At 45.8% G+C, this 49164-nt stretch carries 34 protein-coding genes and 1 pseudogene; 12 read left to right on the forward strand and 23 right to left on the reverse strand.

Features of this window, described 5'->3' with window-relative positions; genetic code table 11:
• Positions 1–500: 500 nt before the first annotated feature.
• Positions 501–899, reverse strand: coding sequence for a hypothetical protein (locus QUA03_RS16220; RefSeq protein ID WP_333213295.1), 399 nt, complete (start codon positions 897–899; stop codon positions 501–503).
• A gap of 782 nt (positions 900–1681) precedes the next feature.
• On the opposite strand from QUA03_RS16220, the gene QUA03_RS16225 reads away from it, so the two are divergent.
• Entirely contained in the window at positions 1682–2791 is a 1110-nt protein-coding gene (locus QUA03_RS16225) for an extracellular solute-binding protein (protein WP_333213296.1), read from the forward strand.
• 38 nt (positions 2792–2829) lie between these two features.
• Here QUA03_RS16225 and QUA03_RS16230 read toward each other — a convergent pair whose 3' ends face one another.
• The 4 genes from QUA03_RS16230 to QUA03_RS16245 form a co-directional block, all read right to left on the reverse strand.
• Positions 2830–3357 carry a hypothetical protein gene (locus QUA03_RS16230; RefSeq protein WP_333213297.1) on the reverse strand — a complete coding sequence of 176 codons (528 nt, stop codon included), beginning with the start codon at positions 3355–3357 and terminating at the stop codon, positions 2830–2832.
• Positions 3358–3499: 142 nt separating this feature from the next.
• Positions 3500–6724, reverse strand: coding sequence for a PAS domain-containing protein (locus QUA03_RS16235; RefSeq protein WP_333213298.1), 3225 nt, complete (start codon positions 6722–6724; stop codon positions 3500–3502).
• Positions 6725–7392: 668 nt separating this feature from the next.
• The gene (locus QUA03_RS16240) at positions 7393–8523 is read right to left on the reverse strand and encodes an aldo/keto reductase (RefSeq protein ID WP_333213299.1); all 1131 of its coding nucleotides are present in this window, start codon (positions 8521–8523) and stop codon (positions 7393–7395) included.
• Between the two features lie 5 nt (positions 8524–8528).
• Positions 8529–9035 carry a bifunctional nuclease family protein gene (locus QUA03_RS16245; protein ID WP_006635481.1) on the reverse strand — a complete coding sequence of 169 codons (507 nt, stop codon included), beginning with the start codon at positions 9033–9035 and terminating at the stop codon, positions 8529–8531.
• A gap of 368 nt (positions 9036–9403) precedes the next feature.
• On the opposite strand from QUA03_RS16245, the gene ribE reads away from it, so the two are divergent.
• On the forward strand, positions 9404–10117 hold the full coding sequence (gene ribE / locus QUA03_RS16250; protein ID WP_333150934.1) for a riboflavin synthase: 714 nt from the start codon (positions 9404–9406) through the stop codon (positions 10115–10117).
• Between the two features lie 512 nt (positions 10118–10629).
• On the opposite strand, the gene QUA03_RS16255 is transcribed toward ribE, so the two are convergent.
• On the reverse strand, positions 10630–10803 hold the full coding sequence (locus QUA03_RS16255) for a hypothetical protein (protein WP_333213300.1): 174 nt from the start codon (positions 10801–10803) through the stop codon (positions 10630–10632).
• A gap of 682 nt (positions 10804–11485) precedes the next feature.
• Between QUA03_RS16255 and QUA03_RS16260 the strand changes: the two genes are divergently transcribed.
• Both QUA03_RS16260 and QUA03_RS16265 read left to right on the forward strand, forming a co-directional pair.
• Positions 11486–20599: a PAS domain S-box protein gene (locus tag QUA03_RS16260; RefSeq protein ID WP_333213301.1), complete on the forward strand. Its 9114-nt coding sequence runs from the start codon at positions 11486–11488 to the stop codon at positions 20597–20599.
• Positions 20592–21623 (forward strand): PleD family two-component system response regulator, encoded by a 1032-nt coding sequence (locus tag QUA03_RS16265; RefSeq protein ID WP_333213302.1) that lies wholly within the window; start codon positions 20592–20594, stop codon positions 21621–21623. The genes QUA03_RS16260 and QUA03_RS16265 overlap by 8 nt, the downstream gene beginning before the upstream one ends.
• Positions 21624–21928: 305 nt before the next feature.
• Here QUA03_RS16265 and QUA03_RS16270 read toward each other — a convergent pair whose 3' ends face one another.
• The 3 genes from QUA03_RS16270 to QUA03_RS16280 form a co-directional block, all read right to left on the reverse strand.
• The gene (locus tag QUA03_RS16270; protein WP_333213303.1) at positions 21929–22819 is read right to left on the reverse strand and encodes a glycosyltransferase; all 891 of its coding nucleotides are present in this window, start codon (positions 22817–22819) and stop codon (positions 21929–21931) included.
• A gap of 164 nt (positions 22820–22983) precedes the next feature.
• A complete protein-coding gene (locus tag QUA03_RS16275) occupies positions 22984–25356 on the reverse strand; it encodes a hypothetical protein (RefSeq protein ID WP_333213304.1) in 2373 nt (790 codons plus the stop codon).
• A 74-nt stretch (positions 25357–25430) separates the two neighbouring features.
• Positions 25431–27191 (reverse strand): peptidoglycan DD-metalloendopeptidase family protein, encoded by a 1761-nt coding sequence (locus QUA03_RS16280; protein WP_333213305.1) that lies wholly within the window; start codon positions 27189–27191, stop codon positions 25431–25433.
• Positions 27192–27761: 570 nt separating this feature from the next.
• Between QUA03_RS16280 and pgeF the strand changes: the two genes are divergently transcribed.
• Together pgeF and QUA03_RS16290 are read left to right on the forward strand one after the other, a co-directional pair.
• Positions 27762–28640 carry a peptidoglycan editing factor PgeF gene (gene pgeF / locus QUA03_RS16285; protein ID WP_333213306.1) on the forward strand — a complete coding sequence of 293 codons (879 nt, stop codon included), beginning with the start codon at positions 27762–27764 and terminating at the stop codon, positions 28638–28640.
• Between the two features lie 243 nt (positions 28641–28883).
• On the forward strand, positions 28884–29495 hold the full coding sequence (locus QUA03_RS16290) for a CPP1-like family protein (protein ID WP_333085136.1): 612 nt from the start codon (positions 28884–28886) through the stop codon (positions 29493–29495).
• A 220-nt stretch (positions 29496–29715) separates the two neighbouring features.
• Here QUA03_RS16290 and QUA03_RS16295 read toward each other — a convergent pair whose 3' ends face one another.
• On the reverse strand, positions 29716–30399 hold the full coding sequence (locus tag QUA03_RS16295) for an HAD family hydrolase (RefSeq protein ID WP_333213307.1): 684 nt from the start codon (positions 30397–30399) through the stop codon (positions 29716–29718).
• Between the two features lie 478 nt (positions 30400–30877).
• Between QUA03_RS16295 and QUA03_RS16300 the strand changes: the two genes are divergently transcribed.
• Together QUA03_RS16300 and QUA03_RS16305 are read left to right on the forward strand one after the other, a co-directional pair.
• Positions 30878–33025 carry a diguanylate cyclase domain-containing protein gene (locus tag QUA03_RS16300; protein WP_333213308.1) on the forward strand — a complete coding sequence of 716 codons (2148 nt, stop codon included), beginning with the start codon at positions 30878–30880 and terminating at the stop codon, positions 33023–33025.
• Complete coding sequence (locus QUA03_RS16305; RefSeq protein ID WP_333213309.1) at positions 33006–33539, forward strand: GNAT family N-acetyltransferase; 534 nt, start codon at positions 33006–33008, stop codon at positions 33537–33539. The genes QUA03_RS16300 and QUA03_RS16305 overlap by 20 nt, the downstream gene beginning before the upstream one ends.
• Before the next feature lie 21 nt (positions 33540–33560).
• Here the strand turns inward: QUA03_RS16305 and hppD are convergent, their stop codons facing one another.
• The 8 genes from hppD to pstS form a co-directional block, all read right to left on the reverse strand.
• A complete protein-coding gene (gene hppD, locus QUA03_RS16310) occupies positions 33561–34622 on the reverse strand; it encodes a 4-hydroxyphenylpyruvate dioxygenase (protein WP_333213310.1) in 1062 nt (353 codons plus the stop codon).
• A gap of 407 nt (positions 34623–35029) precedes the next feature.
• Positions 35030–35737, reverse strand: a complete 708-nt coding sequence (locus QUA03_RS16315; protein ID WP_333213311.1) for an SDR family oxidoreductase — start codon at positions 35735–35737, stop codon at positions 35030–35032.
• Positions 35738–35921: 184 nt separating this feature from the next.
• Positions 35922–37331: an NYN domain-containing protein gene (locus QUA03_RS16320; protein WP_333213312.1), complete on the reverse strand. Its 1410-nt coding sequence runs from the start codon at positions 37329–37331 to the stop codon at positions 35922–35924.
• A gap of 42 nt (positions 37332–37373) precedes the next feature.
• Positions 37374–38645, reverse strand: coding sequence for an APC family permease (locus tag QUA03_RS16325; protein WP_333213313.1), 1272 nt, complete (start codon positions 38643–38645; stop codon positions 37374–37376).
• A gap of 170 nt (positions 38646–38815) precedes the next feature.
• On the reverse strand, positions 38816–39667 hold the full coding sequence (pstB, locus tag QUA03_RS16330; protein WP_333213314.1) for a phosphate ABC transporter ATP-binding protein PstB: 852 nt from the start codon (positions 39665–39667) through the stop codon (positions 38816–38818).
• A 56-nt stretch (positions 39668–39723) separates the two neighbouring features.
• The gene (pstA, locus tag QUA03_RS16335) at positions 39724–40704 is read right to left on the reverse strand and encodes a phosphate ABC transporter permease PstA (RefSeq protein WP_333213315.1); all 981 of its coding nucleotides are present in this window, start codon (positions 40702–40704) and stop codon (positions 39724–39726) included.
• 82 nt (positions 40705–40786) lie between these two features.
• The gene (gene pstC / locus QUA03_RS16340) at positions 40787–41788 is read right to left on the reverse strand and encodes a phosphate ABC transporter permease subunit PstC (RefSeq protein WP_333213316.1); all 1002 of its coding nucleotides are present in this window, start codon (positions 41786–41788) and stop codon (positions 40787–40789) included.
• Positions 41789–41990: 202 nt separating this feature from the next.
• Complete coding sequence (gene pstS / locus QUA03_RS16345; RefSeq protein ID WP_333213317.1) at positions 41991–43019, reverse strand: phosphate ABC transporter substrate-binding protein PstS; 1029 nt, start codon at positions 43017–43019, stop codon at positions 41991–41993.
• A 334-nt stretch (positions 43020–43353) separates the two neighbouring features.
• On the opposite strand from pstS, the gene QUA03_RS16350 reads away from it, so the two are divergent.
• Complete coding sequence (locus tag QUA03_RS16350) at positions 43354–44862, forward strand: UbiD family decarboxylase (RefSeq protein WP_333213318.1); 1509 nt, start codon at positions 43354–43356, stop codon at positions 44860–44862.
• A 184-nt stretch (positions 44863–45046) separates the two neighbouring features.
• On the opposite strand, the gene QUA03_RS16355 is transcribed toward QUA03_RS16350, so the two are convergent.
• From QUA03_RS16355 to QUA03_RS16365, 3 genes are read right to left on the reverse strand one after another with little or no spacing between them, the layout of a single operon-like run.
• On the reverse strand, positions 45047–45259 hold the full coding sequence (locus QUA03_RS16355; RefSeq protein WP_333213319.1) for a helix-turn-helix transcriptional regulator: 213 nt from the start codon (positions 45257–45259) through the stop codon (positions 45047–45049).
• Between the two features lie 20 nt (positions 45260–45279).
• On the reverse strand, positions 45280–45492 hold the full coding sequence (locus QUA03_RS16360) for a helix-turn-helix transcriptional regulator (protein ID WP_333213320.1): 213 nt from the start codon (positions 45490–45492) through the stop codon (positions 45280–45282).
• A gap of 20 nt (positions 45493–45512) precedes the next feature.
• Entirely contained in the window at positions 45513–45725 is a 213-nt protein-coding gene (locus QUA03_RS16365) for a helix-turn-helix transcriptional regulator (RefSeq protein WP_333174585.1), read from the reverse strand.
• A gap of 129 nt (positions 45726–45854) precedes the next feature.
• Between QUA03_RS16365 and QUA03_RS16370 the strand changes: the two genes are divergently transcribed.
• Positions 45855–46097, forward strand: coding sequence for a hypothetical protein (locus QUA03_RS16370; protein ID WP_333213321.1), 243 nt, complete (start codon positions 45855–45857; stop codon positions 46095–46097).
• A 157-nt stretch (positions 46098–46254) separates the two neighbouring features.
• Positions 46255–47043, forward strand: coding sequence for a DUF4058 family protein (locus QUA03_RS16375; RefSeq protein WP_333213322.1), 789 nt, complete (start codon positions 46255–46257; stop codon positions 47041–47043).
• Between the two features lie 124 nt (positions 47044–47167).
• On the opposite strand, the gene QUA03_RS16380 is transcribed toward QUA03_RS16375, so the two are convergent.
• A complete protein-coding gene (locus tag QUA03_RS16380) occupies positions 47168–47839 on the reverse strand; it encodes an ABC transporter ATP-binding protein (protein ID WP_333171476.1) in 672 nt (223 codons plus the stop codon).
• A gap of 23 nt (positions 47840–47862) precedes the next feature.
• Positions 47863–48132: a hypothetical protein gene (locus tag QUA03_RS16385; RefSeq protein WP_190663726.1), complete on the reverse strand. Its 270-nt coding sequence runs from the start codon at positions 48130–48132 to the stop codon at positions 47863–47865.
• Between the two features lie 408 nt (positions 48133–48540).
• On the opposite strand from QUA03_RS16385, the pseudogene QUA03_RS16390 reads away from it, so the two are divergent.
• Positions 48541–49164, forward strand: a pseudogene (locus tag QUA03_RS16390) (photosystem II D2 protein (photosystem q(a) protein)); the annotation flags it as partial.

Consider the following 49164-nt stretch of genomic DNA (forward strand, 5'->3'; position numbering starts at 1 on the left):
TCGCTAATTTAGGATGATTGCATTTACGTCATACAGCCTAGTTACACAAAGGCTTTAATTGTTTTTGGAGATGTCTATTAAGTAGATAGTTATAAGACAATACGCTTGGGTTAAGGAAAATTGTAGCGAAAATGTTGGGCGGAGTGAAACGGAGGGTTCGTTCCACGGGCCCAACCTACGCAGGATCTGTTTTTAGCACTAACCCAAGCGTATTGAGTTATAAGAATCGATGCCGGATTTGTGAACTTCTCTCTTTCTGCTCTTTCTGCTCTTTCTTCTATCTCTCTGCGTCCTCTGCGCCCTCTGCGGTTTGTCAAAAAAATCTTGTTCACCAAAGAAATAGCCTTCCTATTTCTACACAATATCTCGCTTTCATGCAGTATTCTTCCTGTTAATTCCCGACGGGAAAAACTCTCTGTAATAACTCTATAAGTAGACGAGCATAAATCAACGCAACTTGTATTTTTTTTTGATTAGTACCCAATCCCGGCTAGCAATATTTAATTAGGCCCGCCTAGATGTTGCGAGTGCATTCTTTTGGAGAGCAACTGTTCTTCCAAGGCGGCTATTCGATTGTAAGCTGCTGTTAGCTGAGCTGTTAAACGCTGGATTTGAATCTCTGCGCTCAGCTCTTTTTCCAAGCTTTGAGAATTCTTGTCGAAGTAGCTGTCATCTAACAGTATGTCCTTGTGTTCGAGGAGGCCGTCGAGACTGCTGTAGCTTTGATAGGGCGAGGTTTGGTTATTTCCTACCGTTCCAGAGCGATCGTTTCTCTGTTGCTGGGTCAGCTTCGTCTCCTTGGCAGACTCCAAGAGCTTTTCATTGAGGTTTTCTATGAGTTTGTAGAGGGCCTCGACTTGTTGGCTCAATACTGTAACTTGCTGGCGGAGCGCTTCCATACAATCATCCTTTGGCTCGTAACTTAATATCTTTACATTTTATGTAAATCTTTACATAACTTGGATTTATCACTAAATTATTTAATTTTTGACGTAATTGTTGTGTTCCCAATCCTGACGGTAGATTTAGGGAGGCAGCTTGAAGATAATCGCTCGCCATTCGTGAGTCGATTGTAGATTGTAGATTTTAGATTTTAGATAGTCTTGGACACAGGAACCGGGTGGGTTAACCCCCATACTTCGTTCAAACCTTCAATCAGAGCTAAAACGTCGGGTTTCTGAGAGTCGGATCGCAGAGCGTCCTATTAGATTGACTGCGCTCTCGCCAGTGCTTTCAGGATTCAGATGAATGAATTTTTAGTTTTTTTAGTTATTAAGCTGTCGCCGATTTAAAAATATTTTTTTACTTCGGTTGTGTGAAAAGCCTCATCCAACTGCAGATGGCAGCGCTCTTGTTGTTTCGTTATATTAAAAAATGTAACACAGATGCGGTCGATCGACCCGGCTGGCGAGCACAACAGGCTCAAAGGAACTTGCAGCAGAGAAATTAGGCGTTAAGTTGAGGAGTTTTTGGCATCGGAAAGCTCGATCGACAAGTTAGAAGGTAAAATCAGGGCAAGAGCCAAACAGACTCTCTTAGCAGCAGAATCGAGTACAATGGCTCTGTGTTTGAGGAAGAAATAAGACAAAATCGGCGCCAACTACCGGACTCGAAAAACAATTATTTCCCGGGCTGTAGAACACAAAACGATGGGTCAATATTTAGAAAAGCGGATTCACAGGTGAAACGAAGGTCTTTGCTATTGGGGGCCGCCACCCTAACTTTAAGTCAATTGGCGGCAGGGTGCGACTCGAAGCCCATTCTCAAAATTCGATCGCTCAAAAACGGTATTCCGGCCCAACTGGTAAGCAAATTTAGCCGGGATGTACAACCGTCTCCGCTTTTGCAGGTAACGCAAGAAGCACAATTAAAAGAATTATTCGCCCTGTTGCAGGAGTGGAAACGGGTTCCCGAATCAAAAAATCAAGCTAACTTGGTGATGTTGGGAGATTACTGGCTGACTTTAGCAATTAGGCAAAAATTGATTAAGCCGATCGATCCTGCTAAATTTGCTAATTGGCCACAATTGCCCGAAAGATGGCAAAAACTCGTCAGGCGCAACGATGAGGGTAAATTAGATCCTCAAGGTAAAGTGTGGGCTGCACCTTACCGCTGGGGAAGTACGGTAATTGCCTATCGAACCGACAAATTTAAGGCTTTGGGGTGGACTCCGACAGATTGGAAAGACTTGTGGCGAGTCGAATTGCGCGATCGAATTTCTCTGCCGGACAGTCCCAGAGAAGTTATCGGTTTAACATTAAAAAAACTCGGCAAATCTTACAATACCCAGCAATTAGATCAAGTCCCAAATCTTAAAAAAGAACTAGCAAATCTGCACCAACAAGTTAAATTTTATAGTTCTGACGCTTACCTGCAACCATTAATTTTAGGCGATACTTGGTTAGCTGTAGGTTCATCTGGGGACTTGCTGCCGCTGCTGCAAACTCAAAAGGATATTGCTTTAGTAGTTCCGGTTTCGGGAACTGCACTTTGGACGGATTTGTGGGTACAACCAGCATCAGGGAATCCAGTTTCTTTAGTGGAAAAATGGATTGATTTTTGCTTGCAGCCTCGGGTTGCTCCTCAATTATCTTTGCTGGCTAAGGCTAGTTCGCCGATAATTGTCGGCATGAAACCCGAAGATTTGCCGGAAGCTGTTCGCACTAATTCTGTGTTGTTGCCGGATGCTAAGATTCTTGCTGCTAGCGACTTTCTGCTGCCTTTTGGGGATGCGGGGATCTCGCTGTATCGATCGCTCTGGCAAGAAACTAGGCAAGTAGTGAGAAGTTAAATTACAGTGAGGTACATAGCTCTTATAAGGACACTAATCTAAAAGCCTTTCACCCTTCCTCGAAGACCTGGATTTGAGAGAGATTCTAAATCAATCCGACAGTTAAGCCGATCGCCCTTGCACGAATAAACTGCCAAAGCAGTGCCTTGACGGTTGCAAACTCGCACATTGTAACCATAATCGTTGGCGACAGTGCCAAAGCGGTTAACAAACTGATAGCGTTCCATATAATCGAGCAAACTCCAAAGTTGGCGGTTGACTATGATAATTACCCAAGCATTACCGGGATCGACAAACCAGCGATCGAGCAATTTGCCGCCAAAGAGTTTTTGAGCTAACCACAGACTCGGCACGCTTTTTTCGGTTTGCGAAAGCGGGGGCGACGGGAAATTAGCAGCGCTGCCAGTAGGGCAGACAGGCTCCTGGGAAAAAGCCGCAGATTGCTCACCCAGCAAGGTTCCGAGGCACGCAGAACCCGTTATCAGGAACAAAAATAAACTTTTTGTCAAAATGCCGTGCCTGCGGCGGAAAACTTGATTATTGTGGCGAAAGTTTTGGTAATTCATAAATTTGTAAGTGCCGATTTTTCACAAAAGTTATCTGTTAATATCGATCCCGGTAAAATAGGTTTGTAGTGAGTAATTTAGTATTCACAAAATAAATTTTGATTGCTGAAGTTCTTACTGTGAACTGGGACAATAATTGTTGTTAAAATTCCGATCGCTTAAACAATGAAGCAGGCAGACAAGCAGTAAAAGTAGAACCGCAATCTAACTCGCTAGAAACTTCAATATCGCCGCCCATCATCTGACAAAAACGCTGACTGATAGTCAGTCCCAAACCCGTACCGCCGTACTTGCGAGTAGTTGAATTGTCCGCTTGAGTGAAAGGTTGGAACAGTCGCTCTTGCTGCTCTGGTGTCATGCCGATACCCGTATCCGTCACGCGGAAAATTAAAAAATCTGCATCCAAAATTAACATTTGAGCAACTCTCGGTTGATATTTATTTTTTAATTCTTCACTGCTAATTCTTTCGACAGTAAGTACGATCGCCCCATTAGCAGAAAATTTAGCAGCATTGCTGAGCAAATTCAGCATTACCTGCCGCACTTTCATCAAATCGCCGTGCATCGCGCCGACATTGGCAGAACTCAATACTTCCAAAGTATTGCCGTTTTTATCCATGAGTGGTTTGATAGTTGTTATCACCTCCTCGATTAAGCCTCCAACATCGAAGCTTTCGAGGTAAATCTCCATCTTGTCAGCTTCAATTTTGGAAATGTCGAGAATGTCGTCAATTAGCCGCAGCAAGTGTTTGCCAGCAGTGCGAATTTTGTCTAAATCCGAGACAACCTGTAAGTTGCCTAACTCTTCGGCATCTTCCGCTAGCATATCGCTGTAGCCGATAATCGCGTTGAGGGGAGTGCGTAACTCGTGGCTCATGTTTGCCAGAAAAGCACTCTTGGCGCGGTTGGCGAGTTCTGCGGCTTCTTTGGCCAACTGCCACGCTTCCTCAGCGTCTTTGCGTTCGGTGATATCTCGCAGCGTCGCCACCACCGCTTCGACGCTGCCGTCTGTCGCACAAACCGGGCTGAGAATGTACTCGTAGTCCCGGGTTCCCCAGCTTGCCGTGGGGACAATTACTTCGCCTTTCTTGGGTTCGGCTGTGGCAAATATGCCCTGGCATTCTTGGTGAACCCGCTGCATAATTGTTGGCGACCAGCCTAATTCCTGCCAGGTTTTGCCAATCATTTCTCTGGGGTTCATGCCGGCAGCTTGAGCGGCGGTGCGACTGACATAGGTGTATTTTCCCGATCGATCTACTAGAAAAATTAGGTCAAGAGAAGCGCCGAGAATCCCGTCAACTGTTCGGGCGTGTCGGGCTACCTGAGCCGTCATTTGTCTAACGGTGATGGCGCCGCGGACTCTGGCGGCGAGTTCAAACCGCAAGAGTTCGTTGGCTTGTTTGAGGAATAGGGTGCGCTGTTCGACTTCTATTTCTAGTTCTGCTTTGGCTTTTTCTAGGGTGAGTTCGGCAAGTTTGCGATCGCTCACATCTGTAGAAATTGTACCAACTGCATAAACTTTACCTTCGGAGTTGCAGAGGGGAAATTTCAGAGAAATATAAGTGTGCGGGCCGTCGTCTTGAGGGATGAGTTCTTCGATGGTTAGGGGCGAGCAGGATTCGAGAACTTTCAGGTCGTTTTCTCGCAAGGCTGCTGCTTTGTCTTGGGGAAAAATATCGCCATCGGTTTTCCCTGTTATTTGCTCTTTTGCGATGTCGAACAAATTGTCAAAATGGCGGTTGGTGAGCAGGTATTTTCCGTCAACATCTTTGATGTAAATTACTGCTGTTGAGTTGTCTAAAATCGCTTGCAGCAGTGCTTCGCTCTTTCGCAGGGCTTTTTGAGTATTTTGGCGATCGAGTATTTCTGGCTGCAATTCCCTGTTGAGGCGATTTAAGTCTTGCCAAGCTTCCTGGACTAGATTTAAGGCGATCGCGCTTTTTTCTAATTCTGTATTTTCTGTATTTACCTGTCGCGACTGGTTTGAGACGGAGTTTTCGGGCAATTCTAGGGGTTGGAAAGCGAGCGGGATGTGGGGATTTGCGATCGGGAGAGCGCCCTGATTTTTTTTATATCGAAAATCGACCGCTAATTTACCGTTTAAACTCGATTTTTTAGGGAATAAATCGGGGAATTCGCCGAAATTTAAATTGTCATAAATTATATCAAATGTCCGCGATCGCTGCGGCGGTTCGGCGCTGGAGTTAAATGCCCAATTCCCGTCTGCTGTTGATAAATCTGAGTTAGCGGGTTTAGCAATCCGGCGAGTGACGGCAACTCCCAAGGCGAAGGGGACAACGGCAGCCGCAGACATTGCCAGCAACCAGTTGTTGCCCCACCAAGTTGCGATCGAGGTTTTCGGGATGCCCCGAACTAAAATTGCTGCGGGTTTTCCCGCTAAATTGCCAAGGGATTTGGCAGCTACTGTATAAGTTTGAGTGCCTATTTGTACGTTTCCGGCGACTGGTTTGCCGGCGGCGAGTGCAGATTTCAGCAGCGATTTTTCTGCCAGCAAGTCTGGTAACTGTTGTTTTTTTGTAACTGCTTGCGAACTTGCCAAGACAAATTTGCCGTCAGCCAGCGGTGCGTAGATAGCCTGATATCCGCCACCCTGTAAGTTGAGCATTTCGCTGCTAGCAACTGCCGACGTTTGGCTGATAATTTTTCCTAACACTAAGGCAGCAATCACTGTCTGAGTTTTTGGATCTTTTACGGGAATTGCTGCGTAGTGGACGAGAACAGGGCGATATCCCTTTCCGGGTGGCAAAGATCCGAATTGTTCTTGAACTTCCGATTTTGCAATGATTTCCGTAGCTGTAATTGGGTTTTTTGCACCAAATGCTCGATCGACTATTTTTTGCAGGTTAAAACTTTTTCCCTTCTGGTTGGAGTTGACGCTAACCACTATCTGCCTGTTTTTTCCCACTAATGCCGCGCTGTCTATTTCCCCTGTTTTGACTTGATTTTCTAGAATTTGCTTGACAGATTTTTGCAAATCTGATACTTTTTTGCCACTGTTGTAAGCTAAGGCTGTTTGGGCGATCGTTTTGCGGTCAGAGGAGTTTTGCAAACGGTCGGTGGCGCGATCGAGTTGGAGATTGTAGTTAATTTCACTAAGGCTCAGTTCTGACTTTGCTTGATTTTGCAGTTGATTGTTTGCAACGGCCGATGTTAGCAAAAGTGCTGCTCCCGTTAGCCCAACTGGCAAAATTGTTTGTAAAGCCACCAGTCCAATTAGCTGTTTTCTGGTGACGGACAAGTTGTAAGTGGACGGATTGAAAGCTGCTTTCAATCTTCTTTCGGAAGTCGCAACTTTAGTTTGCTGCAGACAATGTTGCTGGCTGTCGTTTAACTGAGTATGAGCCATAGTAGTAGATGCGAGATCGGTTGTAGATGACAGGCCATCAATTAATCGGACAGGGAATTAATTTTAGATTTTAGATTTTAGACTTCGGCGTGAGCGAGCCGTTGAACGATTTTATATTTTATATCGAGTTCGGTTAATCACTTATCATAAAATTGTTCGCTCTCGCCACCGCCAACTAAGCAAACAATAAAATGACTGGTATTCTCAAAGAAATCAGTTTCTATGTGTTAATCAGATTGTGTTATTTAGTTGCTTTTACATATAGTATCGGCTCCTATTTAAAGTGTGTTCGGAACATCCAAATGAGTGCTTTCACAGGAGTGTTCGCGGTTAGAGGTAAGCTTTGCTGTGCAAGATACTCGCACTCCTCAAAAACGCTTTTTGCAAAATCGGGATGCTCTCGCATACAGTCGTAAAACGAAGTAGTTTCTCGATCGACTGTATCGTAAATTCAGTTAAACTGAGATGTTGCACCATTCTCAATAAGGTTTTTATGGGCTGGCTCTCCTGCCCAACCCCTACTCCCTACAAGAAATTAATTCTTTGTGGAACAGGCCGGAAAGCCTGTTCTTGAGAATAGTGCAAGATGTAAGGTTAAACCCAAGTTTAGCGTAATTATTGCAAAACTTAGATACGCTCGATCGCCTTTTCCCTGCTTCACATTTTTTTCAATCCCACAACCGCCTGCCTGCTTTGCCACCGAGTCGCTGGTGAGTATCTTTGACCAACGTTGGGATGTCTAACTCTTCGGGACACCGGGGCAAACATTCGCCGCAATCGGTGCAGCGGTTGCCTTTGCTGCCGGGAAACCAGTGTCCAGCATTTTCAAACATGGCGTAGCGGTATTTGCCAAAGTCAGTCATGTCGAACCCGACAGCGAGATTGCGGAGTCGCAATACTTCGGGAATGTTGATGTTTTCCGGGCAAGGCAAACAGGCATAGCACTGGCTGCATTTGTCGGTTTTCAAAGTGTCTGCAATAGCCGATTCTAGCCGATCGAACGCAGCGATTTCGGCGTTGGTGAGGGGAAAGTCGCGATCGCAATATTTCAGAGGTTGCTCTAATTCTGTCGCATTTGCAGCCCCCACACTCAAAGTCCCAATCCTAGTATCGCTAAGTAAAAACCGATAGTTTAACTCTAAGGGCGAGAAAGGCGAGCACAATTGTGCGAGTGTTTCCGGGGGCGTGTAGAGTTGCCCTCCTTTATCGGCTGGGGAAATGATGAAAACGCCCATATCTTTGTCTTTGGCGAGTTCAATTGCCGGGGCGTTGCGCTGAAAAAAATAGTAATAATGCAGGTTGACAAATTCAAACAAATCTGTATTTATTGCAGCCAAAATCAGATCCAGAGGCCCGTGAGTCGAAAAGCCGACGTGCCGAATGCGACCATCAGCCAGGGCTTTCCGTACAGATTCCATGCAGCCTGTGGGCGATCGCACAATCGCCAAATGTTCCCAAGTATTCAAACCGTGAATTGCCAGACAATCGATATAGTCTAAATTCAGACGTTTGAGGGATGCGTCGATACAGCGTTCCATTGCTGCTGCATCCTCGGTTGGGGAAATTTTTGTAGTGACGTGGAGGCGCGATCGATCGACAGACAAACCAGCCGAAAGGGCCGCGCCAAGATATTCCTCGCTGAAACCGTAACCTGCCGCCGTTTCCAGGTGATTGATTCCCTGAGACACCGCCTGTTGTACAGTCTGACAGGCAGTTTCCTCAGAAGCCAAATAGCGCATGGTTCCCAAGGAAAATACAGACAGGTGCAACTCCGTTTTGCCAAACCGTCGATAGCGCATAAAGTTTAGGAAGTTTCGCCTGGGCTGAAGCCGCTTCTCTTAATCAAATCCTCTGGACGGAGGTTTGAGATAAATTCCCGGAAGGCCCGGCGTTCGGCCTCATCAGCATCTCGATCAACCGGTATCGACGCATCAGCGACGACTTCTTCCATCACCCAGATGGGGCAGTTCGTACGCAGGGCCAGGGCGATCGCGTCGCTAGGTCGGGCATCGATCTCTTTTTTAACTTCTCCCTGACGGACGATCAGGACGGCATAGAACGTGTTATCTTGCAGCGAGTGAATAACTATGCGCTCCAAGGTAAGACTCCATGCCTCTAAAAAATTGACCATCAGATCGTGAGTTAAGGGCCGAGGAGGCTTGTGGCCTTCGATCGCGCTAATAATAGCCTTTGCTTGCTCCTGACCGATATAAATAGGCAAAGCCCGTCGCTCCGTAGCGTCTCTCAATAGGACAATAGGACTGCGCGTGGCTGCATCTAAGGCAATTCCAGCGACTTTCATTTCAATCATTCGATCGGCCTCATAGAATTAAGAAACTGTAAGGCAGTAGAGAACTTGGACATAAAGATCACCTAAATCCAGTATGACTTGATCTTCGCCGGAATCTGCAACAGATCTGGGACTATCGATTTTAGATTTTAGATTTTCGATTTTCGATTGACTCGGGGGGAGAGGGGACGGCAAAAGCTGCTGTGTCTGGTTTATGGCTGTGGTTTCATGTAAATAAGCGATCAACTACGGATCGGGGACTGTCGATTTCCAATTTTAGATTTTAGATTTTAGATTGACTCGGGGGGAGAGGGGACGGCAAAACCTCCTGTCTATGGTTTGTCTCTATGGTTTCATGTAAATAAGCGATCGACTACGGAAAAATACTTATGTTTACAGGACTAATTCAATCTCTCGGAAAGCTGAAGTCGCTAGGCAACGATTATTTCCAAATTTCCTGCACATCAAACAACTCCTACCAGATTTTACAAGATTTAGCCATTGGGGACAGCGTAGCCGTGGATGGAGTTTGTTTGACGGTAGTGGAAGTTCTGCCGCAAGGTTTTGTCGCCGTCGCTTCGCCAGAAACTCTCCGGCGCACAACTCTGGGATCATTCCCCGATGCTTTGGTGAACCTAGAAACCTCCCTGCGCGCCGGTAGCAAATTGGGGGGACATTTCGTGACGGGGCACGTAGATGCGATCGGCACTTTAGCAACATCAACCCAAACCGCGAACGCTTGGGAGATGCGGTTTACTGCCCCACCAACAGCAAATTCGGGATGGCAACGTCAAATCGCACCTTACATCGTTTCCAAGGGCAGTATCGCCGTCAACGGCATCAGCTTAACCGTGGCCGATTGCGATGCTGACGGCAATTGGTTTGAAGTTGCTGTCATTCCCCACAGTTTTGGTGAGACAAACCTCAGCTATTTGCAACCAGGAAGTTTAGTAAACTTAGAAGCAGATATTCTAGGCAAATATGTCGCCAAATTTCTCCGCAGCGGCTCAAAATCTCATCCCGAACCGTGGGAAGAAACCCCCACAATCAACAGTTTGGGAACAATTACACCAGAATTCTTAGCAGAACACGGATTTATCTAATCTGTGGGTACGCATCGCGCACCTTGCTAATATCTGAGATATTACACCATCCTCAATAAGCCTTTTACGGGCGGGTTATCCTGCCAACCCCACAAAAAAACTCACTGTTTGTGGAACAGGCAGGTGAACCTGTTTTTGAGTTGTAGAAGGTATCAGGAGCGAATTATTATATTAATAATTTACTGGTCAAAGCAGACCCACCCTACTAAATCTTACAGCACATTGAGCGATAAACACCTCAAATGCTTGGCTATCAATCGAGTTGTCTATGGTCATGATTAATGCCACTACTCGCTGGAAACTAATTGCACCAATTACTGTGACTTTCTTGCCACGATAAAAAGGTTTGACCGCATAGGCTGTCGTTCCTCTTTGGGAACGTCCATGAGTTCTGGTTAAACAAGCGTAATACTCCAGTCTAATCTAAAAATACTAGATTTTTTTGGTCCATATGCTTGACTTTTTCCCAATACTATAACTTTAATTCCATGACTGTTTCAGTGCCGAATTGGCTACTTCTCACTGTTTTTTTTACGATTTAATCCCAACTTTTGTAAGGCGTTACACATGGCTGTTTTACCCACCCAATTTCCCGTTTTCTGGGCAAATAACTCACACAATTCTAGTAAGGTTGCATCGGGATGTGCTGCCACTATTTCTCTCAAAGAAGCTGTGGAATTATTCAAATGACTGTATCTCGGTTTACCACTCTCGTTTGGGCTGTAAATTCCCCTCAATTTTTTGTTGCTTGACCAGTTTCTGAAAAGAGCTTTTACTGACGGAAAATATCGCTGCTGTTTTTCTCATGGACAGCTTCTGATCTTGATGTGCTGCTACTATTTTTGGAAAGCAAATCTACTGAATATGCTTTCAGTGGTGTGTTTTTCTAATCTATTCTTATTGTACCTCATAACACCCGGAAGTGCTGTAATTTCAGGTTTTAGATTCAGATCTTAGATTCTTGACAGTGCAGTTGCCGTGCAAATCGCGCAAAAACGGGAATCAACGTGTGTCAAGTTTTAATTCCTGATAACAGGAGTTTAGCAATACTCCGGACAGTTTTTAAGCAGCCAGAGTACCATAAGACAAGACTGAAGGAAGATTAGGATGATTTAAAACTATCCGGAGTATTGCTATCATTATTATTTAATTATATTCTTCTTACACAAAGGGGTATTGACAAAATCTACTCGCTTCTAACTTGTTACCAATGGGGTAACATTATTTTTGCGTTAAGCTAGCTTGTAACAATTCGGCTGCCTATCTTTTTGTAGCATAAGTGGGCAAAATCTTTACTCCATAAAGATTTCAGGCGGGTTGTCACCCTCCCAGGGCGATCGCAAAAGTTGTTATGGCAGTTAGAAAAAAATGCTGGAACTTTGGAAAAACCTTTTTGCTATAGCACCGTTTATCCCTCACGGGCATTGCTATCTCTGGAAGCCAGGATTGGTGAGTCTTCATATCGCTTCCGACTCGCTGATTGCCCTGGCTTATTATTCAATTCCCATTACGCTGCTCTATTTTGTTCGTAAGCGACAAGATTTGCCCTACCCTTGGATATTTCTGCTATTTAGCACCTTTATCATCGCTTGTGGCACCACTCACCTGATGGAGATTTGGACGCTTTGGCATCCTACCTATTGGCTGAGTGGCTGCCTCAAAGCCATCACCGCATTGGTTTCAGTGGTGACAGCTATAGTGCTGGTGCCGTTAATCCCAAAAGTATTAGCGCTTCCCAGTCCCGCACAGTTAGAGGCAGCTAATCGAGAACTAGAGCAGGAAATTAGAGAGCGGATCAAGGTAGAAGCAACCCTTCAAGAGCGGGAGCAGTTCTTAAGCAACATTTATAACTCCGTGACAGACACCATTTGGGTGGTGGAACAGCTTGAGGATGGCGAGTTTCAAGTTGTCAGCATGAATCGAGCCATTGAAACCTCAAGTGGAACTTTGGCTGAGCATTGGATTGGTAAACGGCTGGACGAACTGTGGGACATCGATACAGGTACTACGATTCGAGCGCACTACCATGACTGTTTGCAGCAAGGCAAAACAATCTCTTACGAGGAGAATCTGCCTTTTGGAGAACAGAGTTGTTGCTTTCTCACCACTTTAACGCCTTTAGTAGATCCCGATTCGCGCACTCGCTTACTTGGCGTCAGCATGGATATCACGGAGCGCAAGCAGGCTGAAAATGCTTTGAAAGAAAGTGAAGAACGCTGGCAGTTAGCATTGCGGGGTAACAAAGATGGAATTTGGGATTGGAATGTCAGAACGAATGAAGTCTTTTTCTCAGCGCGATGGAAGAAAATACTGGGTTATGAAGACTGCGAAATTTCCCACTATCTAGATGAATGGGCTAAACGAGTCCATCCAGACGATTTTACCTGGGTAATGGAAACAATCGAAAATCACTTTACTAAAAAAACCCCTTTTTACCAAACCGAACACCGCATTTTATGTAAAGACGGGACTTATAAATGGATTCTCGATCGCGGTCAGGCATTGTGGGATGACGATGGCAATGCGATTAGAATGGTCGGTTCTTCTACCGATATTACAGAAAGCAAAAAGGCTGAAGCAGAGCTGCGCTGGAAAGAAACTTTGCTGCGTTCGATGACTCACGCTTCGCCACTCGCTTTTTTTGTTGTAGATAACCGTAGCGATGCCATTCTCTACTTCAATCACCGCTTCTGCAAAATCTGGGGTATCGAACACTTAGAAGAACAGATGCAGCGGGGTCAACTAAAAAACAACGATATCGTTCCTCACTGCCTGCCCGTACTTGCAGATGTTCCGGCTTTTGCCGAATCCTGTAAACCGTTGCAAAGTGAAGAGAATCGAGCCGTTGTTGAAGATGAAATTCCTTTTAGCGATGGGCGCACGATTCGTCGTTTTTCGACACAAATTCGCGACGATAGCGATCGCTATTTCGGACGGCTTTATCTCTTTGAAGATATTACCGAACGCAAGCAAATAGAAGAACAACTGCAACTGGCTGATTTTTCGCTCGAACACTCCTCTCTCGGCCTTGCCTGGGTCGATCGCGATGCCAGAATTTTGCGGGTGAACCAAACAGCCTGCGAGCAAAGAGGATATTCTCGCGAAGAGTTGCTGTCGATGCGTGTCTGGGATGCCGATCCCAATTTTCCCATTGAGGTATGGCCGCACCATTGGCAAGAACTAAAAGAGCAGAAAACACTTTCATTTACTTCTCAACATTTCAGAAAAGATGGCAGTGTTATTCCCGTTGAAATAACGCTGAATTACCTGGAATTTAACGGGAAAGAATACAATTTTGCCTGCGCTCGCGATATCAGCGATCGCTATCGCGCAGAGGAAGCACTGCGAGCCTCTCAAGCACGCCTCTCTGGGGTTCTAGACATTGCCGACGAAGCCATTATCTCAGTAGACTCCAGCCAACAAATTACCTTATACAACCAGGGCGCGGAACGGATTTTTGGTTATACTTCCGAGGAAATGCTCGGTCAGACACTCGATCGACTTTTGCCAGAACGCTTTGCGGCAAACCATCAGCAGCAGGTAAGGCAATTTGCCCAATCTACCCAAACAGCAAGAAAGATGGGCAAGCGCGGCGAGATTATTGGTCGTCGTAAAGATGGTACGGAATTTCCGGCTGAAGCCTCAATTTCTCAATTGGAATTGTCAGAGGAAAAAGTTTTTACCGTTTTTCTGCGCGACATTAGCGAACGCAAACAGGCAGAAGCAGCCTTAAAAGAAAGTGAAGCCCGCTTCCAAGCATTTATGAATGCCAGCCCCGCTGCTGCTTGGATTACAGATAGAGATGGGCTACTTCTCTACTTCAACCAAACCTATTCCCGTATATTCAACTTGCCCAAAGATTTAGTTAGCAAAATAGCTCTTGACTCTATATATCCACTAGAGTTTACTCAAGAATATTTAAAAAATATTTGCAAAGTTGTAGAAACCAATCAAACGCTCGAAGCGATTGAGCTTGCTCCCCTTGAAGACGGTAGTATCGGCGAATTTTTGGTTTACAAGTTTCCACTGCCCAGTTCATCGGGGGAAGTTTTGGTGGGTGGGGTAGCAATCGATATTACTGCTCGCAAAAGAGCAGAGGCAGCTCTACAACAGCGAGAACAAGAGTTCCGCGCTTTAGTAGAAAATGCGCCTGACATTATCATGCGATTGGATCGGGAATGTCGCTATCTCTATATCAATCCCATAGTTGAACGACTATCCGGGATTCCTCCTGCCGCGTTTCTCGGTAAAACTATTAACGAGTTGGGTACGCCCAACTCGTTAGTTAATCTTTGGCGAACAGCCATTGAGCAAGTATTTGAAACAGGTTGCGAGCAAAACATTGAATACGAAATTCCATCTGTTGCAGGGCTAACTTATTATGCTTCTCGTGTGGTGCCTGAGTTTGGCAGTGATGGCTCGGTGCAATCGGTTTTAGCGATCGCTCGCGATATCAGCGACCGCAAAGTTGCAGAAGCAGCTCTAGAAAAGGCTCGCGACGAGTTAGAAGTCAGAGTCAAACAACGTAGTGCCCTACTCGCAACAGCAAATAAGGAATTGCGGCAGGGAATTGCCGAAAGGCAAGCCGCGCTGCGCGAACTCAAACAAGCACAAGTTGCCCTGAAAGCATCGGAAACCAGACTCAAAGAAGTGCTTGACAATACAGCCGCTTTTATTTCCTCTGCCCGCATCCATCCCGATAAAGTCTGGGAATATGACTACTATTCTCCCAATGGAGAGGAGATTCTTGGGTACAAAGGAGGAGAATTTGCTGCCGATCCGAATTTGTGGCTTTCTAGAGTTCCTGCCGAAGATATTGAGGCAATCGTTCTGCCAGCAATGCAAGATTTGTATGCCGGACGGCAAATAACTATAGAGTATCGATTCTGCCATAAAAATGGCAATTTGCTTTGGTTATCTAACACTTTGCTCGCTAAAAAGCATAAGTCTGAGGATTACTGGTTTGCCACTGGAATTGTTACCAACATTACAGAACGCAAACAAGCAGAAAAAGCATTGCAGGAAAGCGAACAACGCTTTGCTACTTTAGCGAAAACTGCCCCTGTCGGCATATTCCGTAACGATACTCAAGGCTATTGCGTGTACGGCAACGAACGCTGTTTAGAGATGGTTGGACTTTCTTTAGGAGAATTAATCGGTGAGGGTTGGGCAACAAGGCTATATCCAGACGATCGCGATCGCGTTACTATTGCTTGGTATAGCTTCGTACAACAAGGCATTCCCTATTACTGCGAACTCCGCTTACAGCGACGTGATGGCACCATTATCTGGGTATTGGCACAAGCGATCGCGGAAAAAGATGTTGATGATAACATCATCGGTTACATCGGCACTCTTACTGACATTACCGAGCGCAAACAATCAGAACAACTTTTAAAAGATTACAATCAACTTCTAGAAACTCAGGTACAAGAACGCACGGCTGCACTGACTCAAACAAATGCTCAATTAGAGCAGGAAATTGAGGAACGCAAGCAAATAGAAGACCAATTACGGCGCAGCGAAGCTAAACTATCAGTCGTCCTAGATAATGCAGGTGCTTGTATTTATATCAAAGATTTGAATGGCACCTACGTCTATGTCAATCGCTTAACTGAGGAATTTTTTGGGTATAGCGCATCTGAAATTATCGGAGCGAACGATTGCAAATTTTTTGCTGAAGAATTTGTTCTAGCTTACAAAGAAACTTGCGATCGCGTGACAAACAGCGGTGTCGTCCATCGCTTTGAGGAAATTGGAATCGATAGTAATGGAGAGTTGCATCACGTTTTATCGACCAAAGTTCCTCTAAAAAATTCTGACGGCGATGTTTATGGCTTGTGCGGTATTTCTACAGATATTACCGAACTCAAGAGGACGGAAGCCGCACTGCGGCAAAGCGAAGAACGAATGCAGGCGCTTTTGAGTGCGATACCCGATTTGATGGTGCGGCATCGGGTAGATGGCACGTATTTAGATGTGGCGGGAAATGAGAGTGCCTTACTGATGCCGCGCGAAGCGCTAATTGGCAAAAAGTTACAGGACACCCCCATTCCCGAACAAATTAAAACCGACTTGCTCGAACGTTTCCAGGCAGCAGCGGCAACCGGAACGCTACAAATTTACGAACACGACCTGCAAAAACCGGATGGCATCTACAGCTACGAAACGCGCATTGTAAACAGCGGTGCCGATGAGGTCGTGTGTCTTGTGCGCGACATCACCGAACGCAAGCGAACGCAAGCCACACTTCAAGAAAGTAAAGAACGGTATCGTACTGTCATCGCAGCGATGGCAGAGGGTATTGTCCTGCAAGATGCTGACGGTGCAATTCGTACTTGTAATAGCAGTGCCAAAAGCATTTTGGGCTTGTCTCGCAAGCAAATGATGGGACGCACTTCTCTCGATCCCGCTTGGCGAGCGGTGCGCGAAGACGGTTCCTCCTTCCCAGGAGAAGAACATCCGGCAATGGTGACGCTGCGAACGGGCAAAGCTTGCTCTAACGTGGTGATGGGAGTCCACAAACCAGATGGTAGTTTTACCTGGATTTCCATTAATACCCAGCCTATATTTCGATCTGATAAATCTCTTCTTAAGGGAGTTGTTTGCTCGTTTGCTGATATAACTGCTCGCAAACAGGCAGAAGAGGCACTGCGACAAAGCGAAGCGCGTTATCGTGCCATTCTTGAAGATCAGACAGAACTCATTGCTCGGTTATTACCTAGTGGCACTTTTACTTATGTCAACGAGGCTTACTGTCAATTTTTTGGCATAAGGCGGGAAGAACTTGTGGGATATAACTACGAACCCGTTGTGCTTGAGGAAGACCGGGAATACATAGCTCAACGCCTCAATCAGATTAGTTGGCAAAATCCCGTTGTTACAATTGAAAACCGCGTCATTGCAGGCGGACAAATACGTTGGACGCAGTGGGTCAACCGAGGCATATTTGATGACAACGCTCAGCTCGTAGAATTGCAAGCCGTAGGAAGAGATATCAGCGCTCGCAAACTTGCTGAAAAAAACCTGCGACGATACGAAAAGATTGTTGCAACTACTACTGATGCAATTTGTTTAGTCGATCGCAACTACACCTATCAAGTTGTTAACCAAGCCTACCTGACTTGGCATCAGCGCCGTCAGGAAGAGATGGTCGGACATACTGTTAGTGAAGTTTTGGGTACAGACCTGTTTGAAACTCAACTCAAACCAAAACTAGACCAATGTTTAACTGGGGAGACTGTCCAATACGAAATATGGGTTAAATATCCCAACGGCGAAGAGAAATTTCTCAGCGCTACCTACGCTCCTTATTTAGAGGCAGATGGCACTGTTTCAAGTGTGGTGGTGAGTCTGCGTAACCTCACCGAACTGAAACAAATGGAAGCAGCGTTGCGGCAGAGCGAATCCACCCTGCGAGCTTTCTTCAACAGCAGCGTCATGATGATGGGCATTGTAGAGCTGTATGAAGATGACTTTTTGCATCTATCTGCGAACCCAGCAACCGCGCAATTTTTTGGCACCACTACAGAGGCGATGCAGAATCACTTCGTTGGCAAATCGGGAATGCCGCGATCGCTCCTGCAACTTTGGCTCAGCCACTACTGGGAAGCTGTAAAAACTCAAGCTCCAGTACGATTTGAATACGCTCACGAAACTCCTACAGAGCAAAAGTGGCTATCTGCCAGTGTTTGCCCGATTACCATTAGCTCTGAGGGCTGTCCAAGATTGTCGTACATTGTCGAAGATGTGAGCGATCGCAAACGCGCAGAAGAAGCACTGCGCCTCAGCGAAGGTCGGCTCAAACACCTGACAGCTAGCATTCCGGGAACCCTTTACTCCTATGGATACTATCCCGATGGTTCGGCCAAGTTTGAATATATCAGTTTCGGTTGCCGAGATATGTTTGAAATTGAGCCGGAGCAGGCGCTAGAAGAGCAAAGTACCCTTTTGAAGCAATTTTCTTCTGAAGACGAACCTAAGCATAAAGAGGCAGTTGCTCGCGCCGTTCAAAACGTGCAACCTCTCACTTCTGAATGGCGCAATATAACTCCTTCTGGAAAACAAAGATGGCTGCGCGCTCAAGCTCAACCCGAATGCCGCGAAGATGGTTCTAAAGTTTGGCATGGGGTGATATTAGATATTACCGATCGCAAACTTGCAGAAGAAAAGCTCAAACAGGCAGAGTATAAATATCGCACCTTAATCGAACAAATTCCCGGAGTCGTTTATATCTCTCCGCTTGAGGCAACAACCGAGGAAGCTTACATCAGCCCGCAACTGCAACAATTGCTGGAAGTTCCTCCAGAAGAGTGGTCTGCTGGCTTTTTTAATAGTTGGGCGAACTACGTCCATCCAGACGATCGCAATCGCGTTTGGCAAGCTGTCAGCACCACGATTTCTACGGGAGAACCATTGAGCGTCGAGTATCGCATGATAACTTGCAATGGCAAAACGCTCTGGCTCAGAGATCGAGCCAATCTCGTTTTTTGCGCTGACGGAAAGACTCAAGTGCTTCAAGGTTTAGCTTTCGATATTAGCGATCGCAAGCAAATGGAGCAAGCGCTGCAACAAAGCAACGAGCGTTTTCAACTAGCAGCATCGGCAGTAAAAGGATTTATTTACGACTGGGATCTCAAGCAGAATATCATTTTACGAACGCGGGGATTGTTTGAACTCGTTGGATACCTTCCTGAAGAAGCTGAAGCTAAGTTCGAGTGGTGGAACGAACACGTTCACCCAGAAGATTTCCCCAAAATTTCTCAGCAACTATCTGAAGCCTTTGCGAACGAAACTCAAAGTTATTACGTGTTGGAATACCGACTTCGCCATCGAGATGGTCACTACGTTTACCTGTCCGATTATGGTACGATCGCGCGAGATGCCAACGGACAAGCAATTCGTGCCGTAGGTCATGCCATAGATGTCAGCGAACAGCAAGCTGCGCTTCGCGAACGCACAAAGGCAGAAGCAGCCTTGCAAAAAGCGCTCCAAGCCGCCCAAGCTGCATCCATCGCTAAAAGCCGCTTCCTATCCAACATGAGCCACGAACTGCGTACTCCTCTCAACGCCATTCTCGGTTTTAGCCAGGTGATGGTTCGCAGTAGTTCCGTTGCCTCTGAGCAAAAAGAACAGCTAAGAATCATCAATCGTAGTGGCGAACATTTGCTCAATTTAATCAACGATATTTTGTCAATGGCTAAAATTGAAGCAGGTCAAACTACGCTCAATGAAAATCGCTTTGACCTGTATCAGCTACTGAACGATTTAGAACAGATGCTCAAACTCAAAGCGATTTCCAAAGGCTTGCAGCTAACTTTTGAACTACCAGCATCAAATAGTCCCCAATACGTGCAAGCTGACGAAAATAAATTGCGTCAAGTTTTAATTAATCTTTTGGGAAATGCCATAAAATTTACTGCTTCCGGTCACATTGCATTGCGAGTGAAAAAGGGTCGGATATCCGAAAAATCTGACCTCCACAACTTCAGATCCAAAACCTATTTGTTGTTTGAAATTGAAGACACTGGCCCCGGCATTGCCCCCGATGAACTGGATAATTTATTTGACCCTTTTGTCCAAACAGAAGCAGGTCGCAAATCGATGCAAGGAACGGGGTTAGGCTTACCCATCAGCCAACAATTTATAGAGATGATGGGAGGAGAAATTGCTGTCAGCAGTCAACTCGGTCAGGGAACAATTTTCACATTTGATATCCTCGCTAGCGAGGTTGCTGAACCTGATGAGAAGAGTTTATCGATTACCCAGCAGGTTATTGGATTAGAGCCAAATCAACCTGTGTACCGCATTCTAGTTGTTGAGGATGTCGAAGAGAACCGTCAGTTGCTCTTAAAAATACTTAAACCGTTAGGATTTGAACTGCGAGAAGCGGTTAACGGTCAAGAAGCGATCGCTTTGTGGTCAACTTGGAAACCGGACCTAATCTGGATGGATATGCGAATGCCCGTCATGGACGGCTACGAAGCAACTAGAGAAATAAAAGCTTTGGAACAGCAAAGTGGAGTAGCTGGAGAGAATCACAACTTACCTGCCAACTTATCACCTACCAACGCAACAAAAATTATTGCTTTAACTGCTAGTGCTTTTGACGAAGATCGAGCCAAGATTATGACAGCAGGCTGCGATGACTTTATACATAAGCCTTTCCGAGAGTCGATACTATTTGACAAGATGGCTCAACACTTAGGAGTCCGTTATCTTTATCAAGAGGATTTGTCGCATAGCTCACCTCAGCCAGCAACACCGAGAAACTTAACACCAGAGGATCTAAATATCATGTCTTCTGAGTGGATAGCACAGTTCCGACAAGAGGTGCTTTGTGGTAACGACCTGTTAATATTGCAGTTAATTGACCAAATTCCCGAAAGCGAGGCAAGTTTAGCACACACCCTCACAGATTTGGTTAATAACTTTCGCTTAGATATACTTTTTGATCTAATCCGAGCATCTATTAATGAATAGTCATCAAGTACCCGCTTCCTTTGGGGATATCCTCATCGTTGACGATCATCCAGACAACCTCCGAGTTTTGTCCGCTATCCTTACCGAGTCTGGATATCAAGTCCGGAAGGCAATTAACGGTCAGCTAGCTGTAAAAGTTGCCCAAAATTCTCCCCCCGCTCTGATTTTACTTGACATCTTGATGCCAGAAATGGATGGCTATGAGGTTTCCTCGTTGCTCAAAAATCATCCACAAACAGCGGAGATTCCAGTAATTTTTATCAGCGCTCTCGATGATGTATTTGATAAAGTAAAAGCCTTTGATGCTGGAGGGGTAGATTACATTAGCAAACCTTTTCAGTCAGCCGAAGTTTTAGCTCGCATTAAAAACCAACTAATTATCCGCAATCTGTATCTCCAACTTCAGAAGCAAGCACAGAAAATCGCCGAGCAAAATACATTGCTACAACAGGAAATTAAAGATCGTAAACAAGCTGAATCTGCTTTGGTCGAAGCTAATATCAAGCTACAGCGTCTCGCCTCTTTAGATAGCTTAACAGGAGTCGCTAATCGTCGTCAGTTCAATGAATCTTTCAATAAAGAGTGGCAACGGATGGCACGAGATCAATTACCCTTATCTTTGATTTTAGGTGACATTGATTATTTCAAAAAATACAATGATACTTATGGTCATTTAGCCGGGGATTTCTGTCTACAGCAAGTGGCTCAAGCGATTAGCCGTGCTATTAAGCGTCCGGCAGATATATTGGCTCGTTACGGAGGTGAAGAATTCGCTGTAATTCTACCTAATACAAAAGCTGAAGGAGCGCTAAAAGTTGCTGAGGCGATGCGGAATGAAGTTCTAAATCTTAAAATTGCCCATGCTCAATCTGCTGTTAATAAATACGTCACCTTGAGTATAGGCGTTTCCAGTGTAGTTCCCCAGGACACCTCGGACCCCTCAATCTTGATTGCTGCGGCTGATAAAGTATTATATGAAGCTAAAGAGCAGGGGAGAAACCGCTCAATTGTGAAAAGTTTTTAATCATTAGACTTTGAGTTCAACTCAACTTGCTTCCCAGATAAATTAATTTAGGTGTTTATACCCATACTCCCCAGATTTTTACCCCATTGAACTGTGGTGGTCACAACTCAAATATTTTTTACATAGGTTCGCTCTAACTACCACCTTTATGATTGATACAATAATTGCAAGTACCCTCAACTTAAAAATTCTCAACATTTCCAAACTTGGCTGGCTCATTGTTGTTATTGTACCTCATAACAGCGGGAACCGTTGTAATTCTCTCTCTGCGTTCTCTGCGTTCTCTGCGGTTCAATAATCAAACTCTATTCCTCAACAAATTTGTTTTTCTCCCAAAACAATCCCGCAGCAATTCCCGCCTGAGAAACTAAAAACAATGCAGCAATTAATAGCTTTTGAAAGCCCGGTGCGTGGAAAAATGGATAAGTTAGCAAATTCAGATAAAATGACGGATGTTGTAGTTTCCCATTAGTCCCGCGTTTCGAGATCATTTGCTGAAACAAAAAAGCACCTCTACCGTAATTGAATTGCTGTTTCCAAAATTTGCGAAGAGTTAATGCGTGTGAGTGATAGACTATAACTTCGGGAGCGTAAATTGCGGCATTGCCTGAATGCAACCACCGATCGCAAAATTCCCGGTCTTCTCCAGCCGCGAGAGAAAAAGTCGTGTCAAAGCCTCCGATTTTTTGGAAAGCCTCAGCCGGAAGGGCAAAATTGTTAGAAGTGAAAAATTGGGCGCGATCGCCAATAGCATTATAGTAACTGTAAAGGTAATCGATAAGTTGCTGGCTGGCAGTAGAATAAATGTTATCCGGCAGCGCGTTTACAGTTCGACCTCCGATTAAGCAATCTGGTGTTTCCACAAATCGCTTTTCCAGATTTTGCAGCCAATCTACCCCCACAGTACAGTCATCGTCTGTAAACACTAAAAATTTGCCTTCTGCGGCAAAAGATCCAGTATTTCGCGCCGTTGCCGGGCCGGAGTTGGGTTGTGTCAGAAGAGTGATATTTAGCTGATTTTGAAAAGGCGAAATTGTATTTTCGACAGAGATTTCGGTGCTATCGTTGACGACAATAACTTGAAATTTCTCGCGCGGATATTCAATCTCAACAAAAGACTGAAGACACGCCGCTAATTTATCGGGGCGATTGTAGGTCGGAACAATAATCGAAAATAGAGTTTTAGCTTGGTTCATGTTCAGTTGACAGTTGACAGTTGACAGTTGACAGTTGACAGTTGACCGCTTTATAGCGACTTCTACGTGGAAGTCCAAGGATTGGAGTAATGAATAGCCTTCTTTTAATTTCCCCCGCTTATGCTTGGGGCTTTAAACCAATTCTTTTTGGTAACTAATAACTTTTAATTTTTCAAGCGATATAGCACCGACTCAGTATTAAAATCTTTACCGAAAACGGGTTGCAGCGGGCCTTGGGCACTTGTCAGCCAAGATAAAGCTTTTCTGGTAGCTGCGTTTGTCTCAGTCAGGGGCCCGAATCCCACAGTCCTAATTTTATTTTGCCGCAGGTTGTCAATCCATGCCGAAAGTCGATCGGCTCTAAATGGTACATATAAAACTTGTCTGTCCAAATTTCTCCCGTAAAACAGGTAGCTGCGCGAACTTAAAAAGAAGCCTATTCTTTCATCGGGTACTGTATTTTTATCAATATATTCGTAAATACCACGATACAGTTCGGTACGTGCAATATCTCGCTTTTCCCTCCAATGACCAATTACTATCAATCCTATACAGACACCAATTATTACTAGGTAAATCGATTTTTTGCGGGTAGGAAATAGATGATTTAGCCATCCTAATGCCGGATTGATTTTTAACCATATCGCAGCCAGAGTCAGTGACAAAATATAAAATATTGGATATGGTAATATATATTGCCAACTGGGGCGTAATATTTTTCCGATATTATTAATAGCTTCTATGGGGTTAGACTTAAAATTGTCAATCAACAAACTCCCCCAAACAATACTATCTCCGGTGAAAGAAGCATTTTTAATATAATCAAAAATTGTGTTGCTAATAATTCCGAACAAACCACTAAAGAAAACCACTACCAGAACAACTAGATTTGGAGTTTTCAAGAAAGTTGCTGTAGCTGCTGCGGCGATGGCGAGTACGCTTAAAAAGGGAAATCCGTATCTGAGGTTAAAACCGAGTATAGGGCTGAGTTGACCGATCGACTCTCCGGCAGTACCGGAGGTGTAAGGTGTAATTATATACAGAATTCCTGTGCTGGCGAGAAGTATAATTAAAATAATATTATTTTGATTAATTATTCTGGTTTTACCCTGGATAAAAGCCAGAGGCGCTGCCAATATCTGAAGCGCGATCGCCAGAAAGGGCAGTTGCAATCTAATGATAATTTGTAAGCCGACAGTTTGCCAGTGGGAAATATTGCTGGGATTAAATTGAGCTGCTAAAGTGCTTTGCCAAATCTTTAGAAGTGGCGAAGCGGGTGGCTGCTGTACCGGAGGTGTTGGTGCAGGTAAGGGAGACGGTAAGGGAACAGGCTCTAAGGGAACTTTAATATCGCCGACTTCGCTGACAGGATAATTGATTTGCAGCAAGTTTCTCGCATACCAAAAACCTCCTAAAAGTAAGCAACAAGCTACGCCCCACAGCAAGACTGGTTTGAGAAAGTGGCTAATTTTAAATTTAGCTGATGTAGATTTTTTATTAACCGCGAATCTTTTAATTTCTAATATTGCTAATCCTCCTAAAAGTGAGGCTGCATAGACTATGCCAGTGATTTTTATTCCGGCTAGCATTCCTACGGCTGCCAAAAATAGGGATAGTTCAGATTGCGCTCTGCTGCTATGATAGGATAAACCAAAATATAAACCCACTGTAAATATTGCAGCTAGCGGTAAGTCTGGCTGAAGGGTGTTAACTTGGTTGAGCATCATCGGTACTGTCAATACTAAAGATGCTGCTGCCATACCGTGAAGTCGGGTTGCTCCAAATTTTACGCTTAATAGATAGACGGCAATTCCCTCAAGTAGCCACGCAATTAGCATAGGAAAAGCTGCTAGAAAATCTTCTCCGAAGGGAAGCACACACAAAGCAGATAAAACGTGCCAATTGTAGGGATATACTCTAGCTTGTTCTTGCTCAAAAATCCAATTTCCAGCAGCATCTAATAATGTCAATGAATTGGTTTGATACCATCGGGCGATCGCAGGTAGGTGAAACCACAATGAGTCATAATTGGTTGTGGGTTTGCTTGCTAGAGTTTCCAACAGCACAACTCCTACAACAGCGGTGGCAACAATAATTAGGGATTCTGAGTAGCCCAAAGGTTGCTTGAGTTGGGGAATCTGCCACTGCGAGAAGGTAAAAGTTTTGTGGTTTTTGGCATAAATCAGAATTAAGCCGATCGCACAAATCAGAATTTCTGCTATAATCACCGCAGTAATATTTAGTCGATCGGCACTTCCTAAAATCAAGCCGATACAAACTTGTGCAATGCTCCATCCCGTCACGAGTACGAGGAGAAAATGGGGAAATGAATAGTTATTGTTTTCTTTCTGATTCTCGAAGACAAGAGACAAGCTTAAGGGAATCGGGCAGACTAGAATAATCAGAAATAAAATTAATTCCCACAAATGCTGCGCTATTAGCATAAGCTGCAAGTTACCATTTTTTATCAGTTTTTCCTCGTTACCCGAAAGAGCCTGGTAACGAGGAAAAGTAACGAACACGCGAGCTCGTTGCACAAAACATAAATTTTCTTGTGGGGTGGGCTTTTCGACCGTTCCACAAGAAAATTAATCTAGGCAATCCCCAATTTTTACCTGTTAGCTTGCTTCTGAGGTTTGGGTTTGACTGCTTCAGTATCTTTGGGCTTAGAAGTGTCAGCTTTTAACAGTTCCGGGAATGGCGGCTGGAGGTTGTGAACTTCGATGTCCATGCCCAGCGGCAGAGGTGGAAGCTGGGGCAGATCGTTTTCCAAATCCTTGAGTCCGCTGGCGGTTTGTATTTCCACCATTTTCGGCATTTGCGGTACTTTGGCGGTTTCCAAACTACCGATCATTTTTGCCAGAGCGAATTCTAGCTGAGAACCCGGATCGATCGCCACCCAACCCTGGTCAGTCATTTGCCGCACCTCGAAGTGGAGGTGAGGCCCTGTAGACATTCCCGTACTCCCGACGCGGCCGATCGTCTCTCCCTGTTTCACGAACTCTCCCGGTTTCACAAACAGTTCCGAAAGGTGGGCGTAGAGAGTTTCCTGAGAGTTTTTGTTGTGGTTGAGAACTACCGTCAAACCGTAGCCGCCCAACCAATCGGCGATCGCCACTTGACCGGCATAGGCTGCCAGTACAGGCGTTCCCATTGGGGCTCCCAAGTCAGTTCCGGTGTGAAACCTGCCGTAGCCCATAACCGGATGAGTCCGCCACCCAAAGGGCGAAGTAATGGCCGAAGCAATAGATAGCGGAAACAGCAAGCTGGTGTTGCCATTTCCGGGCAAGCCTGCGGGACGTGGCGTGAGATTGTAGTAAGCAAAACCGGTATTGCTGCCGCTGCTGACACTAACGGCACCGACTTGAACCGGCCCGAGTCCCATGCTGGGCGCTGGAGGGCCGCCGCCGTAAGATGCAGATCCGGCATAATACGCAGCGTCTGCTGAGTACCCAGTGTCTGCGGAGTAGCCTATGTTAGCCGAGTAGCCGGTGTCTGCGGAGTATACAGCGTTAGCCGAGTAGCGCGGGGGTGCGTAAGCTGATTCCGGCGGGTTTGAACCCCCCCAAACCTGGCTGCCTATTTGTTGAACGGCTTGACCGAGTTTACTCACAGGATTTCCGCTACTATTTCCGGCAACAGTTCCCCGAACCTCGCCCGGAAGGCTTTCTGGCAGATTTCGAGGAGGAGGGGCTGCAATATAGCCGTCGTCTGCGATCGGAGGTTCCTGTCTGTAGTTGGGTTCTCCTGCATCTGCCGTCACCGGCTCGGAAACAGGAGGAGGCGCGCACAAACCGCCTTCTCCTTCGCACCCAGTCGATCGTTCTGCAAACTCTATTCTGGTTGGAGCTTCGTACTCGCTGGTAGCGCCAACGCTGTAGTCTGTTTGATCGATTTCAGCGTGGGCTGGGTTAACTGGCGCTTCAAAAGGCGGCTCCTGGGCCGTCGCTTCTGGCAGGGGAATCAGCGCGGGCTCCGGCAGATAATATTGGGTGGGAGGTGGTTCGCTGGCGTACTCCGGCTCCCAGGCCGGTGCGGCATCGAAAGGCTCCGACGGTGGAACTTCTGCCTGCGGTTCAGGGTAGGGTTCTGGCGACCCTTGGCTGTATTCGGGTTCCGGGGGCGGGAGAGGAGCTTCAAATAATGGCTGGAGTTCTGCTGCGCCGGGGACGGCTTGTTCTGCTGGCGGAGTTTCGGCTTGGGCCCAAACTAAACCTTTGCTGAGCAGTCCCAGACTGGCAAGGCAACCCAGTCCCACCAGCAGTGAGCGATCGGACAAAAGGCGCGATCGAGTCCGGGCGCCTGTAGGGTTCTTTTTTTGCTGTTTGGTGTTCAAAGGGGCTGTTATTTGCTTGTCTGGAACTGGTTTCACGATTTTTTTTCCCAACTCAACAGGGGGCACAAGGATCTCGAAGTCAGGATCGAATGTATGGCAATCCTTGTCTTTATATACAGGCCTAACTGATTTTACCGGGCTTGAGGCAATTTTTTTTGCACATAGAACAAGCTCAAATGCCTTACGCATTCACTTGCGATCGATATCCGGTTTTTTTGATCCTGATGGCACTTGCGTAAAAGTGTCTTAGGGCCACACTGATGATAGCGCTTTGGCGTTCGTCTATGTTAATTAGTTGCCTATATTTGTCAGATTCTGCAAAATTTCTGCGCTGTCGGTCGTCCTGAAATATTGCACCATTCTCAATAATCTTTTCAGGGCGGACTCTCCTGCCCAACCCCCTACTCCCCACAGGAAAATCTACTCTTTGTGGAACAAGCCGGAAAGCCTGGTAAGCGAGAAGGCTGCAAAATGTGAGTTGTTCTAAAACCGCTTACTCATTGCGATTTTTTCCTGAAAGCTGGCCCTGCTTTTAAAATTCGCGGACAAAATTTTTGATTGTTTAGAATACAAGCTAAATGATTCGCTTGGGTAAGGATAGGTTTCATGACTGTAGCTGGCGATCGCTTGACAAATGTTCTAAACTCTGAGTGCTTCGGACAGCCTGACGGTATCAGTTGGGACTGGCAGAGTTCTGAAGGCTTGCCCTATCTGACTTGTAGCTTGCTTTCTCGCTGGTCTCACGGCTTTTTTACTCGCGATTTCTCGCCCCAGGGGCCGATCGAGCTGACGGAAGTTCTCGAACCTGGAGCTAAGGTTTACCGACTTCAACAGGTACACGGCAATGCGGTACTCAAAACCACTGAGTTGTCACCGGTTGTGGCTCAGAAACCGGAAACCGCTGCCCCAAGCTATGCTGAGGCTGATGGCTTGGTTGCCCATCGAGAATTGGAGGCGCTGTGGGTTTGCTCGGCTGACTGTGTGCCGGTGCTGATTGCTGACGATCGCACGGGACTGGTTGCGGCAGTTCACGCGGGTTGGCGCGGGACTGCTGCTAAGATATTACCAGAGGCGATCGCTCAACTTGTGGCACAAGGCAGTCAACTAGAAAATCTGAAGATTGCTATGGGGCCGGCGATCGCTGGAGAGGTTTACCAGGTATCTGTGGAAGTAGCAGCGGAACTGGGAGCCACCATTGCTCCTAAGAGTGCCGTTAGTGCGACAGCAGACGGCATCTGCGAGTTTTTGCATCAACTGCCGGAAACGCCTGTCTTAGCCGATCCAGAACCGGGAAAAGTACGCTTGGATGTTCGCCTCTGCAATGCTCTGCAATTGCAGCAGTTGGGAATCGATCTTTCTCAAGTGGCGATCGCTCCTTTCTGTACTTATTCTGACTCGGCTCGCTTTTTTTCCTACCGCCGCGATCGACTTAAAAAAGTCCAGTGGTCGGGAATTGTGAGTTCCAGCAGGACAAGTCCCTTCTGAGGGCATTTGGCAGAAGGTAAAATTTTAGACGGCCAAGATAAAAATAACAATCTTTGGATTCATTATTTTTTATTTACGAATGCCAAATGCCTTCTAGTTTCTATTTTCGTAAGGTTTGCTGGTTCCTGTTTTAAAGCACCAAAAACTAGCAGCAAAACTTTTGGGAAAGCGGCAGAGCTCCCGCCCCGCTTTCCTCTCTTGTTAAGATTGGTCTATAACGAGAGTCTTCAGCGGGTTATTACCATGAGTGAGCCAACTCCCTATCAACTTCTTGAAGTCGATGAAGATGCTTCCTTTGATGAAGTGCAAGAGGCCCGCACGCGCCTAGCTGAGCAGTACAGCGGTGACAAGAAACGTTTGGAATTGCTCGAAGCAGCTTACGACGCGATCCTCATGGATCGCCTGCGGCAGCGACAGGAAGGGAAAATTAAAGTACCTGAACGCATCCGCTTTCCCGAACGGCTGACTCCCCCACCCCCAAGCTTTACTCCCTCTCCTCCTAGTGGCAGCCCAGCTTGGTTGCAGCGGCTAATCGATACTCCTAGTCGATCGGATATTTTGTGGCCGGCTGGGGTGTATGTGGGGTTAGGCGGACTGAGTATTTATCCTGCGGCTAATGATGGTTTACTACAGTTGACTCTGGCTCTTGGGGTCGGCTCTTGTCTTTATTTTATTAATCGCAAGGAACAAAAATTTGGTCGCGCCGTGCTGCTGACTGTGGCTGGCTTGGTTATAGGCTTGTTGCTGGGAGGATTTTTGGGTTCTTTGGTCAGTCCGGCATTTATAACAACAGAGAAATTTATCGCTTTGTTTACGTTTTTAATTCTGTGGCTGGTCAGCAGTTTTCTGCGATAGTCAGTTGTCAGTTGACAGTTGGCAGTAGTTAATTACTGTTATTAGTTAATTGTTATTGGTTGGTTCGTAGTTTTTAGGTGTTAGTAGTTAGTTGATTGTTACCAATTACTAATTACCAATTAACAATTACCAATAACTAATGACTGTTGACTAATGATTGATGACTGTTGACTACTGACTACTGACTACTGACTACTGACTACTGACTACTGACTACTGACTACTGACTATCTAAAATAATCTCAACTGCTTCGCTCAAATTGTTAGCAATTAAATCCGGTTGGTGCATTTCTAGTTGGGTGCGATCGCGAATTCCGCACAAAACACCAATTACCTTGACACCGTGCGTCTTGGCTGCTATAATATCTGCCTCCGTATCCCCAACCATCCAAGTGTCAGAAGCCGGAGGCAGTTCGGCAAGAGCTTTTGCCATCAGCAGGGGCTTATCTTTGACATCCCCGGTTTTAACGTAATCGTTGGGGAGGCAATAGCGGCGGTTTTCTGGGAAAAAATGCCCTAAATTGCAGCGGTTGAAGGCTTCATCTAGTTCCCTAACGCGGCGCATGGTCATCACCGCTAAGTCTACTCCAGCGCCCTGCACCTTTTCGAGAGTTTCCAGAGCGGTGGGAACTGGTTGATCATAAATCATGTAGGGTAGGGTGTGGACTGTTTGACGGCGTTTCTGGGCAAAATCGCGGGATTGGGCTGCGTCTAATCCTGAGAGGAGGGCGATTTCGGTTTCGGGAACCCGCGCGCGCTTCATGTCCCAAAACTCTGCCTTGGGGAGTTCCCGCACTGGTTGCCCCTCACGTTGAGTCTCGGCGAGACAATACTGGTAAACTCGGTAGTAGCGATCGGACACGTCCATGATCGGGCCGTCAAAGTCGGTAATAAGTCTCAGCATTTAGCAGAGTATTTTTAAGCTTTTATACAAATCCTTCGATACTATATCATTTAAAGGTAACACTTTCTTTACAAAAATTGACACAAATACCCAGGGGAGGTAAGGTCTATAGGAATGGTGCTAATTAAAGCAAACATTTGAATTAAACTGTGCTGTTCCTCAACTTGAGCGGTTGTCAGCCATATCGGGGAATTTAAAATTAAAATGTGCCGCACAAATAGTGTAAACCGCTACATATTGTTCATAAATCTCAACCTCAATCGAGGCTGATTTTGACTTCGTTTTCTCAAAAAAAATTGGTTCAATTAATATTTGGCCCCATTTTTAAAATAAGCAAAAAACTGCTTGGAGAATCCAAAGTGTACTGTTTGCATAAATTAGCCAGCGGTAACAGGTGATGACATTTGCCAGGATAAAAATTCCCATGAGAAATCGCAGCCAAACAACAACTAACTTTACCGGCTAACCTTTGAGAGACATGCTCTACAATAACGAGATGCTTCCCACATTAACTGTAGAGAGCAGCCCCAGAAGTATTAATATTCTTCTTTATAAGCTGTTATCCTTACGCAGGATTGAGTACCTCACAGTCGATCGGGAACTTAAGATTAAAGAAATATCTTTGAAAGTGCAAGATTTTGCCTACATTCATGAGGAAGTAGGCGAAGGAAAAGACGTGCGCGATAGTTTTCCTGAACTAATCGGCATTGAAGGAATCCTTGAAGATATTATTGAAGAACGACAGCAAGATTGTCAGTTAAAATCAATTAGCCGAGTTCTCAAAGACGGATCTTATTTGTATCTAGATTTGTACATTTTTGGTTATAAGGGACAAGCCAATGCTGACAGATTGATTATTTTATGTGAAGATGTGACAGATAGCCTTGGAGGTCAGCCAACTATCTTTCAGGCTGCCAATAAAACAAGTATTAAAGGCGATAAGTTAGCTGCGGCTGGCGATTATATTGACAAAATTATTAATTCCCTAGGGGATGTTTTGTTCGTAACAGGAACATCGGGCCAAATCAAAAAAGTGAATCAAGCTGCACAGCAATTATTTGGGTATACCGAATCGGAATTAATCGGCCAATCCATATCCCTGATTACAGCAGAGGAGGAATTGTTACGCAAAGTCAGCCAGCTACCTCCTGCACTTAAAAGCCAATATTGGCCTCAAGTAAAAGTAGCTTGCCAAACGAAAATAGGTTTAAAGCTGATTGTTGCGTTTTCATGCTCTAATTTTGAGACAAGCACAGGAAGCAAGGATGGAGATAGCGAGGTTATACAAGATTTTGTTTATATCGGCAAAGACATTACCAAACAACAACGCATAAAAAAGTGTCAAGAAGCACAGTATGCTGTTACTCATATCCTGTCAGAATCAACTTCTCTAGATAGCGCAACTCCGAAAATTTTGCAAGCTATTTGCCAAAGTTTTGGGTGGGATTTTGGCGAACTTTGGATGCCGGCAGAGGCGGAGAAAGAAACTAGATTGGGTGAGGAAATAAAATCTGAAACAGATCCGCTTTGGTGCCTGCCACTTTGTTGTCCGATCGAGGAAACTCCTTGTTGGCAGCGGGTGGCAGTTTGGCAGGCTGCGGAGGAAGTTAGGGAGTTTGCCGAAAATGATCAGCAGATTACTTTGGCTGCGGGTGAGGGTTTGCCGGGAGCGGTTTCCAGAAGCGGTTCTACGCAGTGGATTACTGATCTTGTGGGCGATCCCAGTTTCGTGCGATCGCGCTTGGCAGAGGAAGCGGGACTGCGATCGGGATTCGGTTTCCCCATTCACGCTAGGAGCCAAGTTGTAGGAGTAATGACTTTTTTTTGCCGGGAAGAACTGCCACCGGATCAAGATTTACTTCAGATCATAGCTGTGGTAAGTTCTCAATTAGGAGAATTTGTCAAGCGCAAATATGCAGAGCAAGAATTGCAAGAAGCTGAAGCTTCAATCCGATTTTTGTACGAACAAGAAAAACGCCAAAGTGAAGAATTAGCTCGACAAAATTTAGCTTTAGAACAAGCCAAATTAGAATTACAAGCAGCTAACATGGAATTGCAGCGCCTCGCTGCGGTGGATGGATTGACTCAAATTCCCAACCGCCGCTGTTTTGACAAAAAATTGGAGTTAGAATGGCAGTTGATGGAGCGAGAAAAAGAGTCGCTGTCTTTAATTTTGTGCGATATCGATTTTTTCAAACTTTACAACGATCGTTACGGGCATCAAGGAGGCGACGAATGTTTAAAACAAGTAGCCGAGATTTTAGCTAGCAACGCTCAGCGGGCAGGAGATTTAGCCGCCCGCTACGGCGGCGAAGAATTTGCGGTAATTTTGTCGCGAACTGATGTGCAAGAAGCAAAGCGGGTAGCTGAAGCAATTCGCAGCGATTTGAAAGCAGCGGAAATTTTTCATGCTGCTTCCAAGATAAGTAAGTTTATAACTCTCAGTATGGGGATCGCTACTACTGTACCTGCTGCTGGTCTATCGGTGGAGGAGTTAATTGGACAGGCCGATCGAGCGCTGTATCGAGCTAAACTAGAAGGACGCGATCGTATAGTTGCCCTAGACTTGAAAATAGAATTTCAGGGCCAGAAAGGAGTATGTTCTGATGATTGTAAGAAAAGCTAAAATCGCTGACGCACCTGCAATCGCACGGGTGAATCTAGATACTTGGCGAACAGCTTACCGAAAAATTGTACCAGCAGATTACCTCGCGCAACTGTCCTATGAAAAAGCAGAAAGCCGTTGGCAAGAAACCCTGACAAACGTCAAAAATACTGGGGTTTTTGTCTGCGTTGCTGAGAATGAATCAGGAGAAATTGTGGGTTTTGCTGCGGGTGGTTGCGAGCGCACCGGCAAATATGTATATAAAGGAGAATTATTTGCCATCTATATTTTGGAGGAATATCAGCGTCAAGGAATTGGACGGCAACTCGTGAGAACAGTTGCCACAAAATTGGCAGAATTAAGTTTGAACTCCATGCTAGTTTGGGTACTAGGAGACAATTCAGCCTATAGGTTTTATGAATTATTAGGAGGTGAAAAAGTAGACGAACAGGAAACAACTAGAGCAGGAGTTGCACTCAAAGAAATTGCCTATGGTTGGAAAGATATCGCAGTGCTGATTAACACGCCTTTATGACCTAAAAAGTGGAAGCTTTTGTCAATCATCTATTAAACTTCCCCTATTCATTTGTTCGCGTTCAATTGCCTCAAATAAAGCTCTAAAATTCCCCGCACCAAAACCTCCAGCTTGCACCTGTTTGCCGTTAACTAAACTAACTCGGCGCTCAATAATCTCGAAAAAGAAAGTCGGCTCTGCAAAAATTGGCTGGGTAAATATTTGCAGCAGCATTGCTGCTGGAGTATCATCTTGCCAATCTGCCAAAACTTGACAAGCTGCAATTGCTTGCCAATCTGCGGGCAAATAGTCTTGCCGCTGCTGTAATTCGGAGTAGTATGTTGGAGGAACTGGCAGAAAAGGCAAACCACACGATCGCAAATCGGCAACAACACTCACAATATTATTAGTTTGCAAAGCCATGTGCTGAATTCCCGGCCCTCGATTTGCGCTCAAAAACTCTTGAATTTGAGAATTAGCTGATGCCGGTTCATTAATCGGGAATTGCACCCCACCTTCAGCGTGCACCATAACTTGGCTCCGCAAAGCCGATTTCTCAGTCTGAATATCAAAATTTTGCTGCGGTTGAAAACCTAATATTTTTTGATACCAACTAACAGCACTTGACAAATCGCCAGATTCAACATTTAACACTACGTGGTCAATCCGGGTAAACAACGGCAGCTTATCCGCAGCCGATAGCAGTGAATGGCTGCCAATTCGCTCCACGAGCGTATGACTTAAATCGCCCCAGCCTGCGATTTTTGCCCGCTTAAAATAGCCTCCTGCGTTTAGGTCTTCTTGAATCGGTTCCAGGATTTTAGCGCCTTCAGCAGCCGCTCTAGCTACCGCTAATTCAATATTTTTTACCCGAAAACCTACATCGGCAATCCCTGGAGGATGAAACTTCAACCAACTAGCAGCGGGACTAGCGGGTGTCAGAGGCGAAGATAAAACAAAACATACATTGTCACTGCTGACAGCTTCAGTGTGAGTGTGGCTGTTGGCATAACTTGCTATTGATTGAAAGCCTAACTTGCCGACAAACCAGTCGCGGGATACTTTAGCGTTTTCAACGTAAAATTGAATGCGATCGAACTCCATAATCAATAATTGAAAATGGAAACTGAAAAATGGAAAATCTGCTGATTTTCAAGGCAAAATTGCAAGGTAGAGACTGAGTAATGGATATTTTTCATACTTTTTATTGAGCGCCCACTTAATAATAACCTAAAGAGTGAATATCTTAGCTCCCTCTGAAGGCAGAAATAAGTCAGCACTTAAAAGAAAAGACACCCGGTGTCTGGGATAACTTGGGTTTGCCACGACGCCTTCGCCAAAAGGACTTACGCAAAAAACAAATAGTTTGACGCGCGAATTATAGGGGTAAGGTGCGCCAGCCCGTGCACCTACATAATTAAGTGCTGTACAAGTTCTCAAACCTAAAAATATCATAATTTTTCTTGCCTTCAGCTTCCGCTGCGTTCTGCCTTCAAATCATTCCTCAATAGCTAAAAGAACAAATGACTTTCCGGCTGAATATTAATCTCCATAGGCACAGCTTGCGGGTCAGCCGAAAGAGCAAACATAATCGCATTGGCAGCAGTTTCGGTACTCAGCATTTTTGACCTGTCTACCTTCAAACTCACATTATCCCAAAACGGAGAATCCACCCCGCCAAAATAGAATAGCGTAAACTTAATGCCGTAGCGTCGCAGCTCATCTGCCATGCACTTGCTGAAACCAACTACCCCAAACTTTGAAGCGCAGTAAGCCGTTCCCATCGCCATCGAATGCTTGCCCAAAATTCCGATGACATTGCAAATGTGGCCGGATTTGCGCTCTTTCATCAAATTCGCCGCTGCTTGAGACGTGTAAAAACTGCCTTTTAAGTTTAAGTCAAGCATTGCATCTAAATCAGCGGGTTCTAACTTGTTCCACTGCTTGAGAATTCCGGCACCAGCGGCGTTTATGAGGGCATCAATTTGTCCGAAATGTTCCAGAGTTGTCTGCATCAAAGTCTCGACTTGTGGCAAATCAGTGATATCTGTGGGCACGCACAGTACCTCTGTTGCCGAAATTTCGCTAGCTAAAGCGTCTAATTTACTGCTGTCTCTGGCGGCGAGCACTAGCCGCGCACCCGCATCAGCAAGTTTCCGGGCCACTGCTGAACCGATGCCGCCAGTCGCACCCACCACAACCACAACTTTGTCGTGCATATCCCTTTACATTTCTTTACGTCCAGATTGTATGATAACTCAAGTTGCTAGTAATGGGGGTGTTGATATAGCAATCCTTGCAGGAGTCGTAAATTTTTGACCCCACCCCAACCCTCCTCTTATCAAGGGGAGGGAGTAAGAAATTCACAAATTATTTAGGATGGCTATATATTTTAATTTTTAATTAATTGAGGGAAACTTGCCAGCCTTTTTCGGCTTTTTTTAGCTGGAGAGAAGCGCAGGATTGCAAAAATTTAGTAAATTTCCTACCCAGATTAAAATCTTTAATTATTTGGGTAATTTGTTTGCCGTATTGTCGGTGAAATTCGCTGCCTACATTGGAGAGAAATACAGAATTTTCAGGAGAGTTGTCGGTTAAGTCGCCAACTATTTTGACCAGAGCTCTTTCCAAGTCTTCCAGAGAATTAATATCGGTCAAAGTCGCAGGTGCTGGCTGGTGGTTATTCAGATTTTCTTGGTTAAGTATTGGCGGTGGGGGCGATAATCTCACTTCAAAAAGAGTGACATAAGTTTGAGAAGCTTCTGAGGGTTTGTGGAGGACAAAATCGGTGGGATATTTCAGAAAGATATCCCTGGTCTTAGTACCGAGCAAATGATGGGCAACAACTTGATTGAGGACTAAGCCGTAATTTTCTCTAAATAAAGCTGAAACAGTGGAAAGTTTTATCCACTGAGTTGAGGTGCGTTTCTGCTCTTTTTTGATTAATTCTTTGAGCTGAATAACTAATTCTTCGAGAGGTGTAATTTCCGGTATGGTTACAAGGGAATGAGTTTCAACTTGTCCGGTTTTGCTGTTTAAAACTATGATTTTATCTATTTGTTTGCGGACTTGAAATACGGTTAGTCCGTGGGCTTGCAGTGTATTGCTGAGGTGAGTGAGGGCGCGATCGGACGAACAGACAAAAATCTCTTTGGCTGTGGGATAATGTACGAAAATCGATGCGCCGACTGTAGCCATTTTTAAGTCGGCGCTGTCTTTGCCGGGGGGAACGTGAATTAGTTGATAGCCGCGCTGGTGAAATTCGGCATCTTTTTTGCCCATGCTGCGCCAGTTGGCAAAGGCAACTTTGATTTGGATGGGATAGTGGCAAATTCCCTCTAGGAATTTTTCGGTTTCGATGGTGAGTTGCAAGTTTTCGACATCTAGAAGCAAGATAGCAATGCCGATAGGAAGCGAATTTGTTTGATTTGTGGTGGGAGTGGGAGGCTTTGACGAAACCGAGTTTTGTGATTTAGGTGGTGCTGTTTGAGATTGGGCTAGCTGCTGAATTTTGGCACATAATTTGCTGAATTGAGGTGAATTAACGAATTCTGGAATCAGCAGAATTTGTAGGTATTTTTTTGCAGTCAGCAGCAGGGAATCAGTATCGCTGGCTACGCTGAAACTTTTTGCCAATTTTCCAATCAAAACTGACTGAAAATCAGGTTTGGCCCAGGGGGTTTTCCTGTATTTTTCAGTTATCCATTCGGGATGCTGTTCCTGAATGGTAATTAGGGTTTGAGCTATATAGCGACTGATGACGCTGAATGCGGGAGATTCTTGAGTCGCAAGCTCGGAAGTTCGATCGGGCATGGCCCTCTACAATGCGGGATGCTGTTTCAATTTATCACACTTCTAGTTTCTCGCCGGGAGTCGGACGATCGCCCGCCAAATTAAACCGACGGCAATCAGTGCCAATCCTGTCAGCCAAATTTCCCTCTCCACCCAGAAAGCCAGAAACAGACAATTCCCCAAACCCACCCAAGCCAACCACTGCGGATAAAGCCTTTCGGCGTGGGAAAGTTGCAGCGCGGCGAGGTTGGTGATAGCGTAGTATATCAAAACACTAAAAGCGCTAAATGACCAAGTGGTTTTGACATCGCCGACGAGGATTAAAAGTGCGATCGTAACTTCGACAACCACCACAGCCACGTAGGGAGTTGTCCCCGAAGGATTCAACCGCGCCAAGACTCTCGGCATATCCAAGCGCCGCCCCATCGCCAGCCAGATGCGCGACAGCCCTAAAATTAAGTTCAGCAAAACTCCCAACATAGCGGTAATTGCGCCGACGGCTAGCAGTTGAGAAACTCCCGGCATTCGGAAACTGCGGGCGATGACTTCCAAGGGTGCAGTCGTGCCCCCTGGTTGTAAAGACAATTTATCGGCTCCCCCCGCGCCCGCGACAACTACTGCTACTCCCACGTAAAGCAGCATTGTCAGCACCAAAGTTAAAATTATGGCTTTGGGAATGGTTTCCCTCGGTTCCCGCACTTCCTCGCTCATTGTGGTGATGCGGGCGTAACCGCTATAAGCGACAAACATCAGGGCGGTAGCCTGGAAGATGGAGCCGATCGAGCTATCATTCTGTACGGTGGCCATTTCCCACCTTACCTCTGGCAAACCGACAGCAACAAACACCGCTAAGGATAGGAGTGTAACTGAGACTATGGCAGTATTTGCAATATTCGATCGCCTAATTCCCGTCAATACAATTAAAGTGAGGGCGGCGAGGGCGACTAAAGCTGTTAGGATCAGGTAAGTGCGATCGGCTACACCAACTGCATTTAAAAAATACCCCGCAAAACCTAAAGCAGCAGTAGCCGCAGAAGCCGTTTTCGCCAACAAAAACATCCAGCCGGCCGTGAAACCCAGCCAAGGATTGAGATATTTGTAGCCATATTCATAAGTACCACCGCTAACAGGATGATTTGCCGCTAATTGAGCGCTGTTAAGGCCATTGCAAACAGCAACAAAAGCTGCAATACCTACAGCCAAAATCACTCCTGGCCCAGCAACTTCCGCAGCCATGCCGATACTCACAAATACTCCGGTACCGAGGATTGATCCCAGGCCCATGAGAGTTGCGCCGAAAATACCCAACTCTCGCTTCAGAAGTGGTGAAGACATAAATATAGCAGGCAAGATGCCTGCACAAAAATATTTGTTTGTTGTGGAACAGGCATCTTGCCTGTTCTGAAGATATAACTATAGCAGGCAAGATGCCTGCTCCACAAAAATATTTGTCTGTTGTGGAACAGGCATCTTGCCTGTTCTGAAAGAGGTTCAAGATGTAAGTATTAACCGAAACGGCCTTGAATGTAATCTCTCGTACTCGAATTGCCCGCAGAAGTAAAAATCTTACTTGTCGGCCCAAATTCAACCATGCGGCCGATGCGACTTTCATCAGTATTAAAAAATGCCGTGTAATCAGAAACACGAGCAGCCTGCTGCATATTGTGCGTCACAATCACAACAGTTAACTGCTGCCGCAGAGTCTGAAATAACTCCTCAATCTTCATCGTTGAAATCGGATCTAGAGCAGAACAAGGTTCATCCATTAGCAAAATTTTCGGCTTCACAGCCAAAGCGCGAGCAATACAAAGTCGCTGCTGCTGTCCCCCCGAAATCCCTTGAGCACATTTCTTCAAATCGTCTTTGACTTCATTCCAAAGCGCCGCACTTTTGAGTGCAGATTCCACAATTTCATCTAATTCTGCTTTGCTTTTGCGACCAAAAATCCTCACACCGTAAGCAATATTATCGTAGATGCTCAGCGGAAAAGGATTCGGTCTTTGAAACACCATCCCAATTTGGCGTCGCAAACTATTAATATTTACTTTGGGGCTGTAAATATCCTGTCCAAAAAACTCTACTCTTCCTTTAATTTTAACCTTTCCCTCCAATTCACCAATCCGGTTGAGAGCTTTGAGAAAGGTAGATTTGCCGCAACCTGAAGGTCCAATAATAGCCGTAATTTGCGGATGAGGGATATTCATCGATAAATTTTCTAAGACTTTGTGAGTTCCGTAATAAAAACTTAAGTCCTGAACCCGCAGGGCTGGCATTGCATTGGGATCTATTTCCGGCGTAGCCTCGTCTAAGAAGTGATGTGTATAGTCTTCGGATTTCAAGTTAGCTTTAGGTTTCATTATTTGCCTCGTTATATTGTTAATATTGGACTTAAAGATGCACTTGAGTTATTTAATTATCGGTTTTGCAAGCGTTTCCGAGTTACTGTACGGGATGCGACGCTAGCAATCAAAACCATGCCCAAAAGCACAGAGGCAGCAGTCCACGCCAATTCGTTCTGCTCTTTGTAGGGAGAGCTGGCGTAGCTATATATTAATACTGACATAGAAGGAGTCGGAGTCAGGAGTGTTTCGGGAATTTCTTTGAGTTTTGAGATAGTTTCTGCACCTATGGGAGACTGCATTATCTCGCCCAATTTATCAACTAAAGGAGGCCAAAATTGACTCGACAACGCCGTTACAATCAACGGTGCGGTTTCGCCGGCGGCCCGGGAAGCAGCGAGTAAAATACCTGTGGTAATAGTTGGAAGTGCTGAGGGTATGATAATGCGAAACATAGTTTGAAAGCGTCCGCCTCCCAAACCAGCAGAAGCGAGGCGGTAAGAAGTAGGCACTAATTTTAATGCTTGTTCTGTTGTCAGGGCAACAACTGGAAGCATGATGATGCCGAGGGCAAAACCGCCTGCTAAGGATGAAAATGCTTTGGTGGTAACGACAATTAGGGCGTAGGAAAAGACGCCAACTACGATCGAGGGAACGCTGCTGAGAATGACGGTGATAAACCGAATACTATTGGCTATCGCTTTGTTTTCTATACCAAACTCCGACAAAAATATTCCCGTCATTACGCCTATGGGTACGCTGATCAATGTCGCAATTCCTACCATTAAAGCAGTGCCGAGAATCGCATTTGCAAAGCCGTTGGGCTGGTCTTCAACTCCGACGGGTGCTGGTAGAGACACTAGCACTTCCCAGCTCAAATGTGTCAGTCCTTCCCCCAATATTTTGTATAAAATAGCAAACAATGGGAGCAGGGCGAGAGCTGTCAGAGCGAAAGCGATAACTGTCATTCCCCAACTGAAAAAAGTTCGACTTAGCGACAGGGGGTTGTTGATTTCTGCATCCAGAATACTGTTGGAATTTTGTGCTTTAGTCATGCGATTTGAGATTTGAGATTTTAGATTGAACCAGCGGGGCAATCTGGCGGCGCGGGTTGCGATCAAATTGCTTTCGATGATGTTAAGTTTTAGCTTTTTTGGCGCCGATTAGCTGAACCAACAATACTGCGATCGCATTTACCAACAAAGTGATCACAAATAAAATTAAGGCTAAATACATCAAAGCGCCGGTGTGCAGCGGTTCGACAGCTTCCCGAAATTGACTTGCCAAAACAGCAGGAATCGAGTAGCTGGGAGCGAGCAGGGATGGGTTAATTTGAATCGAGTTGCCAATTACCATTGTGACTGCCATTGTTTCGCCTAAAGCGCGTCCCAAGGCTAATATGGTGGCGCCGATAATTCCTGAACTAGCTGCTGGTAATAATAGCTTGAATATTGTTTCCCAGCGGGTGGCACCGAGGGACATGGAAGCACTGCGTAAATCTACTGGAACTGACATCAATACATCGCGGCTGATGGCGGCTACTGTGGGCAAAATCATAATTGATAACAGTATTCCTGCAGGCAGCATCCCGGGGCCTAAAGGTTCGCTGCTGAACAGGGGAAACCAACTGAAATTATCGAATAAGGACTGCTGCAATGGCAACAAAAAGGGAATCAAAACAAAGATTCCCCACAGCCCAACTATCACGCTGGGAATAGCCGAGATTAATTCAACCATGAATCCCAAGGGCGATCGCACCCAAACGGGTAAGAAGTTCTCGCTAGTAACTATAGCTACTGACAGCCCTAAAGGAAGTGCGATGATTATGCCGATCGCAGAACTAATTACAGTACCGTAAATAAACGGCAAAGCCCCAAACTGCAACTCGCCGATATCCCACTTGGGATTCCACAAGAATGAGAGTCCAAATTCGCTAATAGCAGGCAAAGCATCTTTAAAAATTACCGCACTCATCCAAAATAACGTGCCGGCTGTCGCTAGGGCAAAAACCCATACAAATAGTGTAAATACTGACTCCATCCATAGACCTTCACCAGCAGTATCTGTCAAATCTACTTCTGTGTTTATTACTGTCGGTTTGCGAGTCAACTTATTCCGTTTTTTTGAAATATTTGTCATACCGAAATTAGTGCGTACACAGTGAAATATTTGTTTAAAGGACGAAGAATTATAATGGGCTGGGTGCGCCCTGCGAACCTGGTTTGTAAGGTACGCAGGGCGTACCTTACACAGTAAATTTAGCGCACATTAACCTGATAATTTATGAATTTTGAGTCATACATTTAACTCGTCAACTCATAACCCCGTGCGATCGCCGGAATTAACCTCTGGCAATCACAGTCTGATTAACTGCTTGAACCACCTTTTGAGCTGTAGCTGAAGGAATTGTAGTAAACTCTAGCTGTTTGTTGATACCTTGACCTGTAGTCATCACCCAATTAACCATCTTTTTAATAGCCTCTGCTTTCGCAGCAGGATACTGTTTGTAGATTAACAGCCAAGTCAAACCAACAATGGGATAACCGTCGTTAGGATTGCCTTCTACTAAGCGGAAGTCTGCGGGGAATGTTTCCCCTGCGAAAGCTTTCTCTGCTTCGGCCAAGCTAGGATCTACAAACCGACCAGCTTTATTTTGAATAAATGCTGTTTGGAGATTGTTTTGCCGAGCAAAAGTATCTTGAACGTAGCCGATCGCACCCGCTGTATTTTTCACCAAAGCAGCTACGCCGGGGTTCCCTTGACCCCTGACAGCGTTTTCTGGCCACTTCGGTTGCGCGGCAGCTTTGATGGTGCTACCAGTTGCCTGCAAGTGATTAGCAAAAATAAAGCTAGTACCGCTGCTATCTGCCCGTACAGCTACTCGAATCGCAGTATTTGGCAAGCCTTTAGCTTGTCCAGAAATTCCGGCTATTTTAGGATCATTCCAGCGAGTAATCTTCCCTTCAAATATGCCTTTCATGGCATCATTACTTAGCCTCAGATTCGTCACTCCGGGCAAGTTGTAAACAACTGCAACAGCGCCGCCAGCCGTGGGAACAGCTATTACACCCCGCTTTACCTCAGCGATTTGTGCAGCAGTCATCAGCGCATCACTGCCTGCGAAATCAACAGTGCCTGCAATTAATGCTTTGATACCAGCACCGCTGCCAGTTCCTTCGTAGTTTACAGTAATTTGATTTGCACTTCTCATCTGAGAGAAGTAGCGATCGTAAAGAGGTTTGGGGAAAGTTGCTCCCGAACCGTTTAGGGTAACAGCAGCTACAGCGGAACTAATCAAACTTAGCGAAAATGCTGCTGCTGCTAGTGTCACTATAAAACTACGTCGCCAACGTCCTGTGAAAAAATTCATATTCCTCCTCTCCCTTAATAGCCGACTTTGCAAATCTCCTCCATAGGATAGACTGAAACCCCCAAGGAAAGAGCTTTAATAGAATAAGCTTGTTTTAAATTTTGGTTAATAGTAGATTAACTAACAATAGAATAAGCTTTGTTTAAATTATGGTTAAGAGTATTGCAAAGAAAAATTAGCTAAAGTCAATTTTTGATGAATCAGAGAAATACCAAGTCATACAGTAACGATAACAATAGAAATTTATTGAGCGATCGCCCGATCGCCCCCACCCCGCACTCCATCCCCCGATAGCCGCATAATAGTAGGGGCACTTAATATTTCTTTAACAACAATGGCTAGAGACTTGCGGGGATTCCTAAAACTACTCGAAGAACGGGGACAACTGCGCCGGATTAGCGCCTTAGTCGATTCCGACCTCGAAATTGCCGAAATTTCCAACCAAATGCTGCAAAAAGGCGGCCCTGGATTGCTGTTTGAAAACGTCAAAGGGGCCGAATTCCCCGTCGCCATTAACCTGTTGGGCACGGAAGAGCGCGTTTGCTGGGCGATGAACATGGAAAAGCCGATCGAACTAGAAGAGCTCGGCAAAAAACTGGGAATGCTGCAACAGCCAAAACCGCCGAAAAAGATTTCCCAAGCGATAGAATTCGGCAAAGTCCTGTTCGACGTAGTGAAAGCCAAACCCGGCCGCGACTTTTTCCCAGCTTGTCAGCAAGTGGTATTTGAGGGAGAAGGGCTGGATTTGAACAAAATCCCGATGATTCGCCCTTATCCCGGAGATGCGGGCAAAATTATCACCCTGGGTTTGGTAATTACCAAAGATTGCGAAACGGGTACGCCGAATGTGGGGGTTTATCGGTTGCAGTTGCAGTCAAAAAACACGATGACTGTACACTGGTTATCGGTGCGGGGCGGGGCGCGACACTTGCGGAAAGCGGCGCAGGCTGGTAAAAAGTTGGAAGTTGCGATCGCCCTTGGAGTCGATCCCCTGATTATTCTCGCTGCAGCAACGCCAATTCCTGTAGATTTATCGGAATGGTTATTTGCCGGACTTTACGGCGGTTCCGGCGTGCAATTGGCGAAGTGCAAAACCGTAGATTTGGAAGTACCGGCGGACTCGGAAATCGTGTTAGAAGGAACGATTACGCCGGGGGAAGTTCTGCCCGACGGGCCCTTCGGGGATCACATGGGTTATTACGGCGGTGTGGAAGATTCGCCGTTGGTGCGGTTCCACTGCATGACGCACCGCAAAGACCCGATTTATCTGACGACATTTAGCGGGCGGCCACCGAAAGAAGAAGCAATGATGGCGATCGCGCTTAACCGTATTTATACCCCTATTTTGCGGCAGCAAGTATCGGAAATTGTCGATTTCTTCTTACCGATGGAAGCGCTGAGTTATAAAGCCGCAATTATCTCGATTGATAAAGCATATCCCGGTCAAGCGCGCAGGGCTGCTTTAGCATTTTGGAGTGCATTACCGCAGTTTACTTACACTAAGTTTGTGATTGTTGTCGATAAAAGTATCAACATTCGCGACCCGCGTCAAGTAGTTTGGGCAATTAGTTCTAAAGTCGATCCGGTTCGGGATGTATTTATTCTGCCGAATACGCCCTTTGATACGTTAGATTTTGCCAGTGAAAAGATTGGTTTGGGAGGCAGAATGGGGATTGATGCTACTACGAAGATGCCACCGGAAACGGATCACGAATGGGGGGAAGTTTTGGAGTCCGATCCGGATGTGGCGGCGATGGTCGAAAGGCGTTGGGCTGAGTATGGTTTGGCAGATTTGAATTTGGGAGAAGTCGATCCGAATTTGTTTGGATATGAGATGAGGTAGGGAAGCGAAACAATGTTGTCTCCTGGCTTTTTTGAGTAAAATACAATTTCTCAATTGCTGACAATACAGTAGGGACACAACAATGTTGTGTCCTGGTTTTTTTGAGTAAAATACTAGAAACACAACATTATTATGTCCTTAGACCATCAACTCTCTTTGAGTCTTCACGAGCATTATTTTTTCTTTACTGTTCCAAAATCTCAACTAAATCTTCGATCACAATATCAAACACGCGAGCCATTTTGTTCAAATCCGTATAATCTACAGTTGCCAGCTTGGGAGAATGGGCATAGCTTCTAACCGTACTGTCAGGAATGCCCGATCGCTCAGAAACTTCTTTTAATGTCCAACCCTTCTCTTCGGCTAGTTCTCGAACCCGCAACCGAATTAACCCCATCTTCCCGCTGACAAATCAGTTTACCGTTCCAAAACCTCAACCAAATCTTCGATCATCAAATCGAAGACAGCAGCAAGTTTTTGCAAAGCCGTATAGTCTACCGTTGCCATTTTGGGAGCTTGGGCGTATTTTTTAACCGTGCTGTAGGGAATTCCCGTTCTGTCAGAGACTTCTTTCAGCGTCCAACCCTTCTCCTCAGCTAGTTCTCGAACCCGCAAACGAATTAGCCCCATCTTGCCGCTGATAAATCAGTTTACTGTTCCAGAATTTCCACTAAATCCTCGATCGCAATCTCAAAAGCACGAGCCATCTTGTCCAAAGCCGTGTAGTCAACAGTTGCCATACCTGGAGAACTGGCATAGGTGGCGATCGTAGTGTATGGAATACCCGTTCTGTTGGAGACTTCCCTGAGAGTCCAACCCTTCTCTTGAGCGAGTTCTCGAACTCGCAGTCTAATTCGTCCCATTCCGCCCTTGACAATTACGACTACTCGTAATTCAATGATTATACAGTTAACAGCGATCGCCCCGTGACCTGAGAAATCTAGAGCGATCGCCTTTCTTCAACCACCCACAAAAGTGGGAAGGATTTTCCTATGATACCAAAACAATCGACTTATCGCGATCGACTTCAACCTTGGCATCTAATTCGCCACCTCCCCAACTGTCAGCGGTTAACAGTCGCCCGTTTCGCCCGCCGCCCCGATGCCGAATCTTACCTAAATGCACTGCGCCACTTAATGCCCGCAGTCCCGCATACAATTGTGTTCGTAAATGCGGTGTCTGTGTTGGATGAAAACAGCGTGTCAATTCCGATGCAATTGTCGATCGAAGTTTAAGCGTTGAACAGTGCGAACAACAGATAAGATGCCGGTTCCACAAACATTAAAATATGTTGTGGGGTGGGCATATTGCCCGCCCAAGAAACAGGCAAGATGCCTGTTCCACAAATATTCAACTAAACTAGAAATAGATTTGAGTCAAGGAGTCACATCAATGCCATCTCCCTTTCCCGGTATGGACCCGTATTTAGAGCATCCTGAACTCTGGCCTGCCCTACATCACTTGTTAATTAGTGAAATTTTTAGATTTTTGTCTCCCCAACTGCGTCCTAAGTATTTAGTCTCGTTGGAAGTGAGAATCTATGAAACCGCTGACGACAATTTATCAATTGGCATTCCTGATGTAAACGTAATTCAGCCCAGAACTACAACCGAATTAATCACATCAAACGTAGCCGTTGCAGCGCCACCCACACAACCCTTGACAGTAAATATTCCCATGCCCTACCAGGTTCGGGAAGGCTATTTAGAAATTAGAGAAAGAGGAAACCAAGAATTAATCACCCTGATTGAAATCCTCTCGCCTAGCAATAAGCGCCCAGGAAAAGGACGACAAATGTACGAAGAAAAGCGAGAAGAAATTTTATCCAGTCGCACTCATTTAATTGAAATAGATTTATTGCGGCGCGGTCAAAAAATGCCAGTTATTGGCAATGACATTGAAAGCCACTATAGCGTTCTCGTGTGTCGGGGAAATCGCCGTCCCAGAGCAGATTTGTACGCTTTTAACGTGCAGAACCCGCTGCCTGCCTTTCCTCTGCCGCTGCGATCGGGTGATACTGAACCTGTCATCAATTTGCAGGAATTATTCACTCAAATTTACGACATAGCAAGTTACGACCTCAAGATAGATTATCGCAACTGGGAAGTCATACCACCGCTGTCAGAAGCCGATACAATTTGGGCAGATGCTTGGTTGCGCGATCGGGGATTGCGAGATTAATTTGCCGTGCCGCCAAAATCTGGTTAAATACCCTATTTATTTCTTAGTCTGCGGAGGCAGACTTCGTTTGACTTGCAGAACAATTTCCCTCGCAGAATGACTTAATTCTCAAATTGCTTGAGGGCTAAACATCTTGACTTTGCATCAACCGCTGCTTCAAACGCGCCGGATCTCCCCGATCGACAACTTGGCCCTTTTCCAACAAAAAAGCCCCATCACAATAATTCAACTCATCCAAACGGTGAGTCACCCACAAAGCCGTAATCCCGCGATTTTTCACCAACCGCTGCACCGCCGCCACCAAATCCAACTGAGAATCCGGATCTAACAAAGCCGTCGGTTCATCCAACAGCAGAATTTCGCAGTGACGGGCGATCGCCCCAGCAAGAGCAATTCGCTGCTTCTGGCCCCCACTCAAAGCATAAATCGGCCGCCGCTGCAAATCCAGCAAATTCACAGCCTCCAAAGCCTCCGCCACCCTCTCCCGCACCTGAACGTTAGAAAGCTTTTCCTCCACCAAACCAAAAGCCACATCCGCACCCACCGTCGGCATAACCAATTGGTGATCGGGGTTTTGGAACACAAACCCCACCCGCCCACTCAGGTCAATTTCCCCCGACTGGGGGTGCAGCAGCCCAGCCATCAGCCTCAACAGCGTAGACTTGCCGCTGCCGTTAGTGCCCAAAAGCATCCAAAACTCGCCCTTGGGTACATCCAGAGAGCAACCTTGCAACACTCGATCGCCCGACGGCCAGCAAAAACCCAAATCCCGCACAGCAACGGCTGATTGGCTCATATCGGCACCAACACCCCCAGCCCTCATTCTGCTGTCATCGAGACAAAGCCAGGGGATCTGCCTGTAGATGACGCCCCCGATTTCTGAGAAACCACCACCCCAGAAATCTCACTGCTGAGTACAGCCACCTTTTTCTCAGGGTTTTTCTCGCAGGTGAGTTCCAAAATTTGCGGTTGGGAGTTGCGAATCGCCGCCAGTACCTGCTGGTAAACAGTCTCAGCGTCTTCCTCCAACTTCCGCTGCACCGACAGCGAGACGGGCGTATTTTTCACAATGATGTCAATGCTGAACATATAGTCTTAAAAACCTAAGTTTGGAGCTCTATCCTCAGTATATATATAGGACTTACCCACGGAAACCCAGTTTCTTAGAAAAATCAGAGGTTGAGGGCGATACATCTACCAAGCCACCGGGCTTCTGACGCAAAGCGCAGACACTCCTATATAGTAGTATTTCCCCAATGCAGGGCAAGGACTTCGGGGACTTCGAGGACTTCGAGGACTTCGGAAAAATCAATAGCCGGAAGTTTTTTATGAAAAACTTGCTCTTGTAAAGAATTACCTCTATAATCGTCAATACGGTAAAGAAAAGTAAACTCTGTTCATAATCCAACTTGTTTTCTGCTAAGCAGAGGCAACGGTTAGAGACTAATGACTAGAGGCAGATCCGTTGTAATTATATCCATTTGGAGATTTGCGTAAATGACAATCGCAGTCGGACGCGCCCAGACCGAAAGAGGCATATTTGATGTCCTCGACGACTGGCTCAAACGCGATCGCTTCGTCTTCGTAGGCTGGTCTGGCATCCTGCTATTCCCCTGCGCCTACCTAGCCATCGGTGGCTGGTTAACAGGCACCACCTTCGTCACATCCTGGTACACCCACGGTTTGGCAAGCTCCTACCTCGAAGGAGCCAACTTCCTCACCGTAGCAGTCTCCACCCCAGCCAACAGCCTCGGACACTCCCTGCTGTTCCTGTGGGGCCCCGAAGCACAGTGGGACTTCACCCGCTGGTTCCAACTCGGTGGGCTGTGGACATTCGTAGCCCTCCACGGCGCCTTCGCACTGATCGGCTTTTGCCTGCGTCAGATTGAAATCGCCCGTTTGGTAGGCATCCGTCCCTACAACGCCCTAGCATTCACCGGCCCCATCGCCGTGTTTGTGTCGGTGTTCCTGCTTTACCCCTTGGGTCAATCAGGCTGGTTCTTCGCCCCCAGTTTCGGCGTCGCAGCAATTTTCCGCTTTTTGTTATTCCTGCAAGGCTTCCACAACTGGACGCTCAACCCCTTCCACATGATGGGCGTTGCAGGCATCTTGGGCGGTGCG

It is taken from the genome of Microcoleus sp. S36b_A4, from assembly GCF_036700645.1.
Classification (GTDB): domain Bacteria; phylum Cyanobacteriota; class Cyanobacteriia; order Cyanobacteriales; family Microcoleaceae; genus Microcoleus.

Bases quoted from the DNA above. Each gene is read 5' to 3' on its own strand.
- QUA03_RS16220 (WP_333213295.1), bottom strand. From the start codon at position 899: ATGGAAGCGCTCCGCCAGCAAGTTACAGTATTGAGCCAACAAGTCGAG.
- QUA03_RS16230 (WP_333213297.1), bottom strand. From the start codon at position 3,357: ATGAATTACCAAAACTTTCGCCACAATAATCAAGTTTTCCGCCGCAGG.
- QUA03_RS16235 (WP_333213298.1), bottom strand. From the start codon at position 6,724: ATGGCTCATACTCAGTTAAACGACAGCCAGCAACATTGTCTGCAGCAA.
- QUA03_RS16240 (WP_333213299.1), bottom strand. From the start codon at position 8,523: ATGCGCTATCGACGGTTTGGCAAAACGGAGTTGCACCTGTCTGTATTT.
- QUA03_RS16245 (WP_006635481.1), bottom strand. From the start codon at position 9,035: ATGATTGAAATGAAAGTCGCTGGAATTGCCTTAGATGCAGCCACGCGC.
- ribE (WP_333150934.1), top strand. From the start codon at position 9,404: ATGTTTACAGGACTAATTCAATCTCTCGGAAAGCTGAAGTCGCTAGGC.
- QUA03_RS16260 (WP_333213301.1), top strand. From the start codon at position 11,486: ATGCTGGAACTTTGGAAAAACCTTTTTGCTATAGCACCGTTTATCCCT.
- QUA03_RS16265 (WP_333213302.1), top strand. From the start codon at position 20,592: ATGAATAGTCATCAAGTACCCGCTTCCTTTGGGGATATCCTCATCGTT.
- QUA03_RS16270 (WP_333213303.1), bottom strand. From the start codon at position 22,819: ATGAACCAAGCTAAAACTCTATTTTCGATTATTGTTCCGACCTACAAT.
- pgeF (WP_333213306.1), top strand. From the start codon at position 27,762: ATGACTGTAGCTGGCGATCGCTTGACAAATGTTCTAAACTCTGAGTGC.
- QUA03_RS16290 (WP_333085136.1), top strand. From the start codon at position 28,884: ATGAGTGAGCCAACTCCCTATCAACTTCTTGAAGTCGATGAAGATGCT.
- QUA03_RS16295 (WP_333213307.1), bottom strand. From the start codon at position 30,399: ATGCTGAGACTTATTACCGACTTTGACGGCCCGATCATGGACGTGTCC.
- QUA03_RS16300 (WP_333213308.1), top strand. From the start codon at position 30,878: ATGCTCTACAATAACGAGATGCTTCCCACATTAACTGTAGAGAGCAGC.
- QUA03_RS16305 (WP_333213309.1), top strand. From the start codon at position 33,006: ATGATTGTAAGAAAAGCTAAAATCGCTGACGCACCTGCAATCGCACGG.
- hppD (WP_333213310.1), bottom strand. From the start codon at position 34,622: ATGGAGTTCGATCGCATTCAATTTTACGTTGAAAACGCTAAAGTATCC.
- QUA03_RS16315 (WP_333213311.1), bottom strand. From the start codon at position 35,737: ATGCACGACAAAGTTGTGGTTGTGGTGGGTGCGACTGGCGGCATCGGT.
- QUA03_RS16320 (WP_333213312.1), bottom strand. From the start codon at position 37,331: ATGCCCGATCGAACTTCCGAGCTTGCGACTCAAGAATCTCCCGCATTC.
- QUA03_RS16325 (WP_333213313.1), bottom strand. From the start codon at position 38,645: ATGTCTTCACCACTTCTGAAGCGAGAGTTGGGTATTTTCGGCGCAACT.
- pstB (WP_333213314.1), bottom strand. From the start codon at position 39,667: ATGAAACCTAAAGCTAACTTGAAATCCGAAGACTATACACATCACTTC.
- pstA (WP_333213315.1), bottom strand. From the start codon at position 40,704: ATGACTAAAGCACAAAATTCCAACAGTATTCTGGATGCAGAAATCAAC.
- pstC (WP_333213316.1), bottom strand. From the start codon at position 41,788: ATGACAAATATTTCAAAAAAACGGAATAAGTTGACTCGCAAACCGACA.
- pstS (WP_333213317.1), bottom strand. From the start codon at position 43,019: ATGAATTTTTTCACAGGACGTTGGCGACGTAGTTTTATAGTGACACTA.
- QUA03_RS16350 (WP_333213318.1), top strand. From the start codon at position 43,354: ATGGCTAGAGACTTGCGGGGATTCCTAAAACTACTCGAAGAACGGGGA.
- QUA03_RS16355 (WP_333213319.1), bottom strand. From the start codon at position 45,259: ATGGGGTTAATTCGGTTGCGGGTTCGAGAACTAGCCGAAGAGAAGGGT.
- QUA03_RS16360 (WP_333213320.1), bottom strand. From the start codon at position 45,492: ATGGGGCTAATTCGTTTGCGGGTTCGAGAACTAGCTGAGGAGAAGGGT.
- QUA03_RS16365 (WP_333174585.1), bottom strand. From the start codon at position 45,725: ATGGGACGAATTAGACTGCGAGTTCGAGAACTCGCTCAAGAGAAGGGT.
- QUA03_RS16370 (WP_333213321.1), top strand. From the start codon at position 45,855: ATGATACCAAAACAATCGACTTATCGCGATCGACTTCAACCTTGGCAT.
- QUA03_RS16375 (WP_333213322.1), top strand. From the start codon at position 46,255: ATGCCATCTCCCTTTCCCGGTATGGACCCGTATTTAGAGCATCCTGAA.
- QUA03_RS16380 (WP_333171476.1), bottom strand. From the start codon at position 47,839: ATGAGCCAATCAGCCGTTGCTGTGCGGGATTTGGGTTTTTGCTGGCCG.
- QUA03_RS16385 (WP_190663726.1), bottom strand. From the start codon at position 48,132: ATGTTCAGCATTGACATCATTGTGAAAAATACGCCCGTCTCGCTGTCG.